The 57,281-nt window shown below is 69.1% G+C and carries 50 protein-coding genes, 1 pseudogene and 1 riboswitch (2 of these 52 only partly in view); of the genes and pseudogenes, 29 read left to right on the plus strand and 22 right to left on the minus strand.

Annotated elements, in window-relative coordinates; genetic code table 11:
- A protein-coding gene (cydB, locus tag ACGFYV_RS11480) for a cytochrome d ubiquinol oxidase subunit II (RefSeq protein WP_393878133.1) crosses the window boundary here: on the minus strand, positions 1 to 803 show its 5' portion. The gene continues 202 nt to the left of window position 1, outside the view; 803 of the gene's 1,005 nt are visible here — the first part of the coding sequence; the start codon lies at positions 801 to 803; the stop codon falls past the left edge of the window.
- Positions 804 to 818: 15 nt separating this feature from the next.
- Positions 819 to 2,327 (minus strand): cytochrome ubiquinol oxidase subunit I, encoded by a 1,509-nt coding sequence (locus tag ACGFYV_RS11485; protein ID WP_393878134.1) that lies wholly within the window; start codon positions 2,325 to 2,327, stop codon positions 819 to 821.
- Positions 2,328 to 2,704: 377 nt separating this feature from the next.
- Here ACGFYV_RS11485 and ACGFYV_RS11490 point away from each other — a divergent pair, with 377 nt between their 5' ends.
- On the plus strand, positions 2,705 to 3,028 hold the full coding sequence (locus ACGFYV_RS11490) for a hypothetical protein (protein WP_393878135.1): 324 nt from the start codon (positions 2,705 to 2,707) through the stop codon (positions 3,026 to 3,028).
- A 261-nt stretch (positions 3,029 to 3,289) separates the two neighbouring features.
- Here the strand turns inward: ACGFYV_RS11490 and hisC are convergent, their stop codons facing one another.
- Positions 3,290 to 4,369: a histidinol-phosphate transaminase gene (gene hisC / locus ACGFYV_RS11495; RefSeq protein WP_393878136.1), complete on the minus strand. Its 1,080-nt coding sequence runs from the start codon at positions 4,367 to 4,369 to the stop codon at positions 3,290 to 3,292.
- Positions 4,370 to 4,795: 426 nt separating this feature from the next.
- Here hisC and ACGFYV_RS11500 point away from each other — a divergent pair, with 426 nt between their 5' ends.
- From ACGFYV_RS11500 to ACGFYV_RS11510, 3 genes are all read left to right on the plus strand, one after another.
- Complete coding sequence (locus ACGFYV_RS11500) at positions 4,796 to 5,908, plus strand: LacI family DNA-binding transcriptional regulator (protein WP_393878137.1); 1,113 nt, start codon at positions 4,796 to 4,798, stop codon at positions 5,906 to 5,908.
- Positions 5,909 to 6,416: 508 nt separating this feature from the next.
- The gene (locus tag ACGFYV_RS11505; protein WP_393878138.1) at positions 6,417 to 7,481 is read left to right on the plus strand and encodes a metallophosphoesterase; all 1,065 of its coding nucleotides are present in this window, start codon (positions 6,417 to 6,419) and stop codon (positions 7,479 to 7,481) included.
- Between the two features lie 180 nt (positions 7,482 to 7,661).
- The gene (locus tag ACGFYV_RS11510; protein WP_393878139.1) at positions 7,662 to 8,522 is read left to right on the plus strand and encodes a hypothetical protein; all 861 of its coding nucleotides are present in this window, start codon (positions 7,662 to 7,664) and stop codon (positions 8,520 to 8,522) included.
- 179 nt (positions 8,523 to 8,701) lie between these two features.
- Here the strand turns inward: ACGFYV_RS11510 and ACGFYV_RS11515 are convergent, their stop codons facing one another.
- Entirely contained in the window at positions 8,702 to 8,890 is a 189-nt protein-coding gene (locus ACGFYV_RS11515; RefSeq protein WP_393878140.1) for a hypothetical protein, read from the minus strand.
- Positions 8,891 to 9,343: 453 nt separating this feature from the next.
- Between ACGFYV_RS11515 and ACGFYV_RS11520 the strand changes: the two are divergent.
- A pseudogene (locus tag ACGFYV_RS11520) lies at positions 9,344 to 10,261 on the plus strand (recombinase family protein); the annotation flags it as partial.
- A 138-nt stretch (positions 10,262 to 10,399) separates the two neighbouring features.
- Here ACGFYV_RS11520 and ACGFYV_RS11525 read toward each other — a convergent pair.
- The gene (locus tag ACGFYV_RS11525) at positions 10,400 to 10,987 is read right to left on the minus strand and encodes a replication initiator (protein ID WP_393878141.1); all 588 of its coding nucleotides are present in this window, start codon (positions 10,985 to 10,987) and stop codon (positions 10,400 to 10,402) included.
- A 65-nt stretch (positions 10,988 to 11,052) separates the two neighbouring features.
- On the opposite strand from ACGFYV_RS11525, the gene ACGFYV_RS11530 reads away from it, so the two are divergent.
- A complete protein-coding gene (locus ACGFYV_RS11530; protein ID WP_393878142.1) occupies positions 11,053 to 11,532 on the plus strand; it encodes a hypothetical protein in 480 nt (159 codons plus the stop codon).
- Between the two features lie 845 nt (positions 11,533 to 12,377).
- Here the strand turns inward: ACGFYV_RS11530 and thiC are convergent.
- Complete coding sequence (gene thiC, locus ACGFYV_RS11535) at positions 12,378 to 14,192, minus strand: phosphomethylpyrimidine synthase ThiC (RefSeq protein WP_393878143.1); 1,815 nt, start codon at positions 14,190 to 14,192, stop codon at positions 12,378 to 12,380.
- Positions 14,185 to 14,358: riboswitch (TPP riboswitch) on the minus strand. Its footprint overlaps the gene before it by 8 nt.
- A 71-nt stretch (positions 14,359 to 14,429) precedes the next feature.
- Between thiC and ACGFYV_RS11540 the strand changes: the two genes are divergently transcribed.
- Positions 14,430 to 16,190 carry a YibE/F family protein gene (locus tag ACGFYV_RS11540; protein WP_393878144.1) on the plus strand — a complete coding sequence of 587 codons (1,761 nt, stop codon included), beginning with the start codon at positions 14,430 to 14,432 and terminating at the stop codon, positions 16,188 to 16,190.
- A 173-nt stretch (positions 16,191 to 16,363) separates the two neighbouring features.
- Here the strand turns inward: ACGFYV_RS11540 and ACGFYV_RS11545 are convergent, their stop codons facing one another.
- From ACGFYV_RS11545 to ACGFYV_RS11560, 4 genes are all read right to left on the minus strand, one after another.
- Positions 16,364 to 16,801, minus strand: coding sequence for an SsgA family sporulation/cell division regulator (locus ACGFYV_RS11545; protein ID WP_393878145.1), 438 nt, complete (start codon positions 16,799 to 16,801; stop codon positions 16,364 to 16,366).
- A gap of 97 nt (positions 16,802 to 16,898) precedes the next feature.
- The gene (locus tag ACGFYV_RS11550) at positions 16,899 to 17,756 is read right to left on the minus strand and encodes an IclR family transcriptional regulator (RefSeq protein ID WP_393878146.1); all 858 of its coding nucleotides are present in this window, start codon (positions 17,754 to 17,756) and stop codon (positions 16,899 to 16,901) included.
- Positions 17,757 to 17,951: 195 nt separating this feature from the next.
- Positions 17,952 to 18,164, minus strand: a complete 213-nt coding sequence (locus tag ACGFYV_RS11555) for a DUF5326 family protein (protein WP_393878147.1) — start codon at positions 18,162 to 18,164, stop codon at positions 17,952 to 17,954.
- A 130-nt stretch (positions 18,165 to 18,294) separates the two neighbouring features.
- Positions 18,295 to 18,612, minus strand: coding sequence for a cupin domain-containing protein (locus ACGFYV_RS11560; RefSeq protein WP_393878148.1), 318 nt, complete (start codon positions 18,610 to 18,612; stop codon positions 18,295 to 18,297).
- A gap of 59 nt (positions 18,613 to 18,671) precedes the next feature.
- Here ACGFYV_RS11560 and ACGFYV_RS11565 point away from each other — a divergent pair, with 59 nt between their 5' ends.
- The 5 genes from ACGFYV_RS11565 to ACGFYV_RS11585 all read left to right on the plus strand — a co-directional run bounded on the left by ACGFYV_RS11565 (position 18,672) and on the right by ACGFYV_RS11585 (position 22,443).
- Complete coding sequence (locus ACGFYV_RS11565; RefSeq protein WP_393878149.1) at positions 18,672 to 19,049, plus strand: phage holin family protein; 378 nt, start codon at positions 18,672 to 18,674, stop codon at positions 19,047 to 19,049.
- 7 nt (positions 19,050 to 19,056) lie between these two features.
- Positions 19,057 to 19,548, plus strand: a complete 492-nt coding sequence (locus tag ACGFYV_RS11570; RefSeq protein WP_393878150.1) for a low molecular weight protein-tyrosine-phosphatase — start codon at positions 19,057 to 19,059, stop codon at positions 19,546 to 19,548.
- Positions 19,545 to 20,693, plus strand: coding sequence for a cystathionine gamma-lyase (locus tag ACGFYV_RS11575; protein ID WP_393878151.1), 1,149 nt, complete (start codon positions 19,545 to 19,547; stop codon positions 20,691 to 20,693). The genes ACGFYV_RS11570 and ACGFYV_RS11575 overlap by 4 nt, the downstream gene beginning before the upstream one ends.
- A gap of 274 nt (positions 20,694 to 20,967) precedes the next feature.
- Positions 20,968 to 21,873 carry a LysR family transcriptional regulator gene (locus ACGFYV_RS11580; RefSeq protein WP_393878152.1) on the plus strand — a complete coding sequence of 302 codons (906 nt, stop codon included), beginning with the start codon at positions 20,968 to 20,970 and terminating at the stop codon, positions 21,871 to 21,873.
- Positions 21,874 to 21,960: 87 nt separating this feature from the next.
- Positions 21,961 to 22,443 carry an NUDIX domain-containing protein gene (locus ACGFYV_RS11585; protein WP_393878153.1) on the plus strand — a complete coding sequence of 161 codons (483 nt, stop codon included), beginning with the start codon at positions 21,961 to 21,963 and terminating at the stop codon, positions 22,441 to 22,443.
- Positions 22,444 to 22,517: 74 nt separating this feature from the next.
- Here the strand turns inward: ACGFYV_RS11585 and ACGFYV_RS11590 are convergent, their stop codons facing one another.
- The gene (locus ACGFYV_RS11590; RefSeq protein WP_393878154.1) at positions 22,518 to 23,150 is read right to left on the minus strand and encodes an HAD family hydrolase; all 633 of its coding nucleotides are present in this window, start codon (positions 23,148 to 23,150) and stop codon (positions 22,518 to 22,520) included.
- Between the two features lie 151 nt (positions 23,151 to 23,301).
- Between ACGFYV_RS11590 and ACGFYV_RS11595 the strand changes: the two genes are divergently transcribed.
- A complete protein-coding gene (locus ACGFYV_RS11595; protein ID WP_393878155.1) occupies positions 23,302 to 24,168 on the plus strand; it encodes a GNAT family N-acetyltransferase in 867 nt (288 codons plus the stop codon).
- Positions 24,169 to 24,195: 27 nt separating this feature from the next.
- A complete protein-coding gene (locus ACGFYV_RS11600) occupies positions 24,196 to 24,648 on the plus strand; it encodes a GNAT family N-acetyltransferase (RefSeq protein ID WP_393878156.1) in 453 nt (150 codons plus the stop codon).
- 138 nt (positions 24,649 to 24,786) lie between these two features.
- Here the strand turns inward: ACGFYV_RS11600 and ACGFYV_RS11605 are convergent, their stop codons facing one another.
- Positions 24,787 to 26,178, minus strand: coding sequence for a serine hydrolase domain-containing protein (locus ACGFYV_RS11605; protein WP_393878157.1), 1,392 nt, complete (start codon positions 26,176 to 26,178; stop codon positions 24,787 to 24,789).
- Positions 26,179 to 26,240: 62 nt separating this feature from the next.
- A complete protein-coding gene (gene dnaB, locus ACGFYV_RS11610; protein WP_393878158.1) occupies positions 26,241 to 27,716 on the minus strand; it encodes a replicative DNA helicase in 1,476 nt (491 codons plus the stop codon).
- Between the two features lie 458 nt (positions 27,717 to 28,174).
- On the opposite strand from dnaB, the gene ACGFYV_RS11615 reads away from it, so the two are divergent.
- Entirely contained in the window at positions 28,175 to 29,512 is a 1,338-nt protein-coding gene (locus ACGFYV_RS11615) for an MATE family efflux transporter (RefSeq protein WP_393878159.1), read from the plus strand.
- Between the two features lie 259 nt (positions 29,513 to 29,771).
- On the opposite strand, the gene rplI is transcribed toward ACGFYV_RS11615, so the two are convergent.
- The 4 genes from rplI to rpsF all read right to left on the minus strand — a co-directional run bounded on the left by rplI (position 29,772) and on the right by rpsF (position 31,488).
- Complete coding sequence (gene rplI, locus ACGFYV_RS11620; protein ID WP_393878160.1) at positions 29,772 to 30,218, minus strand: 50S ribosomal protein L9; 447 nt, start codon at positions 30,216 to 30,218, stop codon at positions 29,772 to 29,774.
- Between the two features lie 18 nt (positions 30,219 to 30,236).
- On the minus strand, positions 30,237 to 30,473 hold the full coding sequence (gene rpsR, locus ACGFYV_RS11625) for a 30S ribosomal protein S18 (RefSeq protein WP_003949403.1): 237 nt from the start codon (positions 30,471 to 30,473) through the stop codon (positions 30,237 to 30,239).
- A gap of 57 nt (positions 30,474 to 30,530) precedes the next feature.
- Positions 30,531 to 31,124, minus strand: a complete 594-nt coding sequence (locus ACGFYV_RS11630) for a single-stranded DNA-binding protein (RefSeq protein WP_393878161.1) — start codon at positions 31,122 to 31,124, stop codon at positions 30,531 to 30,533.
- A 73-nt stretch (positions 31,125 to 31,197) separates the two neighbouring features.
- Positions 31,198 to 31,488, minus strand: a complete 291-nt coding sequence (rpsF, locus tag ACGFYV_RS11635; protein WP_003956532.1) for a 30S ribosomal protein S6 — start codon at positions 31,486 to 31,488, stop codon at positions 31,198 to 31,200.
- Between the two features lie 274 nt (positions 31,489 to 31,762).
- Here rpsF and ACGFYV_RS11640 point away from each other — a divergent pair, with 274 nt between their 5' ends.
- The 3 genes from ACGFYV_RS11640 (at position 31,763) to ACGFYV_RS11650 (ending at position 34,517) form a co-directional block, all read left to right on the plus strand.
- Positions 31,763 to 32,083: a hypothetical protein gene (locus ACGFYV_RS11640; protein ID WP_393878162.1), complete on the plus strand. Its 321-nt coding sequence runs from the start codon at positions 31,763 to 31,765 to the stop codon at positions 32,081 to 32,083.
- Positions 32,084 to 32,267: 184 nt separating this feature from the next.
- Positions 32,268 to 33,389 (plus strand): peptidoglycan bridge formation glycyltransferase FemX, encoded by a 1,122-nt coding sequence (gene femX, locus ACGFYV_RS11645; RefSeq protein ID WP_393878163.1) that lies wholly within the window; start codon positions 32,268 to 32,270, stop codon positions 33,387 to 33,389.
- Between the two features lie 96 nt (positions 33,390 to 33,485).
- Positions 33,486 to 34,517, plus strand: coding sequence for an alanine racemase (locus ACGFYV_RS11650; protein ID WP_393878164.1), 1,032 nt, complete (start codon positions 33,486 to 33,488; stop codon positions 34,515 to 34,517).
- A gap of 140 nt (positions 34,518 to 34,657) precedes the next feature.
- On the opposite strand, the gene ACGFYV_RS11655 is transcribed toward ACGFYV_RS11650, so the two are convergent.
- Positions 34,658 to 36,166, minus strand: a complete 1,509-nt coding sequence (locus ACGFYV_RS11655; RefSeq protein ID WP_393878165.1) for a glycosyltransferase family 87 protein — start codon at positions 36,164 to 36,166, stop codon at positions 34,658 to 34,660.
- Positions 36,167 to 36,295: 129 nt separating this feature from the next.
- Positions 36,296 to 38,953, minus strand: coding sequence for a transglycosylase domain-containing protein (locus ACGFYV_RS11660; RefSeq protein ID WP_393878166.1), 2,658 nt, complete (start codon positions 38,951 to 38,953; stop codon positions 36,296 to 36,298).
- Positions 38,954 to 39,319: 366 nt separating this feature from the next.
- Here ACGFYV_RS11660 and ACGFYV_RS11665 point away from each other — a divergent pair, with 366 nt between their 5' ends.
- The 4 genes from ACGFYV_RS11665 (at position 39,320) to ACGFYV_RS11680 (ending at position 43,364) form a co-directional block, all read left to right on the plus strand.
- Positions 39,320 to 39,997, plus strand: coding sequence for a PadR family transcriptional regulator (locus ACGFYV_RS11665; protein WP_393878167.1), 678 nt, complete (start codon positions 39,320 to 39,322; stop codon positions 39,995 to 39,997).
- 43 nt (positions 39,998 to 40,040) lie between these two features.
- The gene (locus ACGFYV_RS11670; RefSeq protein ID WP_393878168.1) at positions 40,041 to 41,123 is read left to right on the plus strand and encodes an inositol-3-phosphate synthase; all 1,083 of its coding nucleotides are present in this window, start codon (positions 40,041 to 40,043) and stop codon (positions 41,121 to 41,123) included.
- Positions 41,124 to 41,454: 331 nt separating this feature from the next.
- Positions 41,455 to 42,717, plus strand: a complete 1,263-nt coding sequence (locus ACGFYV_RS11675; protein WP_393878169.1) for an MFS transporter — start codon at positions 41,455 to 41,457, stop codon at positions 42,715 to 42,717.
- 134 nt (positions 42,718 to 42,851) lie between these two features.
- A complete protein-coding gene (locus tag ACGFYV_RS11680; RefSeq protein WP_393878170.1) occupies positions 42,852 to 43,364 on the plus strand; it encodes a hypothetical protein in 513 nt (170 codons plus the stop codon).
- Positions 43,365 to 43,473: 109 nt separating this feature from the next.
- On the opposite strand, the gene ACGFYV_RS11685 is transcribed toward ACGFYV_RS11680, so the two are convergent.
- A complete protein-coding gene (locus ACGFYV_RS11685; protein ID WP_393878171.1) occupies positions 43,474 to 44,940 on the minus strand; it encodes a CCA tRNA nucleotidyltransferase in 1,467 nt (488 codons plus the stop codon).
- Between the two features lie 257 nt (positions 44,941 to 45,197).
- Here ACGFYV_RS11685 and ACGFYV_RS11690 point away from each other — a divergent pair, with 257 nt between their 5' ends.
- The 7 genes from ACGFYV_RS11690 to trxA all read left to right on the plus strand — a co-directional run bounded on the left by ACGFYV_RS11690 (position 45,198) and on the right by trxA (position 55,125).
- The gene (locus ACGFYV_RS11690) at positions 45,198 to 47,570 is read left to right on the plus strand and encodes a DUF6049 family protein (protein WP_393878172.1); all 2,373 of its coding nucleotides are present in this window, start codon (positions 45,198 to 45,200) and stop codon (positions 47,568 to 47,570) included.
- Between the two features lie 46 nt (positions 47,571 to 47,616).
- A complete protein-coding gene (murJ, locus tag ACGFYV_RS11695) occupies positions 47,617 to 50,115 on the plus strand; it encodes a murein biosynthesis integral membrane protein MurJ (RefSeq protein WP_393878173.1) in 2,499 nt (832 codons plus the stop codon).
- 118 nt (positions 50,116 to 50,233) lie between these two features.
- Positions 50,234 to 51,931, plus strand: a complete 1,698-nt coding sequence (locus ACGFYV_RS11700; protein ID WP_393878174.1) for a protein kinase family protein — start codon at positions 50,234 to 50,236, stop codon at positions 51,929 to 51,931.
- 21 nt (positions 51,932 to 51,952) lie between these two features.
- Positions 51,953 to 52,678: an RNA polymerase sigma factor SigM gene (sigM, locus tag ACGFYV_RS11705; RefSeq protein WP_393878175.1), complete on the plus strand. Its 726-nt coding sequence runs from the start codon at positions 51,953 to 51,955 to the stop codon at positions 52,676 to 52,678.
- Positions 52,675 to 53,607: an anti-sigma factor family protein gene (locus tag ACGFYV_RS11710; protein WP_393878176.1), complete on the plus strand. Its 933-nt coding sequence runs from the start codon at positions 52,675 to 52,677 to the stop codon at positions 53,605 to 53,607. Before sigM ends, ACGFYV_RS11710 begins: the two co-directional genes overlap by 4 nt.
- Positions 53,608 to 53,778: 171 nt before the next feature.
- Positions 53,779 to 54,747, plus strand: a complete 969-nt coding sequence (trxB, locus tag ACGFYV_RS11715) for a thioredoxin-disulfide reductase (RefSeq protein WP_393878177.1) — start codon at positions 53,779 to 53,781, stop codon at positions 54,745 to 54,747.
- 48 nt (positions 54,748 to 54,795) lie between these two features.
- The gene (trxA, locus tag ACGFYV_RS11720; RefSeq protein ID WP_393878178.1) at positions 54,796 to 55,125 is read left to right on the plus strand and encodes a thioredoxin; all 330 of its coding nucleotides are present in this window, start codon (positions 54,796 to 54,798) and stop codon (positions 55,123 to 55,125) included.
- Between the two features lie 162 nt (positions 55,126 to 55,287).
- Here the strand turns inward: trxA and ACGFYV_RS11725 are convergent, their stop codons facing one another.
- Positions 55,288 to 55,905: a GNAT family N-acetyltransferase gene (locus ACGFYV_RS11725; RefSeq protein WP_393878179.1), complete on the minus strand. Its 618-nt coding sequence runs from the start codon at positions 55,903 to 55,905 to the stop codon at positions 55,288 to 55,290.
- A 319-nt stretch (positions 55,906 to 56,224) separates the two neighbouring features.
- Positions 56,225 to 57,281 carry the 3' portion of a ParB/RepB/Spo0J family partition protein gene (locus ACGFYV_RS11730; RefSeq protein WP_393878180.1) on the minus strand. Its footprint extends 59 nt past the window's final position, so only the last 1,057 of its 1,116 coding nucleotides appear in the window; its start codon lies beyond the right edge, outside the window; its stop codon occupies positions 56,225 to 56,227.

Below are 57,281 nucleotides of genomic sequence, written 5' to 3' on the forward strand. Positions count from 1 at the left end.
AGCGACAGGAAGAGCATCGCCACGGTGGCCACGATGGTCACGCCGGACAGCGCGAACGCCCATCCCTCACGCCCTGCCCGGGTGGCGACCAGGGCGGCCACCAGCGCGAGGACCGCCACGACCAGGGCGATAAGGCTCTTGGCGTCCCCCTTGTCGGCCTGCGTCCACAGCAGGAAACCGAGCGCCACGACCGCGGTGACGAGACCGACCCGCAGCGCCAGCTTCCGTGCCCGCAGCCGGATGTCACCGACGGTCTTCAGCGCGGTGAACACCGCCCCGTGGAAGGTGAACAGGGTGAGGGTCACCAGACCGCCGAGCAGGGCGTAGGGGTTGAACAGGTCCCCCAGGCCGCCGACGTACTCGAAGTTCCGGTCGATCTTCACGCCGTGCACGATGTTCCCGAAGGCCACGCCCCACAGGAACGCCGGGATCAGCGAGGTCCAGAAGATCGCCATCTCCCAGTTGCGCTGCCAGCTCTCCTCGGGCCGCTTGACCCGGTACTCGAAGGCCACGCCCCGGACGATCAGGCAGACCAGGATGGCGAGCAGGGGGAGGTAGAAGCCGGAGAAGAGAGTGGCGTACCAGTCCGGGAAGGCGGCGAAGGTCGCGCCGCCCGCCGTGAGCAGCCACACCTCGTTACCGTCCCAGACCGGTCCGATCGTGTTGATCAGGACTCGGCGCTCGGGCCGGTTCCTGGCGAGCAGCTTGGTGAGGATGCCGACCCCGAAGTCGAAGCCCTCCAGGAAGAAGTAGCCCGTCCACAGGACGGCGATCAGGACGAACCAGACGTCGTGCAGTTCCATGACTGTCCCCTCGGCCTAGTAGGAGAAGGCCATCGGCTTGTCGGCGTCCCGCGGGTCGCCGCCGATCTTCGTGGGCGGATTGAGGTCGGCCTCGGTCAGCTCGGGCGGGCCGGCCTGGACGTACTTCGCGAGCAGCCTGACCTCGATCACGGCGAGGATCGCGTACAGCGCGGTGAAGACGACCATCGAGGTGATGACCTCGCCCTGGGAGACACCGGGGGAGACCGCGTCCCGGGTCTGCAGGACGCCGTAGACGACCCACGGCTGACGGCCCATCTCGGTGAAGATCCAGCCCCAGGAGTTGGCGATCAGCGGGAAGGCCATCGTCCAGGTCGCGATGCGCCAGTACCAGGGGGTCAGCTGCGGGCCGAGGGCCTTCTTCCGGAACAGGACCAGGTGCGGCACCTCGTCCTCGCCGACCCTCAGGTGCTCCGGGAGCAGGAACTTCTTGCGGGTCAGCCAGAGTCCGGCCAGACCGATGGCGAAGGAGGCCATGCCGAAGCCGATCATCCAGCGGAAGCCCCAGAAGGCGACCGGGATGTTGGGCCGGTAGTCACCGGGCCCGAACTTCTGCTGCTCGGCCTTGTTGACGTCGTTGATGCCGGGGACGTACGAGGTGAAGTCGTCGTTGGCGAGGAAGGACAGCACGCCCGGGATCTCGATGGCCACGGTGTTGTGGCCCTTCTCGACGTCGCCGTAGGCGAAGATCGAGAACGGTGCCGGCTTCTGTCCGTCCCACAGCGCCTCGGCTGCCGCCATCTTCATCGGCTGCTGCTTGAACATGACCTTGCCGAGGGTGTCACCGCTGACCGCGGTGAGCATGCCGGCGATGACCACGGTGATCAGGCCGAGCCGCAGCGAGGTCTTCATCTCGCGGATGTGCTTCCTGCGGGCCAGGTGATAGGCGGAGATGCCCACCATGAAGGCGCCACCGGTCAGGAACGCCGCGGACAGCGTGTGGAAGGCCTGGGTGAGCGCGGTGTTCTGGGTCAGCACCGCCCAGAAGTCGGTCAGCTCGGCGCGCCCCCGTGCCTTGTCGATCCGGTAGCCGACGGGGTGCTGCATGAACGAGTTGGCCGCGAGGATGAAGTACGCGGACAGGATCGTGCCGATCGAGACCATCCAGATGCACGCCAGGTGGATCTTCTTGGGCAGCTTGTCCCAGCCGAAGATCCACAGGCCTATGAAGGTCGACTCGAAGAAGAACGCGATCAGCGCCTCGAAGGCGAGCGGGGCACCGAAGATGTCACCGACGAAGCGTGAGTAGGCCGACCAGTTCATGCCGAACTGGAACTCCTGCACGATGCCCGTGACCACGCCCATGGCGATGTTGATCAGGAAGAGCTTGCCCCAGAACTTCGTCGCCCTGAGGTACTTCTCCTTCTCCGTGCGTACCCAGGCGGTCTGCAGTCCGGCCGTGAGGGCGGCCAGCGAGATCGTCAGGGGGACGAACAGGAAGTGGTAGACGGTGGTGATGCCGAACTGCCAGCGCGCCAGTGTCTCTGGCGCCAGAGCCAGTTCCACGTCGTCACTCTCCTTACGTCGCCGTACTGAAGCGGCGGCTCACCCCATTTGTCACACGCAAACAGGGCAATCCGGTCGAGCTTGTGAACGCGTTCACATTCACAAGCCATTATGACGCACTGATTTTCGGCAATCGACAGGGGGTCTCCCCTTTGCCGTCTCGTCAAGGCCTCGGCAGCGACTTCAACGTCTTGTTGAGTTGCGCGCCACGCGGATACGGACCTCCTGGCCCTCCGCTCCGGCCATCTCGCCGCACCCCTCCGCCCGACGCCCCGTACTCATGGGTGGCGATCGCGGGGGCATTGAGCACGTGTCCTCACGAGAGTTGAGTACGCGACCGGATCACCACACGCGGGGCGGTGCGCTGGGATGAGGACATGAATCCCGCTCCGCAGCCCAGCTCAGCGCGCCTCGTCACCGGATGGTCCGTCGCCGGACTCGTCCTGCTGCTGCCGACTGTCGTCGTCGCCTGGATCGCCGTACTCAGCACCGATCGCGGCACCCGCTGCCTGATGTACGGCGAGCAGTGCTCGACGGTCCCGGGTGACGCCCTCTACGGTTGCTTCTCGGGCGCCCTCGCGGCCGGCGTTCTGGCGCTGGCATGGCCCCGAGCCCGATGGGCGGGCGCCAGGGCGTGGGTCGTCCTGCTGCAGTGGTGTACTCAGATCACGCTGGGCGCGCTCATCCTCAGTGGCGCGTGACGTCCCCCTCCGCAGGCCACGCCGATGACCCGTGCGCCCTCACAGAGAACAGACAACGGCCCACATATGGGGCGGAGAGGTCTATTTCGACACAGGCATCTCTGTTTCACGTGAAACGGACGCCTTCATGTGAGACGGACGCCCAACAGGTGGTCGAACCCGGCACCGTCGCCTGCCCGGAAACAGCACCCGGAAACGAGGAGAGCCCCGCACGAGGCGGGGCCCACCCGGAACCGTTCCGGGACTTCTCCCGGAGCCTTCTCAGCTCTCCTTGCGGAACGCTTCCGACACCTTCAGGAAGATGTCGTTCGCCTCGGCCTCCCCGATCGTCACCCGCACACCCTCGCCCTGGAACGGCCGGACCACCACACCGTGCTCCTCACAGGCCGCCGCGAACGCCGCCGTGCGCTCCCCCAGCCGCAGCCACACGAAGTTGGCCTGGGTCTCCGGCACCGTCCAGCCCTGGGCGCGCAGCCCGTCGACCACGCGTGCGCGCTCGCACACCAACGAGCCGACGCGGCCCAGTAGTTCGTCCTCGCACCGCAGCGAGGCGATCGCCGCCTCCTGCGCGAGCTGGCTGACACCGAAGGGCACCGCCGTCTTGCGCAGCGCCGCCGCCACCGGCTCGTGGCCGATCGCGAAGCCGACGCGCAGGCCGGCGAGGCCGTACGCCTTGGAGAACGTGCGCAGCACACAGACGTTGGGCCGCTTGCGGTACAGCTCGACGCCGTCGGGCACCTCGGGGTCGCGGATGAACTCCCGGTATGCCTCGTCCAGCACCACCAGCACATCACCGGGAACCCGGTCGAGGAACCGCTCCAGCTCGGCCCGCCGCACCACCGTGCCCGTCGGGTTGTTGGGGTTGCAGACGAAGATCAGCCGCGTCCGGTCGGTGATCGCGTCCGCCATCGCGTCCAGGTCGTGCACGTCGCCCGGCGTGAGCGGAACCTGCACCGACCGGGCGCCGCTGATCTGCGTGATGATCGGGTACGCCTCGAACGACCGCCAGGCGTACATCACCTCGTCGCCCGGGCCGCTGGTGGCCTGGATCAGCTGCTGGGCCACCCCCACCGAGCCGGTGCCCGTGGCCAGGTGGGCGAGCGGGACGCCGAAGCGCTCCGACAGTTCGTTCATCAGCCCGGTGCAGGCCATGTCCGGGTAGCGGTTGAAGTCGGCGGCTGCCGCCGTGACCCTCTCCATCACGCCGGGCAGCGGAGGGTACGGGTTCTCGTTGGAGGACAGTTTGTAGGCGACCGGTCCGTCGGCCGCGGCGGGCTTGCCCGGCTTGTAGGTGGGGATACCCTCCAGCTCTGCGCGCAGCCTGGGGCTCGTCTCGCTCACCGCATCCTCCTCGCGACCACCGGCGACCCGTCGACACCACCGGCTTCCATACTCCTCACCTTATGAGGATTCGACGCGCTTGCGTACTGCCGTGGAGCGTCAGGACGCGAACCCCGTCCACCCCTGGGGCATCAGGGGCATCACCACACGAAGGCGTACGGATCGGGGGCGCGCTGTACATATATCTATGCGCCGGTAGCTCACGCCGTGGCGCGCATCACCCGTGAAGGTGAGATGAGACCTCTTCGAAACATCGGACACTTGGCAGGCCTATGCGCGCCACCACGTCACGTCCTACCACCGAACCGCACAACTGACATGCTTTCTAAGGCTGTTAGCCTTTAATGATCATGCAGAAACGTGCCTGTCAATGTGCGCATATGCGTCCGCACTACCCCACCGCATGAGCCCTACTATCGGCTCGCCATGACAGCAGCAGGAAAGCACCAGGTGAGCCGCGCGGAAACTTCACGTCGAGGCAACCGGCCGGGTCGGGCGGGCATCAGGGACGTGGCCGCCGCCGCCGGAGTCTCCATCACGACCGTCTCCGACGCCCTCAACGGCAAGGGCCGGCTCCCGGATGCCACCCGCCGCCATGTCCGCGAGGTCGCCGACCGGCTGGGGTATCGCCCCTCGGCCGCCGCCCGCACCCTCCGTACCGGCAAGTCCGGACTGATCGGCCTGACCGTGACGACGTACGGGGATGAACCTTTCACCTTCACCGAGTTCGCGTACTTCGCCGAGATGGCGCGGGCCGCGACCTCGGCCGCACTCGCCCGCGGCTACGCCCTCGTCATCCTGCCCGCGACCTCCCGCCACGACGTGTGGTCCAACGTCGCCCTGGACGGCACGGTCGTCATCGACCCCTCCGACCAGGACCCGGTCGTCAGCGAACTGGTCCGGCAGGGATTACCGGTCGTCTCCGACGGCCGCCCGGCCGGCCCCCTCCCCGTCACCGCCTGGGTCGACAACGACCACGAGGCAGCCGTCCTCGGCATCCTCGACCATCTCGCCGCCGCCGGCGCCCGCCGGATCGGTCTGCTCACGGGCACGTCCACGGACACGTACACCCACCTGTCCACCACCGCCTACCTGCGCTGGTGCGAGCAGGTCGACCAGGACCCGGTCTACGAGGCCTACCCGGCGCACGACCCCTGCGCGGGCGCCGTCGCCGCCGACCGGCTGCTCGCCCGCCCCGACCGCCCCGACGCCGTCTACGGCCTGTTCGACCCCAACGGCACCGACCTGCTCGCCGCCGCCCGCCGCTACGGCCTGCGCGTCCCCGACGACCTGCTGCTGGTGTGCTGCAGCGAGTCCACCGTGTACGCCACCACCGAGCCGCCCATCACCACGCTCTCCCTGAAGCCGCGCCGCATCGGCACGGCCGTGGTCCAGCTCCTCATCGACGCCATCGAGGGAGTCGAGTCGGACCAGCCCGTCGAGCAGGTGATACCGACCGAACTGATCGTGCGTACCTCGTCCCAGCGACGTCCTCCGCGCACGACGGTCAGCCCCCCGCGGGCACCGGAGAAGGGCTGAGCGCTCCGCTGATCGCTCTGCTGAACGCTCTGCCGGTCGCTCTGTTGGAGATCCGGGTGGGAATCCGGTGGGAAATCCGGTGCGTCATCCGCGGGTCCGCCGTGGCCGGTCGCGCAGTTCCCCGCGCCCCTGTGGGGCGCCGCCGAACCCACCGGACTTCGCCGGACCCACGCAGCGGGCGGGGCCGTGCGCACGGCCCCGTCGCCCGTCCCGGCCCTGCCGGTACGGGCCGAGCCGCCTGCCCGTCAACGCCGTGCCGCGCATCGCCCCACCGCTCAACAGGCCGGGCAACCTCTTCGCCGAGCGGACGGCGGAGCGAGGACTGCCGGACGAACTCGTGCCCAAACGGGGCGAAAGCCGCGATGAACAGGAGTCTTGCTCCGATTCACCACCCCTGGGTCATCACATGGCGCGACCCGCATTCCTATGATGGGCGCACGACACCGCGGGCCGCTGCGACCAGGCAGTCCGACGCGGTGCAGCTGCGGCGCGATGGTGGAGGGGTCTGATGACTCAGGGGGCCGGTCGGGGACCCGAAGTGGAACGGACGGCGACGTTGCGCGACTTCCGGGTGCCCGCGTACGTCCACGAGACCGGTCCGCGCGCCCAGACCCACCCCGGTGACACCCACCCTCCCCTCGACGACGGCTACACGCCCACGCAGCGCGACCTGCCCGTCATCAACCGCGGCGACACGCTCCAGGTCCCCGTCGAACCGGCCCCCGCCGCCCCCGCCCCGCAGCCCGCGAACGGCCCCGGCCCGCTGTACGTCGTCGGTGACGTGCACGGCTACCTCGACGAACTGCTGGCCGCCCTCGAGGAGAAGGGCCTCATCGACGCCTCGGGCCAGTGGTGCGCGGGCACCGCCCGGCTGTGGTTCCTCGGCGACTTCACCGACCGCGGCCCGGACGGCATCGGCGTCATCGACCTCGTGATGCGGCTGTCCGCCGAAGCCGCCGCCGCCGGCGGCTACTGCAAGGCCCTCATGGGCAACCACGAGCTGCTCCTGCTCGGCGCCAAGCGCTTCGGCGACACCCCCGTCAACTCCGGTGCGGGCACCGCCACCTTCCAGGCGGCCTGGCTGCTCAACGGCGGCCAGAAGACCGACATGGACCGCCTCCAGGACCACCATCTGCAGTGGATGGCCCGCCTGGACGCCATCGAGGAGGTCGACGACCACCTCATCGTCCACTCGGACACCACCGCCTATCTCGACTACGGCGACTCGATCGAGGCCGTCAACGACACCGTCCGCGAAACCCTCACCCGCAACGACGCGGACGAGTGCTGGGATCTGTTCCGCAAGTTCACCAAGCGCTTCTCCTTCCGCGACGAGGGCGGCGCCGACGCCGTGCGCTCCCTCCTCGATACGTACGGCGGCACCCGGATCGTTCACGGCCACAGCCCGATTCCCTACCTGCTCGGCCAGGTCGGCTCCGAGGACGGCGAGGACGGCGGCGGCCCCCACGTCGAGGGACCGCACGTCTACGCCGACGGACTCGCCATCGCCATGGACGGCGGCGTGACCATGGCCGGAAAGCTGCTGGTCCAGCAACTTCCGCTGGAATCCTGAGAATTCACCACCCGGATCCGACCCCTCCGGGTGGGCGCGGGCCGCCACCCAATTCCGGCAACCCCCTGTCACCGTGTGCCGTCACGGCTCTACCATCGGCTTATCCGTAGCAGGCTCCCCTCCGTTTCTGCCCGACGGCTCGCCGGCGTGCGAGCCCCAAGCCCTACGGAGCATCGGGGGATGCACATGAACAGCGTTCCGCAGCACCTGCTGAGCGAGGACCGCCAGGAATTCGAGCGGGTCCTCGATGAGGCGCTGCGCTCCGCACCACACCGCCCGGAACTCGCCGCTGTCGGACAGCGGCTCAACGCCGAACAACTGCGCACCATGGCGCTCAACGCCACCGCCCTCATCACGGCCGCCGCGGCGGCCGAGTACCAGCACTATGTGAAGGTCCGCGAGGAACTGCGCCACCCGGCGCCGTCCACCCCGTCGTCCACCGACTCCGGTTCCGCGGAACCGGGTCCGGGTGCGCTGGGGCTCGCCACCACCCTCGGCGAAGCCGCCGAGTCCACCGGCGCGGGCGCCATCGCGGTGATCGCCGTGCTGGCTCCCGTCCTCGCCGGCACCTCTGCCGCGATCTTCCTGCTCATGGGCTACATCCTGAAGATGCTCGCCCCCGGACAGGCCTTCGCCCGGACCATGCTCACCGCCGGCTGGGTCTTCGGCGCCCTGACCGCGGCCGCGGTCCTCGTCGCCGCCGGCGGACTGCTGCTCACCGCCCTGCGCAACAACGCCTCCGCGCAGGCCTCGGCCCACGACGAAGCGAGCCGAGAGGTGAACAGGGCCAGAGAGGCGTGGCGGGACGCCCTGCTGGAGCGCGGCATCCTGCCGTTCTTCAGGGACGCCCTCGCCCAGCCCGGCACGGCAGCCCTGCACCGCGCCGCGCCTCCGTCCCCGACCGGCAGGATGCCCCGCCTGGGCTATGGCCGCCCCGGCTTCAGCAGCCCCGAGGACGGCCGTGCCTCCGACCGTCCGAGCTACACCAGCCCGGACTACACGAGCCCCGACTTCGGCGGCCCGGACCACCGACCGGAATGACCCCCGGCCTGCGCCCCCTGCGAGGGGCGCGGCCGGACCCCCGGCAGCACACCCGGCTACTCGCCGACGCCCGCGACGGCCGCAGCGCCCGCGACACATACGTGCCACCACCGAGCGGTCTCCCTGCGGGCGCTGCTCCCCGGACACCTCACACCCGGGAATCAGCGCCCCGCAGCGCTTCAGTCCGCCAACGGCAGGTACACCCGGTTACCCGCGGCCGCGAACTCCTGAGCGTCCTTCACACGGCCGTCGAACGAGATCCGCGCATAGCTGACGACGCACTTCAAGTCGGGATCGGCGGCCAGCATGGTGCGTACTTCCTCGACGGACGGCAGTCCCGCCGGCACGCCCCGCAGCTTGCCGACCACCTCGTCGCGCTTGCCTGGCTGGTCGTGTACCGCTACACGGACAACGACAAGAGCGCGAGCAAGGAGAACGTCGTACGCGACGACTTCGAACAGCTCTTGGTCGACCTCACAGCGGGGACGACACCAGAGGGGTACCCCATCCACGGCGTGATGGCGGTGAACGACGACCGGCTGTACCGGCGCCCGAGTGACTGGGAGCGGTATCTGAAGGCCTTCACCTCACATGAGGGGCGCGTCTACCACGACTCGAACGGATTCCAGGACCTGTACGCCGAAGGGTTCGAGATCAAGGGACTTGTGGGAGTCGCCATGTCTCTCAGCGAGACGAGGAAGAAGCAGCGGAGGAGCAGGAACAGCCATCGCAGCCGGGCGATCCGTGGCCAGGCGGTGGCCGCATGGCGCCCCTTCGGGTGGGAGGACGACAAGGTCACGTTGCGGCAGAAGGAGGCGGACACGATCCGGAAGGCCGTGCACGACGTGATCGCGGGTGCCTCCATTTCCGAGATCACCCGGCGGTGGAAGGATGCGGAGTTCATCACGAGTCGCGGCAACCCCTTTCAGTACCAGACCGTCAAGCAGGTGCTGATGAACGCGCGGCTTTGCGGATACCGGCAGATCAAGGGCGAGTTGGTCCGCGACGGCGACGACCAACCGATCGTCGGCCAGTGGGAGCCGATCATCACTCCGAAGGAGTGGTTCGCCGTCACCGCCAAGATCAGGGAGCGGGGTGGCGGGACCGGCGTCCCCCGCGGTGGCTTGGTCCACAAGTACCTGCTGACCGGCATCATGCGCTGCGGCAACGTGCTGGACGACGGCACGTTCTGCAACAACAAGATGATCGGGATCAAGGCGAACGACTGGCTCAAGTACCAGCACGCCTACATGTGCAAGAAGACCGTGGACGGTGGCTGCAACAAGACCTACAAGCGAGGCGACAAGACGGACAAGATCATCGAGGAACTCGTCATCGTCAAGCTGGAGCACGACGCCGCCACCAAGGCTCAGGACGTACCTGACTGGGACAAGGCCGATACTCTCGACCGGGCCATCAAGAGCCGCAACGAGTTGGAGCGCCGTTGGCACGACGACGAGGACACGGACATCGATGACGAGACGTTCTTCCGCAACCTCCCCGTCCTTGAGCGCCGGATCAAGGAGCTGCGTGCGGACCAAAGGGCCCACGAAGCCTTGAAGGCCGAGGCCGAGGAGGCGAAGGAAGACATCCGGAAGTCCTGGGGTTCGAAGACGCTCACCCAGAAGCGCGAGGCAATCAAGAAGGTGCTGAGCGCGGTGATCGCTTCGCCGGGAGGGAAGGGCAACAAGACGTTCGACCCCGAGCTTCTCAAGCCTGTGTGGCGGACCTCCGAGTAAGCCGGAGGCCGAGGATCTCCCCCACACTCCGCAACTGATCGTCGGAGAGTGGGGGAGATTCCCGTATCCGTCGGTCGATCCATGCGCATATTGCGGCTTCCTCTCGCTCCGCATCAGCGGACTGTCTCGTAGACGTGGTCAGACGGCATCACCGCCAGCGCGGAGCGAGTCGCGAGCGACGACACGGTTCCGGTCGATGTCCTCCGCGATCCCTGCCGCGATGAGGGCAGCGCCGGGGGTGTGGCCGGAACCGACGTAACGCCAGTGCCGTTCGGTGATCGCATCGGGCAGGTCGGCGTGGCCCACGTGGTGGGCGCGTTCGGCCCGGAGTGCGGCGTAGGTGGTGGAGTAGGCACGGAACTTGGCGAGGATGTGCCCCCGGTAGCCGAGGGTGTGGGTCCAGGCCCGCAGGCGGAGGTGTTGGTACTCAGGGAGGCCGCCCAGGCGCCAGCAGGTGCTCATGCGGGTGCGTACGTGTTCGCTGACGGGTGCCGATTCGATGTCGTGCCTGGTGGCGGGCGGGTGGTCGGTGCCGGCTCCTGTCTCTGTGGCTCCCTTGGTGACGTACTTGGCAACGTACGCAGCCACGGCGTCATCGTCGGGGCCGTCGCCGTCGGCACGCAGGGGACGGGCGTCGAGCTGGGCGCCCCAGCGGAGTTTCAGTTCCCCCACGGCTGCGCTGTAGGGCGTGTGGACCAGGACGCGACGGGCGGACGCGCGCACCACGTGCGGACCAGACTCACTCCGTCGGCGTACAGCTCTACGCACACAAGGCACGAGCCACCGCACGCATGGGTGACGCCCGCCTCGTCCGTGATTCGCTCGATGCCGGCCGCGCGAGGCTGGACCGCCTTCCCAAGCCGGACCACCCCGAACACCACTTCATCATCGACCCCGACAAGTGGGACTTCTACGAGATGGACGCCTACCGTCTCCTCGGAGACGACGAGCGCGCCGCCGCCCACGCCCGCTCAGTGATCCGCATCAGCACCGGCCCCGACGGCACCGAGATCTCCCCCATGCGAGCAGCCGAGGCCCGCCTCACCCTCGGTGTCGCCGCCGCGCGGATGGGCGAGATCGAAGAAGCCATCGGCATGGGCACCAAGGCCCTGGAAGCAGATCGCAAATCCCTCCCGTCCCTGCTTTTAGTCGCCGACGAGCTGGACAAGGAACTCAGGTCCCGGTATCCCCGCGAAGGCGCCACCCGCGATTTCCACGAGCAGGTGACAACCATCAAGCGAGGAACTACCAGGACGGAGCTTCCGTTCTAAACGTTTGCGGGCTACTCCAAGACATGAGAGTAGCCCGCACCAAATAATGCACGGCCGTCGCGCGCTGACGGCCGTGTAGTGGATAGATACGCACGTAGGTCAAATTTATTTAGATGACGCCAAACAGTGACAGGAGAAACTCAAGAATCCGATGCATTAGCGGCGCATAACTGGGGTCTGCCGTAATCCGGATCGACTCATAGAGTGCCAGCAGAACAAGGCTGGCGTGACAGTAGAGGTTCAGAATTTGAAAACGCCGGACGTACGGGCGAACCCGTCGCTCAAGTCGCCGCGCGGCTTGCCAGAAACGCCCCCCACCCGTTCGGATGACATGCAACGCCCTACAGACGAAGCGCCAGACTGAATCCGAGATACCACTGAGGAAAGTCCACAAGGTGGATGTGATCGTTGCGAGTTTTCGTAGCATGGTTGCCTCATTTCTCTGAGTCTCAGGAATTTCTTGATCATGACTACTACCTTCCTAGAGTGAGCGCTCATATGTGAGCGCTGGGCCCGTGCGCATGAACGACACTGGGCCGATATCTACGCGCGTATCTTCCACAGCAAGAGTGCAGCGACTGGTGCCCCGAGTCAAGGGCACACTTACGAAAACGCGCGCCCCCTCGCTGGGGTGGCAGCCTCCGGCGTGCAGGAAATCGAACACGCGTCTAATCAGGTCTTGCGGCCGCTTTTTAATGCCGGCCAAGGTGTCGGGGGTTCAAAACGGAATAAGCGTTGCCCTGGACGACTCCAGCACTTCAGCCACCCTGCGCCGGGAACGACAAAGCGGTCCGTGCTCCGACAGCTTCAGACTGTTCGGTAGCACGGACCGCCGTAGATCGGGCTCAGTCCGCGATCGGCAGGTACACCCGGTTCCCCGCCTCAGCGAACTCCTTCGACTTCTGGAGCATCCCCTCGGCGACCTCCTCCGGCGACGCCCCCTCAGCCGCCGCACCACCAAACCGCTCTGTGATGCTTTGGCTAATTTTCATGCTGCAGAACTTCGGCCCGCACATGGAGCAGAAGTGGGCCGTCTTGGCGGGCTCGGCCGGCAGCGTCTCGTCGTGGAACTCCCGTGCCGTCACCGGGTCGAGGGCGAGGTTGAACTGGTCCTCCCACCGGAACTCGAAGCGGGCGTCCGACAGCGCGTCGTCCCACTCCTGCGCACCGGTGTGCCCCTTGGCGAGGTCGGCTGCGTGGGCGGCGATCTTGTAGGTGATGACGCCGGTCTTGACGTCGTCACGGTTGGGCAGGCCCAGGTGCTCCTTGGGCGTGACGTAGCAGAGCATCGCCGTGCCCCACCAGGCGATCATCGCGGCGCCGATACCGGAGGTGATGTGGTCGTACGCCGGCGCGATGTCCGTGGTCAGCGGGCCGAGCGTATAGAACGGAGCGTCATCGCAGATCTCCTGCTGAAGGTCGATGTTCTCCTTGATCTTGTGCATCGGGACGTGCCCGGGGCCCTCGATCATCGTCTGTACATGGAAACGCCTGGCGATCCGGTTGAGTTCCCCGAGCGTGCGGAGTTCCGCGAACTGCGCCTCGTCGTTGGCGTCCGCGATGGAGCCGGGGCGCAGGCCGTCGCCCAGCGAGTACGTGACGTCGTAGGCGGCGAGGATCTCGCAGAGTTCCTCGAAGTTCTCGTACAGGAACGACTCCTTGTGGTGCGCCAGGCACCACGCCGCCATGATCGAGCCGCCGCGCGAGACGATGCCCGTCTTGCGGTTGGCGGTGAGCGGGACGTACGGCAGGCGCACGCCGGCGTGGACGGTCATGTAGTCCACGCCCTGCTCGGCCTGCTCGATGACGGTGTCCTTGTAGATCTCCCAGCTCAGTTCCTCGGCCCTGCCGTCGACCTTCTCCAGGGCCTGGTAGAGCGGCACCGTGCCGATGGGGACGGGGGAGTTGCGCAGCACCCACTCGCGGGTGGTGTGGATGTTGCGGCCGGTGGAGAGGTCCATGACCGTGTCGGCGCCCCAGCGGGTCGCCCAGGTCATCTTCTCCACCTCCTCCTCGATCGAGGAGGTGACGGCGGAGTTGCCGATGTTGGCGTTGACCTTCACCAGGAACCGCTTGCCGATGATCATCGGCTCGATCTCCGGGTGGTTCACGTTCGCGGGCAGAACCGCGCGGCCCGCCGCGATCTCCTCGCGGACGACCTCGGGCGAAACGTTCTCCCGGACGGCCACGTACTCCATCTCGGGCGTGATCTCGCCCCGGCGCGCGTACGCCAGCTGCGTCACGGCCTGGCCCTCACGCCCCCGGCGCGGCTGGCGCGGGCGTCCCGGGAAGACCGCGTCCAGGTTGCGCAGACCACCGCGCGGTGAGGTGTGCTTGATCCCGTCGTCCTCGGGACGGACGGGACGGCCCGCGTACTCCTCGGTGTCGCCGCGGCCGATGATCCAGTTCTCCCGTAGCGGCGGCAGGCCCCTGCGGACGTCGGTGTCGACGAGTGGATCGGTGTACGGGCCCGATGTGTCGTACAGCGTGACCGACTGCCCGTTGGTGAGGTGCACCTGACGGACCGGCACGCGCAGGTCGGGGCGCGAACCCTCGACATACGCCTTGTGCCAGCCGATGGACTTCCCAGCCTCCGTGTTCGGCGACCCCTCGGTCGCGTTCTGCGTGGAGGCAGGCGTGCGTGCGTCCTTGTTGGTCATGAGACCTACTCCCTACGCCGGCATTACCCGGTAACAGGTTCGGCGGTCGACGCAGCGGTGTCCGTCTGCGGATGTTTCCCGTGAAACCACGTTCCACGTGAAACATCGCGAATACGGAGGTCAGCGCCCTCTCAGCCCGGTGCTCCGAGCTCCCGCGTGTGCAAAGGTGCCTCCACGCTAGCGTCATGTGTGGCGTGATGAACAGTGGGCCTCTGCCGTTCTTGCAATGATCGGGCCGTGACCACGACACATCAGCCCCCGTACCCACCTCCCGGCCCACCCCGCCGGCAAGGTCCCGCACACCCCACCGGACACGGTGGCGGCCCAGGCCCCGGGGACCACCGCGGTGCCGGCGGTGGCCGTGGTTTCGGGGACCAGCATGGTTCCGGGGACCAGCATGGTTCCGGGGACCAGCATGGTTCCGGGGACCAGCATGGTTCCGGCGGTGGTCATGGTTTTGGCGGCGGCGGTCACGGGGCCGGTGGTGGTCACGGCTCGGGGGGCGGCCGGGGTGACGGTTATGGGACCGGCTCCGGAGGGGGCGGAGGCGACGGGCACGGCCGCGGGTCCGGCGACGGCAGGGACGACGGGCACGGTCACGGCTCCGGTGGCGGGCACAGCTCTGGTGGCGGGCACAGCCACTCGCACAGTCACAGTCACGGACCTGCCGCTCCTGTCTCGAAGCACCTGCGCAAGGTCATCGCGGCGATCCTGGTCCCGTTCACCGCGGCCGTCGTGGTGGGCCTCGCGGTGCTCTGGCCCGGTGGAGCCCCGCCGCACCAGCGCAGCGGCGTCGGCTTCGACCGCCAGTCGCAGCAGGCGACCGTCAGCAAAGTGGTCGAGGTGAGCTGCAAGTCGGTCAACGCCCAGGGCCAGGCGCCGCCCAGCGACGCCTCCGCCTCCGCCGCCGAGGGCAACTCGGCGCAGGACAAGGAGAGCGACACCTGCAAGAAGGCGACGATCCGGGTCGACACCGGCAAGGACAAGGGCCGTACCTTCACCGAGATCGTGCAGCCCGACCAGACACGGCAGTTGCACGAGGGCGAGAAGGTCATCGTCGCCTACGAGCCCACGGCGCCGCGGGACCTTCAGTACTCGGTCACCGATGTGGACCGGAAGTTCCCCATGGCCCTGCTCGCCGGGATCTTCGCGGTCGCCGTCGTGGTGGTGGGCCGGCTCCGAGGTCTCATGGCGCTGGTCGCGCTGGCCGTCAGCTTCCTGGTGCTGACCCTCTTCATCCTGCCCGCGATCCTGCAAGGCTCGAATCCACTGCTCGTGGCGGTGGTCGGGGCGAGTGCGATCATGCTCATCGCGCTCTACATGTGCCACGGGTTGTCGGCCCGTACGTCGGTCGCGGTGCTCGGCACGCTGGTCTCGCTCGTGCTGATCGGCATCCTGGGCTCGGAGTTCATCGACTGGGCCGCGCTCACCGGCAACACGGACGACAACACCGGTCTGATCCACGGTCTCTATCCGTCGATCGACATGAGCGGTCTGCTGCTGGCCGGCGTCATCATCGGTTCGCTGGGTGTGCTCGACGACGTGACGGTGACCCAGACCTCGGCGGTGTGGGAACTGCACGAGGCCAACCCGTCGATGGGCTGGCGCGGGCTGTACCGGGCGGGCATCCGGATCGGCCGCGACCACATCGCGTCCGTGGTCAACACCCTGGTCCTCGCCTACGCCGGTGCCGCGCTCCCGCTGCTGCTGCTGTTCTCGATCGCGCAGAGCAGCGTGGGGACCGTGGCCAACAGCGAGCTGGTGGCGGAGGAGATCGTGCGCACGCTGGTGGGCTCGATCGGCCTGGTCGCCTCGGTGCCGGTCACCACCGCCCTCGCCGCCCTCGTGGTCTCGGCCGACCGGCCGTCCCCGGCCTCGGCCCCGGCGGCATCCGCCGGAGTCCCGTCCGTCTCGTCGGCCTCATCCACCTCGTCGACCTCGTCCGCCCCCTCCGCCGCAACGGGCCGGAGTGGCAGGGGCCGACGCCGGAAGCGGTGAAGGGGGTGCGGGGTGCGAGGTGCGGGATGCGAGGTGCGGGATGCGAGGCGCGGGCAGCGGTGAGCGGGGAGCAGTGAGCGGGGTCCGGCAGGGCCCGAACCCCCTTCGCAGAAGCGTTTCTGCGTGAGTTCCCTGGCACAACGGAGCGCTCCGCGCTCCGTTGCCGTAACGCTTCAGCCGGCGCTCTGTTCCTCGGCCAGAATGCGGTCGAGGGCCTCGTCGAGGTGGGCGTCGAAGTCGGCCAGCGCACCCTCCTGGCCGAGTGGCACCAGTTTGTCCGTACGGTCGAGGAAGGCCACGAGCGGCGGCGCCGAGGAGCGGAACAGAGCCTGGTCGCTGCCCACCTGAAGCCTGATCAGCACCTCGCCGAGCATCTCGGAGTCGGCGGGGGCGATGTGCACGTCCCCCTCCCCGCACGGCCGGCCGACCCCGTCGATCATCAGCTCCCGTCCGAAGGCCCAGGTCACCGGGGCGTCGCCGGGCAGATGGAAGGTGAGCCGCACCGCGTAGGGATCACTCGTCTCGTAGCGCAACTCCACCGGGATACGGAAGGAGAGCTCCTCCGAGACGAGAAAGCTCATCATGACCTCTGCCTGTACGGACTCGCGCATCGCCTACCCCGTCTTATGACATCGACTGGCCGGGATCGATCCCTGACCGTGCTCAAATCTTGCTGAACGTATACACCAGATCACAAGGAGTAAGTTTTCAGATACTGATAGAGAGAGCAAGTGAGCCGAGATGGCGCCCGATCTCGACCTGCAACCGCTGGGCGGCGGGTACCAGCCGGTCAGCCTCGTGGAGGGGGAGCGAGATCGCCATCGTGGCCGCCGTGGCGCCGACGGTGATGGGTACGGCCGCGCAGACCGTGCCGAGGGCGTACTCCTGGCGCTCCGCCACCAGTTCCATGCGCCGCGTCCGCGACAGCCTGCGCAGCAGGGCGTCGTCGTCGCGCGCGGTGTAGGGGGTGAGGGGCCGCACGGGATAGCGGGCGAGATGGTCGCGGCGGGCGGCCTCGTCCAGCTGGGACAGCAGGCACTGGCCGATCGCGTGGGCGTGCCCGGTCTCGCGGAAGTCGGCCCACTCCTCGACCGCCGGCGTCTCCCGCGTGTCGGAGACGCACATGACCTCGATCTCGCCGTCCCGGTACATCGCGAAGTACACGGGCACACCGATGGAATCGCGCCAGTGGGCGAGCATGTCGGCCACCGTGCTGCGACGTTTCTGCTCCGCTCCGCTGCTGCCGAGGCGATCGGCCGCGTCGCCGAGGAAGAACAGCCCCTTCTCCCGGCGCAGATAGCCCTCGTGCACGAGAGTGCGCAGCAGGTGGTAGGCCGTGGGCAGGGCGAGCCCGGTCTCGCGGGCGAGCTGCTTGGCGGGGGCGCCGTACGGATGCCCGGCGACGGCCTCCAGCAGGCGCAGTGCGCGCTGGACGGACCCGATGAGGGTCGCGGAGTGCTTGTCGGGGCGGGTCGCGGCGGGCGGGCGCTGGATGGGGGGTACGCAGGACCGCGGTGGGCTGGGGGGTGCGTGGGGCTCTGCCGGGGCGGTGTCAACCGTGGCCAAGGGTCACTCCCGAAGCGAGGGTGGGCGACCCGTGCGGGGAAACACGGGTGGAGGTGTGCCACCCGCAGGGTCCGGGCCCCACGGGGTTCCGGACTCTAACCGTCCGCCACCGCGCTCAGACGGCCTGCCGGTGAAACTTCCCCCGCCCGAGGGAACCGGTGCCTCCTGCTACCGCTCACCGGCTCCCCATGTGTCTCACCAGTCGCCGCGCGACGAGGAGTTCGACGTGAACTTCCGGACGACGTAGATCAGCCCGCCGACGAGAGCGACGAACACCAGCACCTTGAAGAGCAGGCCGATCACGAAGGTGACCACGGCCCCTATCAGGCTGCCGAACACGACCAGGGCGATGACCGGCACCGCGACCCACTTCACCCACCACGGCAGTCCCGCCAAGATGTCCCGCATTTCCCTCGTCCTTCGCGTCGGCAGTTCTCGATGTCTGCACTCGATGCTAGGGCCGCGAGGGGGCCCTGCGGGGGCCTCGCACCCCTTGTCCTCCCCTGAACCACCCCTGAGGGAACCCTGAGGCCCGCGCTCACGCCTCGGGGGGAGAGAAGACCACCAGAACCCTCAGGTCCTCGCTGATGTGATGGAACTTGTGCGCCACACCGGCCGGCACGTACACCACGCTGCCCCGTGCCACCTGGGTGGTCTCCAGGCCGACCGTGATCGACGCACGGCCGCTGACGACGAAGTACACCTCGTCCTGGTTGTGCGGCTTCTGCGGGTCGTGCTCGCCCGTGTTGAGGGCGTACAGGCCGACCGACATGTTCCGCTCCCGCAGGAACTGAAGGTAGGCCCCCTCGTTGGCGGCGCGCTCCGCCTCCAGTTCGTCCAGCCGGAATGCCTTCATCTGCGTTGCCTGCCCTCGCTCACTGCTCAACATCGATCTGGTCTGCCACGATCAGACACATGAAGAATTTCGTAGTCAAGACGATCGCCAACGCCGGTGCCCTGCTGGTCGCCGTATGGCTGCTCGACAAGATCACCCTCACAGGTGACAGCACGGCCAAGAAGGCCGGCACGCTGATCATCGTCGCGTTGATCTTCGGTTTGGTGAACTTCCTGGTCAAGCCGATCGTGAAGGTACTCACCTTCCCACTGTTCGTTCTGACTCTCGGGCTGATCACCCTGGTCGTCAACGCGCTGATGCTGATGCTGACGTCCTGGGTGTGCGGCAAGCTCGACCTGAGCTTCCATGTGCAGGGCTTCTGGACCGCCGTACTGGGCGGCCTGATCATCTCCATCGTCTCGTGGGCGCTGAACCTCGTGCTGCCCGACGAGGACTGAGCCCGCCATGACTTTTCGTGTCTGTTTCGTCTGCACCGGCAACATCTGCCGCTCCCCGATGGCCGAATCGGTATTCCGCACGCGCGTGGCGGAGGCCGGGCTCGAGGGCCTGATCGGGGCCGACAGCGCCGGCACCGGCGGCTGGCACGAGGGCGAGGCCGCCGACCCGCGCACCGTCTCGGTCCTCGACGAACACGGCTACCCCGCCGAGCACACCGCGCGGCAGTTCCAGGCCTCCTGGTTCGGCCGCCTCGACCTCGTGATCGCCCTCGACACCGGCCATCTCAAGGCCCTGCGCCGCCTCGCCCCCACCGAGGAGGACGCCCGCAAGGTGCGCCTGCTGCGTTCCTACGACCCCTCGGCCGCGGGCGACCTCGATGTGCCGGACCCGTACTACGGGGGCCGGGACGGCTTCGAGGAGTGCCTCGAACTGGTGGAGGCGGCGAGCACCGGGCTGCTCGCCGCCGTACGGGAACAGCTGGAGGGACGACCGGCATGAGCGACGCGGCCCAGGACACGTACCGCACCGGCGAGGGCACCCGTGCGGTACGCGCGGGTCTGCCCGAGCCGGTCAAGAACGAACCGCCCCTTCCGGGACCGGTGTTCGCCGCGCACTTCCACCTGCCGGGCGAGGTGGCGGGACCGTACTCCTACGGCCGGGACGACAACCCGACCTGGACGCTGCTGGAGCGCGCCATCGGCGAACTGGAGGCGCCGGGGCGGGACGACGTCGAGACGCTGGTGTTCGCCTCCGGCATGGCGGCGATCTCCTCGGTGCTCTTCTCCCAGCTGAGGGCCGACGACACCGTCGTGCTGCCGTCCGACGGCTACCAGGTGCTGCCGCTGGTGCGCGCCCAGCTGGAGGCGTACGGCATCGGGGTGCGCACCGCGCCCACGGCCGGCGACGCCCAGCTGGACGCGCTCGACGGCGCACGGCTGCTGTGGATCGAGTCCCCGTCGAACCCGGGGCTCGACGTGTGCGACATCCGGCGGCTGGTGGAGGCGGCCCACGCGCGCGGCACCCTGGTGGCCGTGGACAACACCCTCGCCACCCCGCTCGGACAGCGCCCGCTGGAGCTGGGCGCCGACTTCTCGGTGGCCAGCGGCACCAAGCAGCTGACCGGGCACGGGGACGTCCTGCTGGGGTACGTCGCCGGACGCGACCCCGAGGCGATGGGCGCCGTACGCCGCTGGCGCAAGATCGTCGGAGCGATCTCCGGGCCGATGGAGGCCTGGCTCGCGCACCGCTCCCTCGCCACGCTCCAGTTGCGTGTCGACCGGCAGAACGCCACCGCCCTCGCGGTGGCCGAGGCGCTGCGGCAGCGGCCGGAGATCTCCGGCCTGCGCTACCCGGGGCTGCCCGACGACCCCGCGCACGGGACCGCCTCGCGGCAGATGCGCCGCTACGGCTCCGTGGTCTCCTTCACGCTGCCCACGCGCACGCGTGCCGAGCGTTTTCTGGGGGCGCTGCGCCTGGTCGAGGACGCGACGAGCTTCGGCGGGGTGCGTTCCACGGCCGAACGGCGGGCACGCTGGGGCGGGGACCCGGTCCCCGAGGGCTTCATCCGTATGTCCGTCGGTGCCGAGGACCCCGAGGACCTGGTGACGGACGTACTGCGGGCCCTGGACGCGTCCGCCACGTGAACCCGACGGCGTCCCGCGGTCCGGAACGCTGATCCGGGCGCCGGTCCGGGACGTCCAGCGGGACGCCGATCCAGGACGTCCATCCGGGACGGTCCGAGCCTCCCCCCTCGTGGCTCGGACCGTCTGCGGTTCCGCGCGCGAAGAACCGTGCGAACAAGGCTAGTTGACTCTGCGTCAGTGTCCAATCACGGTAACGACAGAGACCTATCGACTTATTTATAGTTGGGGCCTGCCTGGGGGCCGGAGGAAGAGGCAGGAAAGGGGAGGACCTGTCATGGATCTGGCCTTGCTGCGCACCTTCGTCACCGTGCACCGGGCCGGTTCCTTCACCCGGGCCGCCGCCCTGCTGGGCCTGTCCCAGCCGGCCGTCACCTCCCAGATCCGCACCCTGGAGCGCCAGCTGGGCCGCCCCCTGTTCCTGCGCCAGGCCCGCGGGGTGACACCCACGACGATGGGCGACGAACTCGCCCACAAGGCCGCCCCTCATCTCGACGCCCTTGTGGAGATCGCCGAGGGCGGCCTGGACGACGAGTCCTCCCTGCGCACCCTGCATCTGGCCGGTCCCCCGGAGTTCACCGCCGAACGCGCCCTTCCCGCGCTCACGGAACTGACCGGCGACGACGGCCAGGGCTTCGCGCTGCGCGCCTCTTTCGGGACCGCCGAGGAGGTGTTGGAGGGACTCGCCGCCGGCCACCACGACCTCGCCATCAGCACCGCCCGGCCCCGTGGCCCCCTGCTGACCGCCGGCCCGTTGTGCGACGAGGAGCATGTGCTGGTCGCCGCGCCGCGCTGGGCCCAGCGGATCGACCCGGAGGCACTGCGGCTCAAGGGCGCCCCGTCCCTGGAGAACCTGCCCGTCGTCGAGGTCCACGAGTCGCTCCCCTTCGTCTCGCGCTACTGGGCCTCCGTCTTCGACTCGCGCCCGGCCGCCTCGGGCACCGTGATCGTCCCCGACCTCCGCGCGGTGCTCGCCTGCACCAGCGCGGGCGCGGGACTGGCGGTGCTGCCCCGCTATCTCTGTGCCGCCGCTCTCGACCGCGAGGAGGTCGTGACGCTGCACGAACCGGCGGTCCCACCACTGCGGACGTACTTCCTGGTGGTACGCACCGGAACGCTCGCCCTGCCCCACGTCGCGCGAGCACACGAGTGGCTCCACCGGGCAGCCACGAGCTGGGGCTGAGCAGTCCGCCCCAGGAGTCACACCGCGCGTTCAGGCTCGGGCGCCCTGGGATGTTTCACGTGGAACCAGCCGGGCCACATTTCTCCCATGACCGTCCGACCCGTGGTCAAGCGCACCGCCCGAGCCGTCCTCCTCGACGGTGACGACCTGATCCTGATCAAGCGCACCAAGCCCGGTGTCGATCCCTACTGGGTCACTCCCGGTGGCGGAGTCGAGCCCGAGGACCCGACCGTCGTCGACGCCCTGCACCGCGAGGTGCACGAAGAACTCGGCGCCAAGATCACCGACGTGGTGCCCTGCTTCGTGGACACCGTGGAACACATCGGCGATGACGGCGGCGCGACCGGCGTGAAGGTGCAGCACTTCTTCGTCTGCCGGCTGGAGTCCATGGACCCGTCGCTGCGCCACGGCCCCGAAGTGGACGCCCCTGCCGGGGAGTACGAGATCGTCCGCATCCCGTTCACCCGGGTCGGCATCGCCTCCGTCCACCTCGTCCCGCTGTCCCTGCGGCACTACCTCGACGGCAACATCGAGGGCGTCCGCGCCATACACGCGCCCGACCTCGGGTAGCCGGCCCCTTCGGCGGACGGCCGTGGCCGGTCGGCGGCGACCAGCTCCCCGGCCCGAGCCCGGCGAAGGACCGACTACACGGGGCGGCTCACCAGCTCGTAGGCGTCCCACAGGTCCCGTCCCGTGTAGGAGTGAGTGGCGACTCCCGTCAGATGGGCATCGGCGTTGACGGCGACGGACACCGGTACGGCGGCGAAGAGATCCCTGTCCGACTGCGAGTCGCCGTACGCGACACAGTCCGCGCGAGCCACGCCCAACTCCGCGCAGAGCCGGTCCGCGATGGTCACCTTGGCAGGGGCACTGAGCACTCCGGCCGGGTCCACGGGCTCGGTGAACGGCACGGAGGGAAAGCGGGAGCCGTAGGCGGCGTGCGCGCCCCAGCCGAGGAGGCGCTCGACGAAGAAGGAGGGCGAGAGTGAGACCACCGCGCAGTAGTCGCCCGTGTTCCTGATCTCCGCCCAGACCTCGCGGATCCGGGCCAGCCACGGAGCCGCCTCGAAGGCCGCGCGCACCTGCGCCTCGGTGAGGTCCGCCCAGAGATCGTGCACCCGCGTCGCGTACTCCGGCGGGCCTATCCTCCCCTCCGCTATCGCCCGGTCCAGCGCCACGGTCTCCGCCTCCCGCCCCAACTGCCGTGATATCTCCACCGGAGCGGTGGTCCCGTGGAGCAACGTGCCGTCGAGGTCGAAGAGATGAAGTCTCGCCATGGGGCACGAGGCTAATCGGCGTGCGCTGTTTCACGTGAAACCCCCCTGCCCGTACGGGACCTGTGCACTGGGCCACGGCGTGACCAAAAGATCGTGTGTCAGCGGCGAAACAGGTGGACGCCGAGGGTACTGGTCGGACAGCCTGACCTGCGTGTCGACTCCTTCCCTCGCCGCTCTGCCCATCCGCCGTCTGACGCCGCGCGACCTGAACGCCTGCGCCGACCTGTCCGAGGACCGGGGGTGGCCACGCGAGGAACACAAGTGGGGCTTCCTGCTCACGGCCGGCAAGGGGTACGGCATGGACGATCCGGACGGTGGGCTCGTCGCTGCGTGCGTCGTCACGGAGTACGGCTCCTGGGGGCGGCCGGATCTCGGCGCCGTCGGCATGGTCCTGGTGGCCGGGCGGCATGCCCGCAAGGGCGTGGGGCGCCGTCTGATGCGTCATGTCCTCACGGCGCACGGCACCACACCCCTGACCCTGCACGCCACGCCCAACGGCCTTCCGCTGTACGAGGAGCTGGGGTTCAAGGTCACGGGACGGGCGGAGATGATCCGCGGTCGCTTCGTCCCGGGCGGGCCCGAGTCCGGCGTGGCGACGCGCGCCGCCACCGCCGAGGACCTGCCCGCGATCCTGCGTCTCGACGAGGAGGTGTTCGGCACCGACCGCACCCCCCTCGTCACCCGCCTGCCCGCCTTCTCCGACCAGTTGCGCGTGGCGGAGGACGATGGCCGGATCACCGGCTACGCCGCCGCCTGGCCCAACATGGAGACCCATGTCGTGGGCCCGCTGATCGCCCGGGACACGGAGGCGGCCCAGGCTCTCCTCGCCTCACTCGCCGCCCACACCGACCGGCCGCTGCGGACGGACATCGACGTGCGTCACGAGGAGTTGCTGGCCTGGGCGAAGCAGCGAGGACTGGCATCCGTGGCCTTCAACGCGGTCATGACCTACGGCATCACGGACCTGCCGGGGGACTGGACGCGCCGGTTCGCCCCGCTGACGGTGGCCGCCGGCTGACCCGAGGTGCCGCGTAGGGTGCGGACCATGGGAGATCTCGACATACGGCATGCGGCCGAGACCGACGTCCCGGCGATCGTCGCCATGCTCGCCGACGATCCGCTGGGCGCACGGCGCGAGTCACCGGACGACCTGGCCCCGTACCTGGCCGCGTTCAAGCGCCTGAAGGCGGACCCGAACCAGCATCTCGTCGTCGCCGTGCGCGACGACCGCGTGATCGGGACGCTGCAGCTCACGCTCATCCCCGGGCTCTCCCACAAGGGCGCGACCCGCGCGCTCATCGAGGCCGTACGCATCCACGCGGACGAGCGCGGCAGCGGGCTGGGGAGCGAGCTCATCCGGTGGGCGATCGACACCGCGCGGAGCCTCGACTGCAACCTGGTGCAGCTCACGTCCGACAAAACCCGCACCGACGCCCACCGCTTCTACGAACGGCTCGGCTTCACCGCGTCGCACGAGGGCTTCAAGCTGTCTCTCTGACGCCTGCGCTCGCGCATGGCGGCCGGCCCTCACACGGCGGCCTGCACTGACGCACGGCGCATATCGCACGGAGCGGCCTGTTTCACGTGAAACAGGCCGCTATCCCCTCCGCTGCTGGCTACGACCGGCTACGGCCTTCTACGACCTCTCGATCCCCCGCCATCCGTGCGGATCCACCCCGCCGGGCACGGGAGCCTCCGTGTCGTACGGCTGCCGGGTGAACACGAACGACCCGAGGTCGAGATGGCTCACGGCCCCGTCCGGACGCCGTACGGGCCGCAGCAGCTCCCCGGCGTAGTAGCCCTCCAGACCCATCCACGTGCCGTCACTGTTCGACCGGAAGCGGGCTCGACGCCCGCCTCCGGTCAGCGGGCCCAGCGCAAGAAGCCCATCGGCCATCACACGCAGGGCGAAGGCGTGGGTGCCCCAGTACCACTGCCCGGCCAGCTCCAGAACGGTCCGGTCGACTTCGGACAGCGGACGCCACGGCTCGGGGATGCGCGGTTCGGCCTCGGCGACGATCCTGACCAGATCGGCGCCCACCGCCCCGAGCAGCGGACCGCTGGTGCAGTTCGCCAGCACCACGGCCGCCACGTCGTCCTCCACGCTGAACGTGAGGTTCGCCAGGAAACCCGGCAGCGAGCCGGAGTGCCCGAACAGGAGCCGGCCGGCGCGGCGCTGGACCTGCACGCCGAGGCCATAGGTGGCGCCGTCCCTCACGTCGGCTGCCTCCGCCGGCGCGGCGGGGGTACGCATCTCCTCCACGGACTCCGCGCTCAGCACACGCTCGTCCCCCGCCGCCAGGAACGCGGCGAACCGCGCGAGGTCGCCCGTGGTGGACCACAGTTGCCCGGCCGGCGCCATCCGGCCGAGATCCTCCAGCGGTTCGGGCAGCAGCGCGTCCGCCCAGGGGTGCACCGCCCAGCCACCCGCGTGCGGAGCCTGGGGCTGGGCGCTCGTACGGTGCAGGCCGAGCGGCTCAAGGATCTCGGCGCGCAGCACCTCCTCCCAGGGGGCACCGCGCAGTTCCTCCACGAGCGCGCCGAGCAGGGTGTAGCCGGGGTTGGAGTAGTGATGGCGCCGTCCGACGGGATGCAGGAGGGGCTGTTCGCCGAGGACATCGCTCAGCTCGGGCCGCAGCGAGCCCGGGGTCCGCTCCCACCAGGGCGCGGGCGACTCGGCGGCGAGCCCGGCCGTGTGGGCGAGGAGTTCGACGATGGTCGCCTCCCCGGCCCCGGTGCCGGGCAGATGCTTCTCCAGCGGATCACCGAGATCCAGCAGTCCCTCGTCGCGCAGCCGCAGCACCAGTACGGCGGTGAACGTCTTGGTGATGGAGCCGATCCGGTACTGCACGTCCTCGTCCGGCCCGTGCCCGTCCACCGAAGTCCTGGCCCCGTGCCACACAGCCCGCCCACCCCGCACCACCGCGGCGACCAGCGAGGGCACCCGCCCTTCCGCCTGGGCGACCGCGATCCGGTGCAGCAACGACCGACGGGTCGCGGGGAGCAGCTCTTCCTGAGATGTCGTCATGCCCCCAGTCCATCCGCTACGACGGCGCGCGTCGAGTTCATTTGCGCGGCCGCCGGCGGGGATCAGATCTGCGCCATGTCCACGAAGCGGGAGTAGTGGCCCTGGAAGGCGACGGTGATCGTCGCTGTGGGGCCGTTTCGGTGTTTGGCGACGATCAGGTCGGCCTCGCCGGCGCGCGGGGACTCCTTCTCGTAGGCGTCCTCGCGGTGCAGCAGGATGACCATGTCCGCGTCCTGCTCGATGGAGCCCGACTCACGCAGGTCGGAGACCATCGGCTTCTTGTCGGTGCGCTGTTCGGGGCCACGGTTGAGCTGGGAGAGCGCGATGACCGGGATCTCCAGTTCCTTGGCGAGGAGCTTGAGGTTACGGGACATGTCCGAGACCTCCTGCTGGCGGCTCTCGGCACGCTTGGAGCCGCCGGACTGCATCAGTTGGAGGTAGTCGATGACGACCAGTTTCAGGTCGTTGCGCTGCTTGAGGCGGCGGCACTTGGCGCGGATCTCCATCATCGACAGGTTCGGGGAGTCGTCGATGTAGAGCGGGGCTGCCGAGACGTCCGGCATCCGGCGGGCCAGGCGCGTCCAGTCCTCGTCGGTCATCGTGCCGGACCGCATGTGGTGCAGGGCGACGCGTGCCTCGGCGGACAGCAGTCGCATCGCGATCTCGTTGCGGCCCATTTCGAGGGAGAAGACGACGCTCGGCAGGTTGTTCTTGATCGACGCGGCCCGCGCGAAGTCCAGCGCGAGGGTGGACTTACCCATGGCGGGACGCGCGGCGATGACGATCATCTGGCCCGGGTGCAGGCCGTTGGTCAGGGAGTCGAAGTCCGTGAATCCGGTGGGCACACCGGTCATCTCACCGCTGCGCGAGCCGATCGCCTCGATCTCGTCGAGGGCGCCCTCCATGATGTCGCCGAGCGGCAGGTAGTCCTCGCTGGTGCGCTGCTCGGTGACGGCGTAGATCTCGGCCTGGGCGCTGTTGACGATCTCGTCGACGTCGCCGTCGGCCGCGTATCCCATCTGCGTGATGCGCGTGCCGGCCTCCACGAGGCGGCGCAGCACGGCGCGCTCGTGGACGATCTCCGCGTAGTACTCGGCGTTCGCCGCCGTCGGCACGGTCTGGACGAGCGTGTGCAGGTAGGCGGCGCCGCCGACCTTGTTGATCTCGCCGCGTTTGGTCAGTTCGGCGGCGATGGTGATGGGGTCGGCCGGCTCGCCCTTCGCGTAGACGTCCAGGACCGCCTGGTAGATCGTCTCGTGCGCGGGCTTGTAGAAGTCGTGGCCCTTGAGGATCTCGACGACGTCGGCGATGGCGTCCTTGGACAGCAGCATGCCGCCGAGGACGGACTGCTCGGCGTCCAGGTCCTGCGGCGGAACTCGCTCGAAGGCGGAGCCCCCGCCGTCCCAGGCGCTGTTCTCCCGGCCGCGGTCGTGCTGCTCGTCACGGCCGCGGACGTCACCGCGCCGGCGGGAGGCGGGCAGACGATCGCTGGGTCCGCTGTCGGCCCACGGATCGTCCAAGGGCTCGGAAATGCTCACCGAGCCACCTCCTCCCGTCCGCACGGCGGACCTCGCCGTGCCCTCTTTTCTACGGCACGACACTGACAAATAAGGGGCCCAACTCCGGTTCTGACGCGTCGGTTTTGTGGGGTTTCCCAGGCCGAGGCAAGGAGCGGGCGCCGGACCACGGTAGGCCCCTCGGCACCGTCAGCCAATCTGGTTATCCACAGGCCATGTGGACGACCGCCCCGATGCTGTGGAGAACTCCCCGAAACCTGTGCACGACTCGGTGGACAGCCTTGTGAACAAGCCCTCTCTCCCTCCGAAGACACCGCTCTGACCAGGCCTTTTACCGTCCACCGGCTGTGCAGAAGAAAAACTTTCCCCGTCGGGCCAAGATCACTTCGAACGCTGCGCCAAAGGACACACCGCGTGACCAAAGGTAAGGGGTGTCAGCGCATTGCATCTCTTACCTGTGGACGATTAGATTAGTGCTCATGACACAGGCTCCCCCGATGCCCGAGGCCACCCGCCGGCGGCACGATCGAGAGATCGTCGCACTGGCGGTCCCGGCCTTCGGCGCACTGGTCGCCGAGCCCCTCTTCGTCATGGCCGACAGTGCGATCGTCGGCCATCTCGGAACCGCCCAGCTCGCCGGCCTCGGCGTCGCATCGGCCCTCCTCACCACCGCGGTGAGTGTCTTCGTCTTCCTCGCCTACGCCACCACGGCCGCCGTGGCCCGTCGCGTCGGCGCCGGCGATCTGCGAGCGGCCCTCCGTCAGGGCATGGACGGCATCTGGCTGGCACTGTTCCTCGGCGCCGCCGTCATCGCGCTCGTCCTCCCCCTGGCCCCCGGCATCGTCGACGCCTTCGGCGCCTCCGCCACCGCCGCCCCGTACGCGACCACGTACCTACGCGTCTCCGCACTGGGCATCCCGGCGATGCTGGCCGTCCTCGCCGCCACCGGAGTGCTGCGCGGTCTGCAGAACACCAGAACGCCGCTGTACGTCGCCGTCGCCGGCTTCATCACCAACGCCGCGCTCAACGCGCTCCTCGTCTACGGCGCCGGACTCGGCATCGCGGGTTCCGCCTGGGGCACGGTGCTCACGCAGTGCGCCATGGCGGCCGTCTATCTCGGCGTGGTCGTGCGCGGAGCGCGACGTCACCAGGCCTCTCTGCGTCCGGACCTCGCCGGCATCAGAGCCTCGGCCCAGGCCGGTGCCCCTCTGCTCGTCCGCACGCTGTCCCTGCGGACGATTCTCATGATCGCCACGGCCATGGCCGCGCGCCTCGGCGACGCCGACATCGCCGCCCACCAGATCGTCCTGTCCCTGTGGAACCTGCTGGCCTTCGCCCTGGACGCGATCGCGATCGCGGGTCAGGCCATCATCGGTCGCTATCTCGGCGCGAACGACGCCCTGGGTGCCCGCGAGGCCTGTCGCCGGATGGTCCAGTGGGGCGTCGCCACCGGTGTCGTACTCGGCCTCCTCGTGGTGGCCGCGCGCCCGCTCTTCCTCCCGCTGTTCACCAGCGACTCCCTGGTCAAGGACACGGCACTGCCGGCGCTCCTGGTGGTGGCGCTCGCCCAGCCCCTGTGCGGGATCGTCTTCGTCCTGGACGGTGTCCTGATGGGCGCCGGTGACGGGCCCTACTTGGCGCGTGCGATGGTCGTCACCCTGGCGGTGTTCGCCCCGGTGGCGCTGCTCGTGCCCACGCTCGGCGGCGGACTGACCGCCCTCTGGGCGGCCATGACGCTGATGATGGCGGTCCGGTTGCTGACCCTGTGGCTGCGTGCCCGCTCGGGCCGATGGATCGTGACGGGCGCGACCCGCTGAGCGGACCGCCCGGCAACCCGCCCCGGTTTCCCAGCACACCGACCGGGGTTCCCAGCACACCGCCCCGGTTCCACGGCACACCGTCCCGGTTTCACGTGAAACATCCGTGCCCGTTCACGTGAACCATCCGCGCCTGCACCCCTGGTGCACACCGCCCCCGGTGCCCACGCAAGCGTGCCGCCGCAAAGAGAACCTCAACGCGAAGAGGGGCCGCCCCCACAGGGGCGGCCCCTCTCAGCTGCTCAGACCGAGCGCAGCGTTACGCCGGGACGACCTCGATGTTGACCTTGGCGGCAACCTCGGGGTGCAGACGCACGGACGTCTCGTGAGCGCCCAGGGTCTTGATCGGGCTGGACAGCTCGATGCGGCGCTTGTCGACCTCGGGGCCACCGGAAGCCTTGATCGCGGAAGCGATGTCGGCCGGGGTGACGGAACCGAAGAGACGACCGGCGTCGCCGGAGCGGACAGCCAGACGGACCTTGACGCCCTCGAGCTGGGCCTTCACAGCGTTGGCCTGCTCGATGGTCTGGATCTCGTGGATCTTGCGGGCGCGGCGGATCTGCGCCACGTCCTGCTCGCCACCCTTGGTCCAGCGGATAGCGAACTTCCGCGGGATCAGGTAGTTGCGAGCGTAACCGTCCTTGACGTCGACGACATCGCCGGCGGCACCGAGGCCAGAGACCTCGTGGGTGAGGATGATCTTCATGTTTCGGTCACCCTTCCCTTAGCGCGCGGTGGACGTGTAGGGCAGCAGCGCCATCTCACGGCTGTTCTTGACGGCCGTGGCGACGTCACGCTGGTGCTGCGTGCAGTTGCCGGTCACGCGGCGGGCACGGATCTTGCCGCGGTCGGAAATGAACTTCCGCAGCATGTTCGTGTCCTTGTAGTCCACGTACGTGACCTTGTCCTTGCAGAAAGCGCAGACCTTCTTCTTCGGCTTGCGCACAGGCGGCTTCGCCATGGTGTTTCTCCTGTGTGATCAAGAAGTTTGGGTACGGCCCGCCCCAGGTCCGAGGACCTAGAAGGGGGGCTCGTCCGAGTAGCCGCCACCGCCGCCAGAACCGGAGCCACCGCCCCAGCCGCCACCCTGGTTGCCACCGGCGGGAGCACCGCCGGTCGCCCACGGGTCGTCGGCGGGAGCGCCGCCCTGCTGGCCGCCGCCCTGCTGACCGCCACCGGGGCCTCCGCCCCAGCCGCCGCCACCCTGGCCGCCACCGCCGTAACCACCCTGGCCACCGCGAGCGCCACCGGCGGTCTTGGTGACCTTGGCCGTGGCGTTGCGCAGGCTGGCGCCGACTTCCTCGACGTCCAGCTCGTAGACCGTGCGCTTGACGCCCTCACGGTCCTCGTAGGACCGCTGCTTCAGCCGGCCCTGCACGATGACGCGCATGCCTCGCTGGAGCGACTCCGCGACGTTCTCCGCCGCCTGACGCCAGACCGAGCAGGTCAGGAACAGGCTCTCGCCGTCCTTCCACTCGTTCGTCTGGCGGTCGAAGGTGCGGGGTGTGGAAGCGACGCGGAACTTCGCGACCGCCGCACCGGACGGGGTGAAGCGCAGCTCGGGGTCGTCGACAAGATTGCCGACGACCGTGATGACGGTCTCGCCTGCCATGGGGAACCTCTCGGCGGGTTTGCTCTGGCTGCTTGCTTGCTACTCGAATCCCGAGATCAGCTGAGCCGGAGGCTCAGTGGGTCTCGGGACGGAGGACCTTGGTCCGAAGGACCGACTCGTTCAGGTTCATCTGGCGGTCGAGCTCCTTCACGACCGCAGGCTCGGCCTGCAGGTCGATGACCGAGTAGATGCCCTCGGGCTTCTTCTTGATCTCGTACGCGAGACGACGACGGCCCCAGGTGTCGACCTTCTCCACCTTGCCGTTGCCCTCACGGACGACGGAGAGGAAGTTCTCGATCAGGGGGGCGACAGCGCGCTCCTCCAGATCGGGGTCGAGGATGACCATCACCTCGTAGTGACGCATGTGGAACCCACCTCCTTTGGACTCAGCGGCCACGGTCGTTCCGTGGCAGGAGGGTTGTGATGCGTACGCAACGGTATCGGCCACCACTGACAACGAGGGGCTCCGCTGGGGATCCTCCGCAGTGACCTGGAAAGGACTGGGCAGACACCGGTGCAGACGGTACAGACTACCTGCACAGCGGCTTCCGGTTGAAATCCGGCGGTGCGGACCGCCAATCTGTACACATCGGGTGTGTATGGCGCTACAGTGCGCCGCGATCCGCAGGAGGTGCCCCATGGCACAGCAGGCATTGCGACCCAACACCGCTGGATCCCTGTTCGCCACCGACGGCAAGGCCCATCCGCTCCAGGACGCCCTGATGGCGGTCACCCTGGTCCTGGGCGTGCTGTCCTTCATCACGTCCTTCTTCCACAGCCTCCATCTCCTCACTTCCTGGACGGGACTGCTCGGGCTCGCCGTCGGCGCGTACGGACAGTGGATCTCGGAGACCACGCGTCAGCGGACCGGTCTCATCCTGGGTCTCGGTGCCTCGGGCATCGGTTTCCTGATCGGCATGGCACACGGCGGACTCTTCGGCGGCCTCATCGGCAGCTGAGCCTGCCCGCCGTCACCCCTGACGGCGCTCTCACCGACACCGCGGGAACGCCCCGGCGGCTCCAGGCCGGGGCGGAAGGTGCCGTACGCCCCAGTCGGGGCGCTCGCACGGCGCAGTAGGCTTCGGCGCGAGAGCCGGAGCCCCTGTACCCATGGGGACACACCAGCCCGAGGAGCGCCCCGACATGAGCCTGACCCTGAGGACCATCAGCCGCGAGCAGCATCTGGCCTACATCCAGAGCCTGCCGGCGGCGAGCCACATGCAGGTCCCGGCCTGGGCCGACGTCAAGGCGGAGTGGCGCTCGGAGAGTCTCGGCTGGTTCGACGAGCGCACCGGCGAGATGGTCGGTGCCGGCCTGGTCCTGTACCGCCAGCTGCCCAAGATCAAGCGCTACCTCGCGTATCTCCCCGAGGGCCCGGTCATCAACTGGTTCGCGCCGAACCTGGACGACTGGATCCAGCCGATGCTGGCCCACCTCAAGCAGCAGGGCGCCTTCTCCGTGAAGATGGGCCCGCCGGTGATCATCCGCCGCTGGAACGCGGAGACCATCAAGAAGGGCATCCAGGACCAGGACGTCAAGCGCCTGCGCGACATGGAGGCCGACTTCATCGAGCCGCGTGCCTTCGAGGTGGCCGACAAGCTGCGCCGCATGGGCTGGCAGCAGGGCGAGGACGGCGGCGCCGGCTTCGGCGACGTGCAGCCCCGCTACGTCTTCCAGGTGCCGCTGGCGAACCGCTCCCTGGAAGAGGTCCACAAGAACTTCAACCAGCTGTGGCGCCGCAACATCAAGAAGGCCGAGAAGGCCGGCGTCGAGGTGGTCCAGGGCGGTTACCAGGACCTCGCCGAGTGGCAGCGGCTGTACGAGATCACCGCCGTGCGCGACCACTTCCGGCCGCGCCCGCTGTCGTACTTCCAGCGCATGTGGACGGCCCTCAACTCCGAGGACCCCAACCGCATGCGGCTGTACTTCGCCCGCCACAACGGCGTGAACCTGTCGGCGGCGACCATGCTGATCGTCGGCGGCCACGTCTGGTACTCCTACGGCGCCTCCGACAACATCGGCCGCGAGGTCCGGCCCTCGAACGCCATGCAGTGGCGGATGCTGCGCGACGCCTACGCGCTCGGCGGCACCGTCTACGACCTGCGCGGCATCTCCGACTCGCTGGACGAGAGCGACCACCTCTTCGGCCTGATCCAGTTCAAGGTGGGCACCGGTGGCCAGGCCGCCGAGTACCTCGGCGAGTGGGACTTCCCGCTGAACAAGCTGCTCCACAAGGCGCTCGACATCTACATGTCGCGCCGTTGAGCCCGGGCGTTTGATTCCATAGCCTTCACAGCTCCCCAGCCCTCACAGCTCCCCTTCTCCCCCACCGCAGCCACGAGAAAGGTTCCGGGTCCGGCCATGGCGCTCACGCTCTACGTCGACACCGCGCGCTGGCGTGCGCACCACAAGCACGTGCAGGAGCAGTTCCCGGGACTCGTCCCGGTCTGCAAGGGCAACGGCTACGGGTTCGGACACGAACGGCTGTCGGAGGAGGCCACGCGCCTCGGCTCCGACACCCTCGCCGTCGGCACCACGTACGAGGCCGCACGCATCAAGGACTACTTCGGCGGTGACCTGCTGGTGCTCACGCCGTACCGGCGCGGCGAGGAGCCCGTGCCGCTGCCGGACCGCGTGATCCGCTCGGTGTCGTCGATCGACGGCGTGTACGGCCTCGTGGGCGCCCGTGTCGTCATCGAGGTGATGTCCTCGATGAAGCGGCACGGGATCAGCGAGCAGGACCTGCCGCAGCTGCACCAGGCCATCGAGAACGTCCGCCTTGAGGGCTTCGCGATCCACCTGCCGCTGGACCGCACCGACGGCTCGGACGCCGTCGAGGAGGTCATCGGCTGGATGGACCGGCTGCGCGCGGCCCGGCTGCCGCTGCACACGATGTTCGTGAGCCACCTCAAGGCCGAGGAACTCGCCCGGCTCCAGCAGCAGTTCCCGCAGACCCGTTTCCGCGCCCGCATCGGCACGCGGCTGTGGCTGGGGGACCACGAGGCCACCGAGTACCGCGGTGCCGTCCTGGACGTCACGCGCGTGGCCAAGGGCGACCGCTTCGGCTACCGGCAGCAGAAGGCGGCCTCGGACGGCTACCTGGTGGTCGTGGCGGGCGGCACGTCGCACGGGGTGGGCCTGGAGGCCCCGAAGGCCCTGCACGGCGTCATGCCGCGCGCCAAGGGCGTCGCACGGGCCGGCCTCGCCACGGTGAACCGGAACCTCTCGCCGTTCGTCTGGGGCGGCAAGCAGCGCTGGTTCGCCGAGCCGCCGCACATGCAGGTGTCGATCCTGTTCGTGCCCTCGGACGCGCCCGAGCCGAAGGTCGGTGACGAGCTGGTGGCCCATCTGCGGCACACCACCACGCAGTTCGACCGCATCGTCGACCGCTAGCACCCACTGCCACCGCCAGTACTGCTGCAGCTGGTGCCGCTGGTACAGCGAAGAGGCCGTGTACGCATCGCTCGTACACGGCCTTCTTCATGCCCTCAGGCTTCACGCCCTCAGGCTTCACACCCTCGGGGCAGGTTCACTCAGAGCGAACGGTCCTGATACGGCTGTGGTTCGGGCCGCCCCCAGTCCACCTGAGGCGCCGCGGCGTGGGCCGCGTGCTGCGGGGGACGGGCCGCCGCGCCCAGCACGAAGACGTCCTCCGCGCCGTCGAGGACCCCGCCCGAGGGGTCGTCGTCCCCGGACCTGCGCACCACGTCCCGCTCCGGCATGAGGATGTCCCGGACGACGACCGCGCACAGGTACAGCGTGCCCAGCAGGTGCAGCGCGATCGCCCACTGGTAGCCGTGCGTCGGCAGACCCTTGTGGGCGTCGCCGCTGGTCGTGTAGGCGAGGTACATCCAGATGCCCAGGAAGTACGCCACCTCGCACGCCTGCCAGATCAGGAAGTCCCGCCACTTGGGCCGGGCGAGCGCGGCCAGCGGGATCAGCCACAGGACGTACTGCGGGGAGTAGACCTTGTTGGTGAGGATGAAGGCTGCCACCACCAGGAACGCGAGCTGGGCGAAGCGAGGGCGGCGGGGAGCGGCCAGCGTCAGTGCTCCGATGGCGAGGAAGCACCCGGCCACCAGTACCAGGGCCGCGTTGTTCACGAAGCCGGTGGTGGGCGGGTGGCTGGAGTTCTGTACCCAGATCAGCCAGAAGGAGCCGAAGTCGACGCCCCGGTCGTGACTGAACGTGTAGAACTTCGACCAGCCCTTGAAGGCGAACAGCATCACCGGCAGGTTCACCACGAGCCACGCGACGACGGCGCCGCCCGCCGCCTGGAAGAACTCCCGCCACTTGCCGGCCCGCCAGCACAGCACGAACAGCGGGCCGAGCAGGAGGACGGGATAGAGCTTGGCGGCCGTGGCGAGCCCCAGCAGCACGCCGAAGGCGACGGCACGGCCCCGCGACCACATGAACATCGCGGCGGCCGTCAGGGCCACCGCCAGCAGGTCCCAGTTGATGGTGGCCGTCAGCGCGAAGGCCGGTGCCAGGGCGACCAGCAGGCCGTCCCAGGGGCGCCTGCGGTGCGTACGGGTCACACAGACGGCGATGACCGCCGCGCAGACCATCAGCATCCCGGCATTCACGAACCAGTACCACTGCTCCTGGTGCTGAATGCTGCCGCTGCCGGGTGTGAGCCAGGCCGCGACCTCCATGAACACACCGGTCAGCACCGGGTATTCGAGGTAGTCCATGTCGCCGGGGAGCCGGTCGAAGTACGGCACGAGCCCGTCGGCGAAGCCACGCCCCTGGTAGAGGTGCGGGATGTCCGAGTAGCAGGCGTGGGTGTACTGCGAGCTGGCACCGAAGAACCAGCCGCCGTCGTAGCAGGGCACCTTCTGGACGAGGCCGAGGGCGAACATGCCGACCGCCACGAGCGCGATGACCCGTACGGGCGTCCACCAGGACGTCCCGAGCAGGGCATGACGCCCGATGGGGCCGCCGATGAGTTCGCTGCCGGCCGCGGCGACCTCGTCCTCCCTGGTCGGCCGTACCGGATCCGGCTCGTGCACGCGCGCGGGCGTCGTTTCTGCACTGGGCATGGGCCACATCCTGCCGTACGTCTCTGAGGAAACGACGAGGGCCGCCGCACCTTGTCGGTGCGGCGGCCCATGTTTCACGTGAAACACCCGTGCCGGCCGAAATGACCGCCAACCGGGCAGGCGGCCCGGCTAGCCGGTCTGGCCTCCGAAGATGCCTCCGTTGCCGTTGCCCCTGGGGCCGCCGGCTGTACCGGTCGTGTCCGTGGCGGTCGGCGAGGGCGTGGTTCCTCCGGTCGTACCACCCTGGCCGTTTCCGCCGTTACCGCCATTGCCGCCGCAGGCGAACTGGCAGGTGTCGCTCGGCGACGGGGACGGGCTGGCCGACTCGCTCGGCGACGGGGACGCCGACTCGGTCGGGGTCTCGCTCGGCGTGATGGTGGCCGACGGGGTCGGGGACGGGGCGCCGGCCTCGTCCTGGACCGTGCCGATCTTCACGGGGTCGGGGAAGCCCGGGTCGTTCTGGTTCTTCAGCGCGGCCAGCATGTACTCGGTCCAGACCGAGGTCGGGATGTCACCACCGTGGATGGAGTCCACACCTGCCGTGCCGTTCATGGAGAGCAGCTCGTGGTCCTTGGGGTTCTCACGGAACATCGCCACCGAGGTCGACAGCTGCTGGGTGTATCCGACGAACCAGGCCGACTTGTTCTTGTCGGTGGTACCGGTCTTGCCCGCCGCCGTACGGCCCAGGGCCTTGGCGTTCGTGCCCGTACCGTTCTGGATCACGTTCTCCAGAACGTCCGTGACGTTGTCGGCGACGTCCGGCGTCAGCGCCTGCTTCTTCTTCGGCTTGTCGAAGCCCGGCTGGTCCGCGCCCTTGTACTTGACGGCGGTCACCGAGTAGGGGTCGGCCTGCTTGCCGGACGCCGCGAACGTCGCGTAGGCGTCGGCCATGCGGATCGCGCTGGGCGTGGAGGTACCGATGGCGAACGACGGATTCAGGTCCTGCGACATGGAGGCCGGGAGTATGCCGGTCGACTGCGCGACATCCCGTACGTGGGACATCCCCACGTCGACGCCCAGCTGCACGAACGGGGTGTTGATGGACTGCTCCATCGCCTTGCGCAGGGTGATGTAGCCCCAGGGATGAGGACTCTCGTTCATCTGATAGAAGGTCGAATTGTCCTTCTTGAGGTAGTACGACCCGTCCGGCTTCCTGACCTTGAGGTGGTCGTTGCCGTTGTACTTGCTCAGCGGGGAGACGGGCTGCCCGGGGTCCTTGTACGTCCCGTACTGCATGGCCGCGGCCAGTACGAACGGCTTCCACGTCGAACCGACGGGGACACCCGAGGTGTCTGCGTTGTTGGTGAAGTGGCCGTTCTCGTAGCCGTCACCGCCGTAGAGGGCGACGATCGCTCCGTCGTCGGGCTTGATCGACGCCGCGCCGAACTGGACGTACTTGTCCTTCGGTTCGGTCTTGGGGTGCAGCCGCTCCTTCTGGATCTTCTTGACGGCCGCGCTGAGCGCGTTGACCTTGTCCTTCTGGAAGGTCGTGTAGATCTGGTAGCCGCCCTGGTCGAACTGGGCCTCCGGGATGTCGGAGTGGTTCAGGACGTACTTCTTGGCGGTGTCGACCAGGTAGCTGACCTGGCCGGTCATGCCCTTGGTCGCCTTGCGGCCCTGGGGATTCGGGTACGTCTTGACGGCCTCCTGGTACTGGGCGTCGGTGAGGCGCTTGTCCTTGTGCATCTCACCGAGGATCCAGGACCAGCGCTCCTTCGAACGCCTGAGGTTGTCGTTCGCGTTCGCGTTCGGGTCGAGGTCGGCGTTGCCGGCCGGGTCGTAGTACGTCGGGCCCTTCAGCAGTGCGGCGAGGAAGGCGCACTCGGACGGCTTGAGATCGACCGCGTCCTTGCCGTAGTAGGTCTGGGCGGCGGCCTGGATGCCGTAGGCACCGCGGCCGTAGTACGAGGTGTTCAGGTACCCCTGCAGGATCGTCTGCTTGTCGAACTTCGTCCCCACCTTTATGGAGATGAACATCTCCTTGAACTTGCGGGTGACGGTCTGGTCCTGGCTGAGGTACGTGTTCTTGACGAACTGCTGGGTGATGGTCGAACCACCCTGCGTCTGACCGCCCGTCGCCATGTTGACCAGGGCGCGTGCGATGCCCATGGGGTCGACGCCCGAGTCCTGGTAGAAGCTCTTGTTCTCCGCCGAGATCACGGCCCACTGCATGGCCTCGGGGATCTTGTCGATGGTGACGTTCTGGCGGTTCACACCGGTGCCGGTGGCCACCATCTGGCTGCCGTCGGCCCAGTAGTAGACGTTGTTCTGCGACTGGGCGGCGATGTTCTCGCTGGGCACCTGCACCATCGCGAAGCCGATGCCCGCGATCGCGACCAGGCAGCCGACGAAGCCGATGAACAGGCCGGAGACGAGCTTCCAGGACGGCACCCAGCGATGCCAGCCGTACTTGCCCGCGCGGGGGTAGTCGATGAACCGCTTCTTCGCGGGCGCCGCCGCCGCACGGCCTCGGCCGCGCCCGGGGCCGGTCGGACCGCCCGGACCCCCACGCCGGCCACCCGGGCCCGCGTTGTCGGCGGCTCTGCGCCGGCCGCCGCCTCTCTGCGCCGCCCGGCGTGCCTCGGCACGGCCCCCGTAGGAGCGCTCCTCACCCCCCGGCCCCGGGGAGTCGGGCCCGTACGAACGGGACCCCTGGGAGTCGGCGGAAGACCCGGTGGCGCCGCTCGGCGCCGCGCGGCGGCCGGAGGACGGGCCGGGCTGGCCTTGTCGGGCCGCGGCACGTCCGCCTCCCTGCGGCTGCGGCGGTTTGCGACGGTGCTCGCTCATCGAACGACTACTCCTCGGGCAGGCGCGCTTCCGTGCGCGCCTGGAAACGGCGGCTGGTTTCCGGTCCCCCCGACATACGGATGAGGTCGTTGCTGCATTCACCCGTACTGCACCGAGGACCACGACGCTCCCCAGGCGTCGCGTGGTTCCCGGTGGTGTGCATGCCGCACAGACTACGCACCGCCAAAACCCTCCTAGCCCCGAACTTCACCTCAAATCAGGCAAGTCGGCACCTCTGAATCAGTGATGTGATCCCGTTCACCGTCCTCCCTCTTGTCGCATGCGGAAGGCCGTTCTATCGTGCTGATGTATCGAGTCGATACATCAGCACGAGATAAAGACGCGGCGGACCGAGAGGAGGCGCTCATGAGCCGGCGTTCCGGCATCCTTGAGTTCGCCGTACTCGGACTGCTGCGCGAGTCACCGATGCACGGCTATGAGCTGCGCAAACGACTCAACACGTCCCTGGGTGTGTTCCGGGCGTTCAGCTACGGAACCCTCTACCCCTGCCTCAAGACGCTGGTCACCAACGGCTGGTTGATCGAGGAGCCGGGCAACACCCACGAGGACGCCGTCTCCCTCGCCGGACGCCGGGCAAAGATCGTGTACCGATTGACGGCAGACGGTAAGGAGCACTTCGAGCAGCTGCTCTCGCAGACCGGTCCCGACGCGTACGAGGACGAGCACTTCGCCGCACGGTTCGCCTTCTTCGGGCAGACGTCGCGCGATGTGCGCATGCGCGTGCTGGAGGGCCGGCGCAGCCGCCTGGAAGAGCGCCTGGAGAAGATGCGTGCCTCCCTGGTGCGCACGAGGGAGCGCCTCGACGACTACACGCTCGAGCTCCAGCGCCACGGGATGGAGTCCGTGGAGCGCGAAGTGCGCTGGCTGAACGAGCTCATCGAGAGCGAGCGGGCCGGGCGGGACCTGAGGGGTTCCGAGTCCGGGGAGTCCGCTCAGCAGGACACCACATTTGGAGCGACGGGCGGCCTGCCCCGTCCCGGGGACACCCCCCGGACGGATTCGCCCGGCGACACCGCCACGTGAGTGCCACACAGGGCCTCACTCGTACACACAGGGAGCAACCGGAATGGGTTCGGTTCGCGTAGCCGTCGTCGGCGTGGGCAACTGCGCCGCATCGCTGGTGCAGGGAGTCGAGTACTACAAGGACGCCGACCCGGCGTCCAAGGTCCCCGGCCTGATGCACGTGCAGTTCGGTGACTACCACGTGCGCGACGTCGAGTTCGTCGCCGCGTTCGACGTGGACGCCAAGAAGGTCGGCCTCGACCTGGCGGACGCCATCGGCGCCTCCGAGAACAACACCATCAAGATCTGCGACGTGCCCTCCACCGGTGTCACCGTCCAGCGCGGCCACACCCTCGACGGTCTCGGCAAGTACTACCGCGAGACCATCGAGGAGTCGGAGGCCGAGCCGGTCGACGTCGTCCAGATCCTGAAGGACAAGCAGGTCGACGTTCTGGTCTGCTACCTGCCCGTGGGTTCCGAGGACGCCGCGAAGTTCTACGCGCAGTGCGCCATCGACGCCAAGGTCGCCTTCGTCAACGCCCTCCCGGTCTTCATCGCCGGCACCAAGGAGTGGGCGGACAAGTTCACCGAGGCGGGCGTCCCGATCGTCGGCGACGACATCAAGTCGCAGGTCGGTGCCACCATCACGCACCGCGTCATGGCGAAGCTCTTCGAGGACCGGGGTGTCATCCTGGACCGCACGATGCAGCTGAACGTCGGCGGCAACATGGACTTCAAGAACATGCTCGAGCGCGAGCGCCTGGAGTCCAAGAAGATCTCCAAGACGCAGGCCGTCACCTCCCAGATCCCCGACCGGGACCTCGGCGAGAAGAACGTCCACATCGGCCCGTCCGACTACGTCGCGTGGCTCGACGACCGCAAGTGGGCCTACGTCCGCCTCGAAGGCCGCGCCTTCGGTGACGTCCCGCTGAACCTTGAGTACAAGCTCGAGGTCTGGGATTCCCCGAACTCCGCCGGTGTCATCATCGACGCCCTGCGCGCCGCGAAGATCGCCAAGGACCGCGGCATCGGCGGCCCGATCCTGTCGGCGTCCTCGTACTTCATGAAGTCCCCGCCGGTCCAGTACTTCGACGACGAGGCCCGCGAGAACGTCGAGAAGTTCATCCGCGGCGACGTCGAGCGCTAGGGGGTGTCGTTTGGATCAGGCCGGCCGTGACTGACAGTGCGGACCGGCCGACCCGAGCGGGGTCTGGTGCGTGCGGATGCAAGGCGGAGGAGGGAGTCGACGCGATGGGGGTCCCCCCGCGCGAGCGAAGCCGAGCGTGGGGGAGTCGGCGATCGACGACAACGCCGCAGATGTGCGTGCCAGGGCCCGCGACGCCGGGATGATCCAAACGACACCCCCTAGGCCGCCACACGGCGCGCACCCCGCGCCGGACGGAACGCTCCTGCCAGGGCGGTGAGGGTCCCCGGGTTTTCCGACCCGGGGACCCTCCGCATATGTGAGGCTGTGGCCCATGCCCGTCGTCCGTGACCTGCGCGTCCTGCTGCGCCTGCGGAACTTCCGACGCCTGCTGTACGTGCGCCTCCTGTCCCAGGGCGCGGACGGCGTGTACCAGGTCGCGCTCGCCGCGTACGTCGTCTTCTCCCCGGAGAAGCAGACCTCGGCCACGGCGATCGCCTCGGCGATGGCGGTCCTGCTGCTTCCCTACTCCCTCGTCGGCCCCTTCGCGGGCGTGCTCCTGGACCGCTGGCGGCGCCGGCAGGTCTTCGTCTACGGCAACGCGCTGCGCGCCGCGCTGGCGGCGGCCACCGCCGTGCTGATGGTCGCGCATGTACCGGACTGGCTGTTCTTCGCCTCCGCGCTGTGCGTCACGGCCGTCAACCGCTTCGTCCTGGCGGGTCTGTCCGCCGTGCTGCCGCGTGTGGTCGACGCCGGGCGGCTGGTGCTGGCAAACTCCCTCTCCCCGACCGCCGGAACGCTGGCCGCGACCGCCGGGGGCGGTCTGGCCTTCCTGGTGCGGCTCGTGGTGTCGGACTCCGACGCCGCCGTGGTACTGCTGGGCGCCTTCCTCTATCTGTGCGCCGCCCTGATGTCCCTGAGCCTGGCTCCCGCGCTGCTCGGTCCCGACCGGGAAGCGGTACGGCCGCAGCTGCGGACGGTGCTCGCCGTCACGGCTCGCGAGCTGTTCGCGGCCGTCCGGCATCTGGCCTCGCCCCGGCGCAGAGAGGCGGCCTGGGCGCTCGCCGCGATGACCCTGATGCGCTTCTGCTACGGCGCACTCCTCGTCCTGCTGCTCATGCTGTGCCGGTATCACCTCGCGTCGACCCCCGAGGACGGACTCAGGCTGCTGGGACTCGCGGTCGCGGTGTCCGGGGCGGGCTTCTTCGCGGCGGCCGTGGTGACGCCGTGGGCGGCGGGCCGGCTCGGCCCCGGGTGGTGGATCGTGGTGTGCGCCGCCTCCGCCGCCGTCCTGGAGCCCGCCCTCGGCCTGCCGTTCGCCACGGGCCCACTGCTGGTCGCGGCCTTCGTACTGGGGCTGATCACCCAGGGCGCCAAGATCTCCACCGACACGATCGTCCAGGCGTGCGTCGAGGACGGCTTCCGGGGCCGTGTCTTCTCCGTCTACGACGTCCTCTTCAACGTCGCCTTCGTGGGCGCGGCCGGTCTGGCCGCCCTGATGCTCCCGCCGGACGGCCGCTCGGCGGCCCTGGTGGTCACCGTGGCCCTTGTCTACGGAGCGGTTGCTGCGACTATGGCCCGCTTTGCACTCCGGTAAGTGTCACATCGGAGACACAGAGTTCTTCCGGGTTACAGAGTTGTCAGTGGGAGCCGCTAATTTACGTGGGTCTTACCTTGCGCTCTACGCAGCCGCGTTTGCCATGCGCACCCACGTTCCAGGGGGATCCCACAATGACTACTCCGCCGCCCCAGGGTCAGGCTCCCTACCCGCCGCAGGGCGGTTACCCGCCCCAGGGCCAGGCCCCGTACCCGCCGCAGGGTGGCTTTCCGCCCCAGGGCCAGGCTCCGTACCCGCCGCAGCCCGGCGCCCCGTACCCTCCGGTTCCCCCGCAGCCCAAGCGCAAGGTCAGCTTCAAGACGATCAGGGCCATCGTCATCGTCGTGGCTGTCGCCGGTCTGGCCATCGGCGGCTACATCGCCAGCCAGGACGACGCGAACACCGCCAAGGTCGGCGACTGCATGCACCGGGGTAGCGGCAGCGACACCAACCCGGACCTCGAGGTCGTCGACTGCGGCTCGTCGAAGGCTCAGTATGTGGTGCTGGCCAAGGTCAAGGGCAAGTACCTCACCGAGATCACGGCCTCCGCCAAGTGCGAGGCCGAGGCCAAGGACTTCCAGTACACGTACACCGAGAGCGGCAAGAGCGACGACTTCCTGCTCTGCCTGAAGGATTACAAGAAGTAGAGACGACGCACTGAGGGGCGATGTTTCACGTGAAACATCGCCCCTCAGCACATCCCGTTCGAGGTTCCGGGGTCATGTTTCACGTGAAACATGACCTCGTTCCACGGCCTCAGCCCTGCTCGGCCCACCACTCCTTGAGGGCTCCCACGGCCGCGTCGTGCTCCATCGGGCCGTGCTCCAGTCGCAGTTCCAGCAGGTGCTTGTACGCCTTGCCGACGGCAGGACCGGGGCCGACGCCCAGGATCTCCATGATCTGGTTGCCGTCCAGATCCGGGCGGATCGCGTCCAGCTCCTCCTGCTCCTGAAGCTCCGCGATGCGCCCCTCCAGGCCGTCGTAGGCGCGGGAGAGCGCAGATGCCTTGCGCTTGTTCCGGGTGGTGCAGTCGGAGCGGGTCAGCTTGTGCAGACGGTCCAGCAGCGGGCCGGCGTCACGGACGTAGCGGCGGACCGCCGAGTCCGTCCACTCACCGGTGCCGTAGCCGTGGAAGCGGAGATGAAGCTCGACCAGCCGTGAGACGTCCTTCACCAGCTCGTTGGAGTACTTCAGAACCGTCATCCGCTTCTTGGTCATCTTCGCCCCGACCACCTCGTGGTGGTGGAACGAGACCCGGCCGTCCTCCTCGAAGCGGCGGGTGCGCGGCTTGCCGATGTCGTGCAGCAGCGCGGCCAGACGCAGCGTGAGGTCGGGCACGCCCTCTTCCAGCGCCATGGCCTGCTCCAGCACGATCAGCGTGTGCTCGTAGACGTCCTTGTGCCGGTGGTGTTCGTCACGCTCCAGACGCAGGGCCGGCAGCTCGGGCAGGACGTGGTCGGCGAGCCCGGTGGCCACCAGCAGGGCCAGGCCCTTGCGCGGGTGGGCGGACAGGACCAGCTTGTTCAGCTCGTCCCGGACCCGCTCCGCCGAGACGATCTCGATGCGCCCGGCCATCCCCTTCATCGCGGCGACGACCTCGGGGGCGACCTCGAAGTCCAGCTGCGCGGCGAACCGGGCGGCCCGCATCATCCGCAGCGGATCGTCCGAGAACGAGTCCTCCGGGGTGCCGGGCGTCCGCAGGACCCGGGCGGCGAGGTCGTCCAGACCCCCGTGCGGGTCGATGAACTCCTTCTCCGGCAGCGCCACGGCCATCGCGTTGACCGTGAAGTCGCGGCGGACCAGGTCCTCCTCGATGGAGTCGCCGTACGACACCTCCGGCTTGCGCGAGGTGCGGTCGTACGCCTCGGACCGGTAGGTGGTGATCTCGATCTGGAAACGCCAGTCGGTGTCTCCGACACGGGCGTCCTTCTGCACGCCCACCGTGCCGAACGCGATCCCGACCTCCCAGACGGCGTCCGCCCAGGGACGGACGATCTTCAGCACGTCCTCGGGACGGGCGTCCGTGGTGAAGTCCAGGTCGTTCCCGAGCCGGCCGAGCAGCGCGTCCCGGACCGAGCCGCCCACCAGGGCGAGTGAGAACCCGGCCTCCTTGAAGCGGCGGGCGAGGTCGTCGGCGACAGGGGCCACCCGCAGCAGCTCGCTCACCGCGCGCTGCTGCGCCTGGCTGAGGGCAGCGGGAGTGTCATCGTTGGGGTTCGGCACAACAGAAGAGGGTACGTGGCCCGGGGCCCCGCAGGCGCCCTCATATGAGGGGCACGGACGCCTCCCTCCATACCCGCACAAGGACTGCGCTTGCGGCGTACACCTGCGCTCCGCTCGATACTGGATATAGAGGACGGACCGCGGCGCTGTCCCGATCTTGTGACGTACTCCGCGGCACTTCCGCTCAGCGGGCATCGTTACGATGCGTGGACGCACATTGCGACGACCACTGACGACGACGAGGGACGGGCGAGCGCGTGGCCGAGGCGGCTGACTTCCAGGGGACCACTGCCTCACCTGCGCGCCGGTGGCTGCGGCGCACAGGTACGCTGCTCGCCGGGGCGCCCCTGCTGGCCGGGCTGCTCCAGCTGCCCGCAGCCGCGCCCGCGCAGGCCGCCGGCGGCGACACCGTGGCCGTCTCACTGGACTCGCTCAGCCCCAGCGCTCCCACCGACGGGGACACGCTGACGGTGTCCGGCACGGTGACCAACACCGGCAAGCAGACCGTCACCGACGCCCAGGTGGGCCTGCGGATGGGCCCCCTGCTGAACACCCGCTCGGCGATCGACGCCGTGTCCCGGCACTCCGACGACCTCCAGCTCGGCACCGGGACCGAGGTCGACGGCAAGTACGGGGAGAAGTTCGCCAAGCTGGCCCCGGGCGTCGCCGAGCACTTCAGCATCTCCGTCCCGGTGGACAAGCTCGACCTCGGCCAGGACGGCGTCTACGAGTTCGGGGTCGCCCTCTCCGGCCAGACCTCCGCACAGCCCTGGGACCAGACGCTCGGCATCCAGCGGACCTTCCTGCCCTGGCAACCGTCCGAGGCCGACACCAGGACGAGGACGACGTTCCTGTGGCCGCTGCTGTCCAGGGTCCACATGACGGCCCGGACGGGCGCCGGGGAGCTGCAGACGCCGGTCTTCCTCGACGACGACCTCGCCAAGGACCTCGGGCCGGGCGGCCGACTGGCCCGCATGGTCGATCTGGGCAGGGACCTCGACGTCACCTGGGTGATCGATCCTGACCTGCTGGCCTCCGTGGACGCCATGGCGAAGGGCTACCGCGTCCAGGGCCCCGACAACACCAGCACACCCGGTCCCCGGGAGCACCAGGCGCTCGCCAAGCAGTGGCTGGACAACCTGCAGAAGGCCGTCACGGGCAAGGAGGTCGTGGCGCTGCCCTTCGCCGACCCGGACCTGGCCTCCCTCGCGCACATCGGCACCAGCGTCACCGGCTCGCTCAGCCACCTCAAGGACGCCACCGATGTCGCCGCCACGACGGTGAAGACCGTGCTCCACGTCACTCCGAGCACCGACTTCGCCTGGCCCGTGGAAGGCGCCGTCGACCCGTCGATCATCAAGGTCGCCACCTCCGCGGGCGCCGACCGCGTGATCGCCCGCAGCGACAGCCTCCAGGAGACCTCCGGGCTGACCTACACGCCCTCCGCCGCCCGGCCGATCGGCGGCGGCACCACCGCGGTGGTCGCCGACGCCCGGATGTCCACGGCCTTCGAGGGCGACCTGACCAAGGCCGGCCCGGCCACGCTCGCGGTGCAGGAGTTCCTGGCGCAGAGCCTGGAGGTGACCGCGCAGTCGGACGCACAGCGCAGCATCGTCGTCGCCCCCCAGCGCATGCCGTCCGCGAGCCAGGCACAGGCGATGGCCACGGCCCTGAAGGCGCTCCAGAGCGGGACCTGGTCCCAGGCCCAGGACCTGACCGCTGCCGCCAAGGCCAAGCCCGACCCGAACGCCACCACGCGCATCCCGTCGACGTCGGCGTACCCCTCCTCGCTGCGCCGCCAGGAGCTACCGAGGTCCGCCTTCGAGCAGATCGCGCGCACGCAGGACAAGCTCGACAACTTCCAGGTGATCCTCACCGACCAGTCCCGCGTGGTCACCCCGTTCGGGCGGGCCATAAACCGCGGGATGTCCGCCTCGTGGCGCGGCCGTGCCTCGGCCGCGGAGAGCTACCGCGGCGATGTGGAGGACTGGCTCTACGAGCTCGCCGACCAGGTCAAGCTGATCGACAAGTCGGAGACCAAGCTCTCGGGACGCAGCGCGACCATCCCGGTGACCGTCCAGAACAACCTCGTCCAGCCCGTGAGCCATCTGGTCCTGCGGCTCACCTCCACGATGCCGACCCGTCTGAAGATCGGCGGCAAGGCGTACTACGAGCAGCCCGTCGAGGTCTCCGGCGGCCACAGCCAGTCCGTGAAGTTCACCACCTCGGCCAACGCCAACGGCCGGGTCGGAGTCATCGCCCAGCTGTTCACCGAGGACGGCCAGGAGTACGGCGACCCGGTCAGCTTCGACGTGAAGGTCACCGAGGTCACGCCGACGGTGATGCTCGTCATCGGCGGCGGCGTCCTCCTGCTCGTCCTGGCAGGCTTCCGGATGTACACCCACCGCAAGCGCGCCGCCGCCCGCCAGGCCGAGGACGACGGCCCCGACGCGGCGGGGGAGGACACCCCTGACGAGCCCGGGAACCCCGACGCCCCCGCGGACCGTCTCCCGGAGGAGTCCGACACTCCGTCCGGGGAAGACGACCCGGACCAGCCGAGTGACCCTGCGCCGGACACCGCATCGGAAAGCACGGACCCGTCCGCGACGGGTGAGAGAGTGGACCGTTGAGCGATGTCGTGGCCGGTGTGGCCCGGGACGATGAGGTGGGGTAACCATGAACGCGCCGTACGACGGTGACCGCGGCCATGGCGCGGGCTCGGGCTACCCCGAGACCCCGCCCGAGCCGGGCCAGGTGCCGCCGCAGCAAGCGGCGGACATGTACCTCCAGGACGCCTACGACCAGGACCCCTACCGGGCACAGGACCTCACCGCCCAGGACCCGGTCGCCGAGGCGCTCTACGACCGTGCCGCGCACCCCCCGCCGCCCCCGGGCACGTACGAGCAGCAGCAGCCGCTGTACGCCCCGCCGGCCCAGTCGCCGCACGCCCCCGACCCGCACGTGTGGGCCCAGACCCCGGCCCCCGAACCGGACGGCGACGCCACCCAGTACCTGCCGTACGGCGACAACCCCCGCACGACCCAGTTCGTGGGCGTGGACGACCTCGTCTCGCACTCCGGCGAGGAGTACCACGAGCCCGACGCCTTCGCCCACCTGTTCCGGGACCAGCAGCAGAACGGCGTGCCCGGTCCTGTGGAGCCTCCGTCCGTGCCCGGCCCGGCGGCGGCCCCGGGATCCGGACAGGCCCCCGGCGCCCCCTACGCGCCGTACGAGGCGCCGACGGGTCCGTACACGCCGTCCACGGGGCCGTACATGCCGTCCACGGGGCCGTACGCGGCGTCGGGCCCGTACGCGACACCCCAGGCGCAGGGCCCTCAGTACCCGGGCCAGGAGGCGGGGACCGCGTACCAGACGGGCGCTCCCGCCGGCGGCCACCCGATGCAGCCGCCCGTGCCCGGCCCGACCCCGGTCCCCTACTCCACCGGCCCGTCCGGTCCCTTCGGCGCACCCGGCCCCACCGGTCCGTCGCGGCCGTCCGCTCCCGCCGAGGCCGCCCCTGCCGCGGCCGGCACCGCGAAGAAGGGCGGGCGCGCCTCCGGGCTGCTGCAGTCCAGCGCCGTCATGGCGGCGGGAACGATGGTCTCCCGGCTCACCGGCTTCGTCCGCTCCGCGCTGATCGCCGCGGCCCTCGGCCTCGGCTTCCTCGCCGACTCGTTCCAGGTGGCCTACCAGCTGCCGACGATGATCTACATCCTCACCGTCGGCGGCGGCCTCAACTCCGTGTTCGTGCCCCAGCTGGTGCGCTCCATGAAGGAGGACGAGGACGGCGGCGAGGCCTTCGCCAACCGGCTGCTCACCCTGGTGATGGTGGCCCTGGCCGCGCTGACCGCTCTCGCGATGTTCGCGGCGCCGCTCCTGGTCCGGCTGCTGTCGAACTCGGTCGCCACCAACCCGGCGGCCAACGACGTGGCGGTCACCTTCACCCGTTACTTCCTGCCCTCGATCTTCTTCATGGGCATCCACGTGGTGATGGGCCAGATCCTCAACGCGCGCGGCAAGTTCGGCGCGATGATGTGGACCCCGGTCCTGAACAACATCGTCATCATCGTGACGCTCGGCATGTTCATCTGGGTCTACGGCACCGCCGCGAACTCCCACATGACCGTCACCAACATCCCGGCGGAGGGCCAACGGCTGCTCGGCGTCGGTGTCCTGCTCGGTCTGGTCGTCCAGGCCCTCGCGATGATCCCGTACCTGCGCGAGACCGGCTTCCGGATCCGCCTGCGCTTCGACTGGAAGGGCCACGGCCTGGGCAAGGCCGCGATGCTCGCCAAGTGGACGGTCCTGTTCGTCCTCGCCAACCAGGCCGGCGCGATGATCGTGACCCAGCTGTCCACCGCGGCCGGCGAGAACTCCGGCGTCAAGGGCACGGGCTTCGCCGCCTACGCCAACGCCCAGCTGATCTGGGGCCTGCCGCAGGCCATCATCACGGTCTCCCTGATGGCCGCGCTGCTGCCACGCATCTCGCGCGCGGCCCACGAGGGCGACGGCGGCGCCGTCCGCGACGACATCTCCCAGGGCCTGCGCACGACCGCGGTCGCCATCGTCCCCATCGCCTTCGGCTTCGTCGCGCTCGGCATCCCGATGTGCACCCTGATCTTCGGCTCCGCTGGCATCGGCGCGGCCACCAACATGGGGTACATGCTGATGGCGTTCGCCCTCGGCCTGATCCCCTACTCGGTCCAGTACGTCGTCCTGCGCGCCTTCTACGCGTACGAAGACACCCGCACGCCCTTCTACAACACGGTGATCGTGGCGATCGTCAACGCGAGCGCCTCCGCGCTCTGCTACTTCCTGCTGCCGTCCCGCTGGGCGGTCGCGGGCATGGCCGCCTCGTACGGCCTCGCCTACGCCATCGGTGTCGGCGTCGCCTGGCAGCGGCTGCGCAAGCGCCTCGGCGGCGATCTGGACGGCACCCGGGTGCTGCGGACCTACGCGCGGCTCGGGATCGCCTCGGTGCCGGCGGCACTGCTCAGCGGCGCCGCCTGCTACGGCATCGGGCACTCGCTCGGCCAGGGCGTCGTCGGCTCCTTCGCCTCGCTGCTCGTCGGCGGTGTCGTGCTCCTGGGCGTGTTCTTCGTGGCCGCGCGCCGGATGCGGATCGATGAACTCAACTCGCTCGTGGGCATGGTGCGCGGGCGTCTGGGGCGCTGATGCGGGGGTAGGCGCACAACCATCGTCCGCTGCTGTGTGTCGTGCATAGCGGCGGACTGTGGGCACAATTGGTTTCGGCGTCGGACAGCGTGCAACGGATGGGGAGGCAGGGACGACGGTGGCGGAACGGAGCACGGCTGCCGTCGACGTGGCAGGCAACAGCGGTGACGAGCCGCTGACCGCCAAGGCGGACCAGTCCACGGCCGACGGGGTGGCCCAGAACCCGGAACGGGACACGGACAGCGAGGAGGCGCAGGGGAGCGGCGACACCGGGCATCCCGCGGACAAGGCCTCGCCGCCCGAACTGCACAGCGGTCACAAACTCGCCAGACGCTACCGACTCGAGGAGTGCGTCACCCGTCTGGACGGATTCAGCAGCTGGCGTGCGGTCGACGAGAAACTCCGTCGTGCCGTCGGCGTCCACATCCTTCCCGCGGACCATCCGCGCGCGCGTTCCGTCCTGGCGGCCGCCCGTTCGTCGGCACTGCTCGGCGACCCTCGTTTCGTGCAGGTCCTCGACGCCGTCGAGGAGAACGACCTCGTCTACGTCGTGCACGAATGGCTGCCCGACTCCACCGAGCTGACCGCGCTGCTCGCGTCCGGCCCGCTGGAGCCGCACGACGCCTTCCAGATGGTCAGCCAGATCGCCTCCGCCATGGCCGCCGCGCACCGCGAGGGCCTCGCCCATCTGCGGCTGAACCCGAACGCCGTGCTGCGGGCCTCCACCGGGCAGTGGCGTATCCGCGGCCTCGCCGTGAACGCGGCCCTGCGCGGCATCAGCTCCGACACCCCGCAGCGCACCGACACCGAGGCGATCGGCGCCCTGCTGTACGCGGCGCTGACGCAGCGCTGGCCGTACGAGAACGACGCGTACGGCCTGTCCGGCCTGCCCAAGGCCATCGGCCTCATCGCGCCGGACCAGGTGCGGGCCGGTGTCCACCGCGGGCTGTCCGAACTCGCGATGCGCGCGCTCGCCAACGACGGGGCCACCGCCTCCCGGCACGAGTCCGCGTGCACCACGCCGGAGGAACTGGTCAAGGTGATCGGCGAGATGCCCCGCATCCGCCCGCCGGAGCCCACGTTCACGGCGCCGCCGGAGTACCAGCGCACGACGTACCAGCAGGGCACCTACGGCCGCCCCGCGCCGCGTCTCGGTGGCACCCAGCCGATCACGCCCCCGCCGCCGCTGCAGAGCCGCACCGGCAAGGCTCTGAAGTGGGCGGTCTCCGCCCTCCTCATCGCCGCGCTCGGCCTGGGCAGCTGGCAGCTGGCGGACGCGCTGATGGACCAGGGCGGCAAGTCGAACGACACCAACAACACGCAGACGCAGGACGGCGGCGACAAGGGCCCGCAGAAGCCGGCGCCCGGCAGGCCGGTCGCCATCCAGAGCGCCCATGACTTCGACCCGTTCGGCACGGACGGCTCCGAGAATCCGCGCGACATAGGAAACGTCTACGACAACAGCACCGCGACGTACTGGGAGACGTCCTTCTACCGGAGTCCGCAGTTCGGCAAGCTGAAGCCGGGCGTCGGCGTCATCCTCGACCTCGGCAAGGTTCAGCAGGTCGGCAAGGTGACGGTCACTTTCCTGGGTCAGACGTCGGTCGAACTGCGGGCGGCGAACGCGGACGCGGGATCACAGCCGACGTCCTTCGACGCCTACACCAAGGCCGCCGGCGGCTCGGGCACGACAGTCGTTCTCAAGCCCGGCAAGTCCCTCGAGACGCGGTACCTCCTGGTGTGGCTGACCGAGCTGCCGCCGGACAACGCGGGCACGTGGCGGGGCAGGGTGGCCGACATCAAGGTCACCAGCTAGGTTCCGCCCGGGGAGGGGCAGATGGCAGAGGGCGCCGGATACGACGGTGTGAGCGACCAAGAACTGCTCGCCCGCCATGTGGAAGGCGACCCCGAGGCCTTCGGTGAGATCGTGCGGCGGCACCGGGACCGGCTCTGGGCGGTGGCGCTGCGGACGCTGGGGGACCGGGAGGAGGCCGCCGACGCGGTTCAGGACGCGCTGGTGTCGGCGTATCGGGCCGCCCACACGTTTCGGGGGCAGTCGGCGGTCACGACCTGGCTGCACCGGATCACCGTGAACGCCTGCCTGGACCGCGCCCGCAAGGCCGCCTCGCGGAAGACCGCTCCGGTCGATGACACCGAGCGGCTGGAGCACTTGCTTGAGCCGCACGAGTCGGCCTCGGCTCCGGCAGAGCGCAATGATCTGCACCGGCAGCTCCTGGAGGCGCTCGGCACCCTTCCGTACGAGCAGCGTGCGGCTCTGGTCCTGGTGGACATGCAGGGATACCCGGTCGCGGAGGCCGCACGGATCCTGGACGTGCCCACGGGGACGGTGAAGAGCCGGTGCGCTCGGGGACGGGCCAGACTTCTCCCGCTGATCGGTCATCTGCGGCCCGGCGACCGGGATGCCGGAAAAGGACCCGCGCCGGGACGGAACCGGGTGGAGGGGACATCCGTCCCACCTGCGACAGGATCTGCGGGCAGGGCTCCCGGAGAGACAGGGCCGAGTGATCCAGCCGTGGTGAAGGGCGGAGGTGGGCGAGCGTGACGTCCTCGACAGACACGGCCGGCCACCCGGACGCCGCCGAGATCTCCGACCTCACCGAAGGCCTCCTCGCGCCGGACCGCAGCGCGGACGTGCAGCGCCACCTGGAGGGCTGTGAGGCATGTGCCGACCTCCACGGGTCCCTGGAGGAGATCAGGGGACTGCTGGGCAGCGTGCCGGCCCCTGAGCCGATGCCGGCGGATGTCGTGGCCCGCATCGACGCCGCCCTCGCCACCGAGGCACGGACCGGCGCGAGCGCCGACGCAGGACCAGCACCAGCACCAGCACCAGCACCAGCGACCGAAGCAAGCACCGAGACGGGTGTTTCACGTGAAACATCGACCCCGTCGGACCGCCCCGCCGGGCGTCCCCACGCGGCCACCGGTCCCGGACGCAAGGATCGTGGCCGTGGCCGCGGCCACCGAAGGCGGACCGTCGCTCTGGGCGCCGTTCTCACCGCGGCGGTGATCGGAGCCGGATCCCTTCTCCTGCAGTCGCTCGGCACCGGATCCTCGGACACGACGGCCCGCAGCACGCCGTCCCCGTCCGCAGCCGCCTTCTCGGGGGCCAGCGTCCAGAGCCAGGCGAAGGATCTCCTCTCGCTGAAGCGGGGGCTGCCGAAGACATCCGGTCGGCCGCAGCACGGCACCGGGACCGAGCAGATCGACCCCGGCTCGACGCAGACGGCGAACACCCTGCTCCAGAGCGAGGTCCCCGTCCCCGACTGTGTCCGCCGGGCAGTCGACGCCGGTGGCGATGTCCTCGGCGCGAAGACCGGCACCTACGCCGGTAAAGAGGCCTATCTCGTCGTGGTGCCCGACTCCCACGACCACGCCCGGGTCACCGCGTACGTCATCGATGCCTCCTGCACGGCACGGCAGCCCGTCTCCCCCGGCACGGTGCTACTGAAGCAGTCCCTCGCCCGCCCCTGAGACGGACAGAGACCCGTCCCTTCCCTCGTCGGCCATCCGTACGGTCGGCGACCCCCGTGTGCCCGGGTACAACGGGAATGCACGCCCCGTAGGATCCGTTGGGTGGGGTGAGAGTCCCGAAAGGGACTCCCACCGGTCGAATGACGCAGACCAGAGACGAGGAATCAAGCCGTGAGCGACGTCCGAAACGTGATCATCATCGGCTCCGGGCCCGCCGGCTACACGGCGGCGCTGTACACCGCGCGTGCGTCGCTGAAGCCCCTGGTGTTCGAAGGCGCCGTCACCGCCGGTGGCGCGCTGATGAACACCACCGAGGTGGAGAACTTCCCCGGCTTCCGCGACGGCATCATGGGCCCCGAGCTGATGGACAACATGCGGGCACAGGCCGAGCGCTTCGGCGCCGAGCTGATCCCCGACGACATCGTCTCGGTCGACCTCACCGGTGAGATCAAGACCGTCACCGACACCGCGGGCACGGTCCACCGCGCGAAGGCCGTGATCGTCACCACCGGCTCCCAGCACCGCAAGCTCGGCCTGCCGAACGAGGACGCACTGTCCGGCCGCGGTGTCTCCTGGTGTGCCACCTGTGACGGGTTCTTCTTCCGTGAGCAGGACATCGCCGTGATCGGTGGCGGCGACACCGCGCTGGAAGAGGCGACGTTCCTGTCCCGGTTCGCCAAGTCCGTGACGGTGGTCCACCGCCGTGACACCCTGCGCGCCTCCAAGGCGATGCAGGAGCGCGCCTTCAACGACCCGAAGATCAAGTTCGCCTGGGACAGCGAGGTCGCGGAGATCCAGGGCGACCAGAAGCTCTCGGCGCTGAAGCTGCGCAACGTCAAGACTGGCGAGCTGTCGGACCTTCCCGTGACGGGTCTGTTCATCGCGATCGGCCACGACCCGCGCACCGAGCTGTTCAAGGGCCAGCTGGACCTGGACGAGGAGGGCTACCTGAAGGTCGCCGCTCCCTCCACCCAGACCAACCTGACCGGTGTCTTCGCCGCGGGTGACGTGGTCGACCACACCTACCGCCAGGCGATCACCGCCGCGGGCACCGGCTGTTCCTCCGCCCTCGACGCCGAGCGTTTCCTCGCCGCCCTCGCGGACGAGAACCAGGCCGAGGCCGAGAAGACGGCTGTCTGATCTTTCGCCCCCTCCGCCTCACCGCATGATCAAGTGAAGGAGCCCACCGTGGCCGACCTGAAGAACGTGACCGACGCCTCCTTCGACGAGGACGTCCTCAAGAGCGACAAGCCCGTCCTGGTGGACTTCTGGGCTGCCTGGTGCGGTCCGTGCCGCCAGATCGCCCCGTCGCTGGAGGCAATCGCCAAGGAGTACGGCGACAAGATCGAGATCGTCAAGCTCAACATCGACGAGAACCCGGGTACGGCCGCGAAGTACGGCGTCATGTCCATCCCGACCCTGAACGTCTACCAGAACGGCGAGGTCGCCAAGACCATCGTCGGCGCCAAGCCGAAGGCCGCGCTGGAGCGTGACCTCGCGGACTTCATCGCCGAGTGATCTGACGCCGCCGTCGAGCGCTGCCGTCGAGCGCTGCCGGGGACCGTTGTCGGCGACGGCTGCCGTCGAGCCGACGGCACATGTTTCACGTGAAACACGAATGGGCCAACCCACACGGGTTGGTCCATTCGTGTGAGACCGCCTCTGCAGCTGAGACCGCCTCTACAGCGGACGCAGCGCCGGCTCCTTCTGTACGGCCCCCAGCAGCCGGTCGAGGGCGTGCTCCACGTCTTCCTTCCAGGAGAGCGTCGAGCGCAGCTCCAGGCGCAGCCGGGGGTGCGTGGGATGCTGCCGGACCGTCTTGAAGCCGACGGCCAGAAGATGGTCGGCGGGCAGCAGGCACGCGGGCTCCCTCCAGCGGGAGTCACCGAACGCCTCGATCGCCTTGAAGCCCCGGCGCAGCAGATCCTTGGCCACCGCCTGGACCAGCACCCGGCCCAGCCCCTGCCCCTGGTAGCCGGGCATGACGAAGGCGGTCATGAGCTGTACGGCGTCCGGGGAGACCGGGCTCGTGGGGAACGCCGTCGAGCGGGGGACATAGGCCGGCGGCGCGTAGAGCACGAACCCCACGGGCACGTCGTCCACGTAGACGACCCGGCCGCACGATCCCCAGTCCAGCAGGACGGCCGAGATCCAGGACTCCTTCTCCAGCGCGGCGGTGCCCGCTCTTACCGCTGCCTCACCACTGACGGGGTCGAGCTCCCAGAAGACGCACGAGCGGCAGCGCTGGGGAAGGTCTTGAAGGTTGTCCAGCGTGAGCGGTACGAGCCGGCGCCCCATGAAGGCTGTTCCTCGCTTCCTTCGCCCGCCGCGTCGCGGGCGGCCGTCAGAGCGCTCCGTTCCCTGAGGAGGCTGCCGACGAATCCGCCGACGGCCCCGAGGCCCAGTCCCGCGCTCACCAGTCCGGTGCGGCTCATCGATCGCATGGCCTCCGTCTCCCCACTCAGAGATGCCTGCCGGGTGGATGCGCCATACCCCGCTCGCATCGTATCCACGTTGGGATTGCCTCGATAGCGGCTCAAAGCAAAGAGCGGACCGTGTTCCGGTACACACCGGACACGATCCGCTCTCGCGCACCTTTCGGCGAGACCGCCCAGGGTCAGGCGTCCTGCTCCTCGGACTCACCCTCCTGGCGACCGCCCTGCAGGAGCGGTCCCTCACCCGGGGCGAGGGTGCCGAGGATGCGCTCAAGATCCTCCACCGAGGCGAACTCGACGGTGATCTTGCCCTTCTTCTGACCGAGGTCCACCTTCACCCGGGTCTCGAAGCGGTCCGACAGACGCGTGGCGAGGTCGCTCAGCGCCGGGCTGACCAGAGCACCGGCCCGTGGCCCCTTGGCACGCTGAGGCGTCTGGGACGTCTGGGGCCGCGAACCCATCAGGTTCACGATCTCCTCGACGGCCCGCACCGAGAGACCCTCGGCGACGATCCGATGGGCCAGCCGGTCCTGCTCCTCGGAGTCCTCGACAGCCAGCAGTGCACGGGCATGGCCGGCGGAGAGGACCCCGGCGGCGACCCGGCGCTGGACGGCCGGCGAGAGCTTCAGCAGACGCAGCGTGTTGGAGACCTGGGGGCGGGAACGCCCGATCCGGTCGGCCAGCTGGTCGTGCGTGCAGTTGAAGTCCTTCAGCAGCTGGTCGTAGGCGGCCGCCTCTTCCAGCGGGTTCAGCTGCGCGCGGTGCAGGTTCTCCAGCAGCGCGTCCAGGAGGAGCTTCTCGTCCTCCGTGGCACGGACGATCGCCGGGATGGCGTCGAGGCCGGCCTGACGGCAGGCCCGCCAGCGCCGCTCGCCCATGATGAGCTCGTAGTGGCCGGAGCCGAGCTCCCTGACGACGACAGGCTGGAGGAGACCGACCTCCTGGATGGACGTCACCAGTTCCTGAAGCGCGTCCTCGTCGAAGATCTCACGCGGCTGGCGCGGGTTCGGCGTGATGGCGTCGAGCGGGACCTCGGCGAAGTAGGCGCCCACCGGCGGTGCGAGCGTCTCCACGACCGGACCGGCTACGAACTCCTCGATCTCCTGGTCCTGGCCGACGGCCGGCAGCGTGGCCACCTTCGCCGCCGCCGTCCCACGGTCGCCCGCCAGCAGCGGCACGGATCCGGGAGACGTGGACGCCCCACCGGCCACCGCGGCCGGCGCCGGTGTCTTCTCGGTC

The organism is Streptomyces sp. NPDC048297, assembly GCF_043201585.1.
In the GTDB taxonomy this organism is placed as follows: domain Bacteria; phylum Actinomycetota; class Actinomycetes; order Streptomycetales; family Streptomycetaceae; genus Streptomyces.

Coding starts and splice junctions, on each gene's coding strand:
- ACGFYV_RS11680 (WP_393878170.1), top strand. CDS start 42,852: ATGACTACTCCGCCGCCCCAGGGTCAGGCTCCCTACCCGCCGCAGGGC.
- ACGFYV_RS11630 (WP_393878161.1), bottom strand. CDS start 31,124: ATGGCAGGCGAGACCGTCATCACGGTCGTCGGCAATCTTGTCGACGAC.
- ACGFYV_RS11580 (WP_393878152.1), top strand. CDS start 20,968: ATGGATCTGGCCTTGCTGCGCACCTTCGTCACCGTGCACCGGGCCGGT.
- rplI (WP_393878160.1), bottom strand. CDS start 30,218: ATGAAGATCATCCTCACCCACGAGGTCTCTGGCCTCGGTGCCGCCGGC.
- rpsF (WP_003956532.1), bottom strand. CDS start 31,488: ATGCGTCACTACGAGGTGATGGTCATCCTCGACCCCGATCTGGAGGAG.
- ACGFYV_RS11545 (WP_393878145.1), bottom strand. CDS start 16,801: ATGCGCGAGTCCGTACAGGCAGAGGTCATGATGAGCTTTCTCGTCTCG.
- ACGFYV_RS11585 (WP_393878153.1), top strand. CDS start 21,961: ATGACCGTCCGACCCGTGGTCAAGCGCACCGCCCGAGCCGTCCTCCTC.
- ACGFYV_RS11650 (WP_393878164.1), top strand. CDS start 33,486: ATGGCGCTCACGCTCTACGTCGACACCGCGCGCTGGCGTGCGCACCAC.
- rpsR (WP_003949403.1), bottom strand. CDS start 30,473: ATGGCGAAGCCGCCTGTGCGCAAGCCGAAGAAGAAGGTCTGCGCTTTC.
- ACGFYV_RS11605 (WP_393878157.1), bottom strand. CDS start 26,178: ATGACGACATCTCAGGAAGAGCTGCTCCCCGCGACCCGTCGGTCGTTG.
- ACGFYV_RS11655 (WP_393878165.1), bottom strand. CDS start 36,166: ATGCCCAGTGCAGAAACGACGCCCGCGCGCGTGCACGAGCCGGATCCG.
- ACGFYV_RS11600 (WP_393878156.1), top strand. CDS start 24,196: ATGGGAGATCTCGACATACGGCATGCGGCCGAGACCGACGTCCCGGCG.
- ACGFYV_RS11640 (WP_393878162.1), top strand. CDS start 31,763: ATGGCACAGCAGGCATTGCGACCCAACACCGCTGGATCCCTGTTCGCC.
- ACGFYV_RS11670 (WP_393878168.1), top strand. CDS start 40,041: ATGGGTTCGGTTCGCGTAGCCGTCGTCGGCGTGGGCAACTGCGCCGCA.
- ACGFYV_RS11660 (WP_393878166.1), bottom strand. CDS start 38,953: ATGAGCGAGCACCGTCGCAAACCGCCGCAGCCGCAGGGAGGCGGACGT.
- ACGFYV_RS11490 (WP_393878135.1), top strand. CDS start 2,705: ATGAATCCCGCTCCGCAGCCCAGCTCAGCGCGCCTCGTCACCGGATGG.
- ACGFYV_RS11565 (WP_393878149.1), top strand. CDS start 18,672: ATGAAGAATTTCGTAGTCAAGACGATCGCCAACGCCGGTGCCCTGCTG.
- ACGFYV_RS11665 (WP_393878167.1), top strand. CDS start 39,320: ATGAGCCGGCGTTCCGGCATCCTTGAGTTCGCCGTACTCGGACTGCTG.
- ACGFYV_RS11615 (WP_393878159.1), top strand. CDS start 28,175: ATGACACAGGCTCCCCCGATGCCCGAGGCCACCCGCCGGCGGCACGAT.
- ACGFYV_RS11530 (WP_393878142.1), top strand. CDS start 11,053: ATGGGTGACGCCCGCCTCGTCCGTGATTCGCTCGATGCCGGCCGCGCG.
- ACGFYV_RS11560 (WP_393878148.1), bottom strand. CDS start 18,612: ATGAAGGCATTCCGGCTGGACGAACTGGAGGCGGAGCGCGCCGCCAAC.
- ACGFYV_RS11555 (WP_393878147.1), bottom strand. CDS start 18,164: ATGCGGGACATCTTGGCGGGACTGCCGTGGTGGGTGAAGTGGGTCGCG.
- murJ (WP_393878173.1), top strand. CDS start 47,617: ATGAACGCGCCGTACGACGGTGACCGCGGCCATGGCGCGGGCTCGGGC.
- ACGFYV_RS11570 (WP_393878150.1), top strand. CDS start 19,057: ATGACTTTTCGTGTCTGTTTCGTCTGCACCGGCAACATCTGCCGCTCC.
- ACGFYV_RS11725 (WP_393878179.1), bottom strand. CDS start 55,905: ATGGGGCGCCGGCTCGTACCGCTCACGCTGGACAACCTTCAAGACCTT.
- sigM (WP_393878175.1), top strand. CDS start 51,953: ATGGCAGAGGGCGCCGGATACGACGGTGTGAGCGACCAAGAACTGCTC.
- ACGFYV_RS11575 (WP_393878151.1), top strand. CDS start 19,545: ATGAGCGACGCGGCCCAGGACACGTACCGCACCGGCGAGGGCACCCGT.
- thiC (WP_393878143.1), bottom strand. CDS start 14,192: ATGACCAACAAGGACGCACGCACGCCTGCCTCCACGCAGAACGCGACC.
- ACGFYV_RS11590 (WP_393878154.1), bottom strand. CDS start 23,150: ATGGCGAGACTTCATCTCTTCGACCTCGACGGCACGTTGCTCCACGGG.
- ACGFYV_RS11675 (WP_393878169.1), top strand. CDS start 41,455: ATGCCCGTCGTCCGTGACCTGCGCGTCCTGCTGCGCCTGCGGAACTTC.
- ACGFYV_RS11505 (WP_393878138.1), top strand. CDS start 6,417: ATGACTCAGGGGGCCGGTCGGGGACCCGAAGTGGAACGGACGGCGACG.
- ACGFYV_RS11500 (WP_393878137.1), top strand. CDS start 4,796: ATGACAGCAGCAGGAAAGCACCAGGTGAGCCGCGCGGAAACTTCACGT.
- ACGFYV_RS11510 (WP_393878139.1), top strand. CDS start 7,662: ATGCACATGAACAGCGTTCCGCAGCACCTGCTGAGCGAGGACCGCCAG.
- femX (WP_393878163.1), top strand. CDS start 32,268: ATGAGCCTGACCCTGAGGACCATCAGCCGCGAGCAGCATCTGGCCTAC.